Raw genomic sequence first — 55,397 nt, 5'->3', positions numbered from 1 at the left:
GGGTCTTCTCCCGGGCGAACCGGACCCGCACGGGCAGGATCCCGAGTGCGTCGACGTGCCCGCGCCGGCTCTCGACCTCGTCCTCGATGTGCCTGCCGAGGATCTGGAAGCCGCCGCAGATCCCGAGGACCGGACGTCCCTCGGCGGCCCGTTTCACGAGCGCGTCGGCGAGCCCGCGCTCGCGCAGCCACTCCAGCGCCCGTACGGTCCCCCGCGTGCCCGGAACCACCACCAGGTCCGCGTCGGCCAGCTCCTCCGGCCGGTCCACGAACCGCACCACGACCCCCGGTTCGGCGGCCAGCGCGTCCGCGTCGGTGAAGTTGGACATCAGCGGGATCGCGCACACGGCGACCCGCAGCACCTCCTCGCCGACCGGGGGAGTCACGGCGGACTCCCGGACGGTTCCGCGCAAGGAGACCCGCAGCCCGTCCTCCTCGTCGATGCCGAGCCCGTGCCGGAACGGCAGCACGCCGTACGTACGGCGCCCGGTGAGGTCCCGGAGCATGTCCAGCCCCGGGGCCAGCAGGGAGACGTCCCCCCGGAACTTGTTCACGAGGAACCCTGCGACCAGCTCCTGGTCCTCCGGTGAGAGCAGGGCGACGGTCCCGAAGAAGGAGGCGAAGACGCCGCCGCGGTCGATGTCGCCCACCACCAGCACGGGCAGCCGCGCGCTCCGCGCGATGCCCATGTTCACGATGTCGGTCCGGCGCAGGTTGATCTCGGCCGGGCTGCCCGCCCCCTCGCAGATCAACGCGTCGTACGTGCCCCGCAACTCGGCGAGGCAGTCCAGCACTGTGCCGAGCAGCTTCTGCCCGCGCCCCCCGTGATAGCCGCGGGCGCTCAACTCGCCCACCGGCCTGCCCAGCAGCACCACCTGACTGCTCTGCTCGCCGCCCGGCTTGAGCAGCACCGGGTTCATCAGCGCGGTCGGCTCGATCCGGCACGCCTGGGCCTGCATGGCCTGCGCCCGCCCGATCTCCGCGCCCTCGCGGGTCACGAAGGAGTTGAGCGACATGTTCTGCGCCTTGAACGGCGCGACCTTCACACCCCGACGCGCCAGCCACCGGCAGATTCCGGCCGTCACGACGCTCTTTCCGGCGTCGGAGGTCGTCCCGGCGACCAGCAGTCCGCCCCCTGTCATGCCTTGTGTCCCTTCACGAGTCGGCGCGCGGCGAGGGTGACGCCGAGCGCGAGCAGGCCGACGCGGCGGGAGAGCCGTACGGCCCGGCCGATGTCGGTGACCCGGACCGCCCGTCCCGCCTCGGCGTTGAGCACGGGGCGGTGTTCGATCCGGCCTCCGTAGGAGAGGGTTCCGCCGAGCCGGACACCGAGTGCGCCCGCGAACGACGCCTCCACAGGGCCGGCGTTGGGGCTCGGGTGCTGGGCCGCGTCGGCCTTCCAGGCGCGCAGGGCGCCGCGCGGATCGGGGCCGGCGACGGCGGCGAGGGCGGCGGTCAGCCGCGCCCCCGGCCAGCCGGCCACGTCGTCCAGCCGGGCGGAGGCCCAGCCGTAGCGCCGGTAGCGCGCGGACTTGTGACCCACCATGGCGTCCAGGGTGTTGACGGCCCGGAAGCCCAGCAGCCCCGGCACCCCGGCCACGGCCCCCCACACCAGGGCGCCCACCACGGCGTCGGAGGTGTTCTCGGCGACGGACTCCACCACGGCCCGGGCGATCCCGTCGGCGTCCAGCGCCTGCGGGTCCCGGCCGCACAGGTGCGGCAGTCGCGCCCGCGCCGCCGCGACGTCCCCGGACTCCAGCGCGCGGCCGATCGCGCGGGCCTCGCGGGCGAGCGAAGTGCCGCCGACGACCGCCCAGGTGGTGGCGGCGGTCAGCGCGAAGGAGGCGGCGGGGGAGGGGCGCACGGCGCGTGCGGCCAGTGCACCGAGTGCGACGGCGCCACCGGCGCACACAGTGGTGTACAGGGCGCCCCAGCCGCGGTGGTCGTGCCACAACGCGCGGTCCACGGCTGTGGCCGCACGCCCGAACACGGCGACCGGATGCCCCCGGCGCGGATCGCCGAGGAGCAGGTCTCCGAGAAGGCCGGCGGCGGCACCGTACGCGTAACTGCGATCGGCACCCATCGGCTCAGCCGGCCGTGGGGTCAGGAACGGGCCTGGTACGGGTCCTTCGGCAGCCGGGCATGGCGATCTGTGTCCTCACTCAGGGTGTCCGCGCCCTGGTTCGACGAGATTCGGCGGTGAGAGTTCCTGGCTCCCGGGTTCTTCCCCGGTGACAGTGGCGGGACCGCGCCGGATTCGCACCGGCTTCCTCTCCTGCCGCCGTACATGGCCCGGGCAGTCCACCACGCGCCCGGAACGGCCGTCAACTTGCCGTTGACCTGGGCGGGGAGAGTGTGCGAAGGCCCACACACCGGGGCGGGTGCGCGGGCGTGCGAAAGGGGGCGGTACGCACTGCGTACCGCCCCCTCGGGCTGCAACTGTCGTCAGCGTCGGACGATCAGCAGGATGCCGTAGGCCACCGCCGCGGCGCACGCGGCGAAGCAGACGTAGGCGCCGACGACCGCGAGGGCGCCCGAACCGCCCTGCGCGGTGGCGGACTCCCGCTTGGCGAGGCCCGCGATGCCGAGGGTGAACAGGGCGGCGAGGCCGACGGTGACCAGGAGGCTGGTGCCGAAGACGGAGCCGAGGGCTGCCCAGTCGATTGTCATGGTGATGCTTCCTTAGGGGACCTGGGTGCTCGGGTTCAGACCGCGGCCGACGACTGCGGTGCGGGGCCGGCGGCCGCGAGATCGGCCGCGGCAGCCGCGCCGGTCGGGGGCGGGGTGACAGCGGCGATGGCCGCGGTCAGCACGCCGGCGGGCTCTTCGGCTTCGTCGATGTCGTTGACGTTCGCTGCGTTGACGACGTGGCGTCGGGACACCAGCCAGATCCCGGCGCTGGCGGCGACCAGGACGACGGCGACGACGGCGGTGCCCCAGCCACCCAGCTCGGTGATCTTCTCGGCGCCCGCGCCGACGAGCGCGGCGGCCGGCAGCGTCAGCAGCCAGGCCACGCACATCCGCGTCGCGGTGGACCAGCGGATCACGCCGCCCTTGCGGCCCAGGCCGGCGCCCATCACGGAGCCGGTGACGGCGTGTGTGGTGGAGAGCGAGAACCCGAGGTGGGAGGAGGCCAGCAGGACGGTGGCGGCACTGGTCTGGGCGACGAAGCCCTGCTGCGGCTGGAGGTCGGTCAGGCCCTTGCCCATGGTGCGGATGATGCGCCAGCCGCCGATGTAGGTGCCCAGCGCCATGGCGAGGCCCGCGGAGAGGATGACCCAGGTGGGCGGGTCGGAGTGGGGCGCGAGGACGCCTCCGGTGACCAGGGCCAGGGTGACGATACCCATGGTCTTCTGGGCGTCGCCGGTGCCGTGCGCGAGGGAGACCAGGGCGGCGGAGGCGACCTGGCCGACGCGGTAGCCCTTCTTGGCGGCCCGGCTGTCGGCGTTGCCGCGGCCCGCGACGTAGGTGAACCTCGCCGCGACCGCCGCGGCGATGCCCGCGACCAGGGGAGCGGCGACAGCGGGGATGACGACCTTGGTGACGAGCACGCCGGCGTGGACGGCCCCGGTGCCGGCGCTGGCGATCGTGGCGCCGATGAGGCCGCCCATCAGGGCGTGCGAGGAACTGGACGGAAGGCCGACGAGCCACGTCACCAGGTTCCACAGGATCGCTCCGACGAGCGCCGCGAAGATGACCTCGGGACGAATGCCGTTCTCGTCGACGAGGCCCGAGGAGATCGTGTTGGCGACCGCCACGGAGAGGAAGGCGCCGACGAGGTTGAGGACGGCGGACATGGCCACCGCCACCTTGGGCTTCATCGCGCCGGTCGAGATGGTGGTCGCCATCGCGTTCGCGGTGTCGTGGAAACCGTTCGTGAAATCGAACGCGAGTGCGGTGACGACCACGATCGCGAGGATCAGCGAGAAGCTTTCCATTTACCCAGGCATTCGTTCGAGGTCATTGGCTGGATGAACGTAGGCAACCTGGGTGAACGGAAGATGAACTGAGGCGGGCGTCAGGGTGTCGGAAGAGGAGGGTTCGGGTTCCGGTTCCGCCGGACCGGTCCCCTCGGTCCAGGCGCCCCTTGGCTACCAGCCCCGAGCGAAGGCCCGCAGGGTGCCGGCCGACCCGTTGAAGAGATTCTGGTCACCCGGCAGCCCGCCCCCGGTGCCGTACTGCCAGAACGTCCAGCTCTGCCACCCGCCCGGCAGCGGCCCCGGCCCCGAGCTGCCGTGCCGCGCGATCCACAGCGCGTGCCGGGAGGCGAACTCGTGGCTGTCGCCGGTGCAGAGTCGCCACCAGTGGGCCGTGGTGTAGATCACCGGACGGCGGCCGGTCTCCTGCGCGACCTCGTCGCTGAACGACCAGATCCAGTCGACCATCCGCCTCTTGTCCAGCCCGTAGCACTCGTCCTTCGTGCTGTACGGGTTGTACTCGATGTCCAGCGCGGGCGGCAGCGTCCAGCCGTCCGCCCGCCAGTCTCCGCCGTTGCGCACGAAGAACCGGGCCTGCCGGGCACCGGAGGACCGGTCCGGCAGCGCGAAGTGGTACGCGCCCCGGATCAGGCCCGTCTCGCGGGCGCCGTCGTACTGATCGTCGAAGTAGGGGTTGCGGTAGTCCGTGGACTCGGTGGCCTTCACGTAGACGAACCGCGCGCCCGCGTACAGGGCGCCCTGCCAGTCGACGTGCTCCTGGTGCGAGGAGACGTCGTGTCCCTGCGGCAGGCCCGAGGCCAGTGCCGGAGGTCCGGCGGCGGCGGACGCGGTGCCCGCGAGGGCGAGCGCCGCCATGGCCGCCGCGAGGACGCCGACGCGGCGACGGAGCGGGGTGCGTTCACGGGCCATGTGTCTCCCCGGTTCTGCGGAAAGAAGATCATCTGGTGGGCAGGAGGGACCATTGAAGGCTCGATGATCACGGTAAATGACACTTCTTCATAGCGATTCATGAGATTTCGCCCGATCGGGGGTGCGCGCTTCCGGCCGGAAGCGGCGGTCCGTCCTCATGCGGCGGGCGCGTCCGGAAACGTGGGTACGCCTCCTCCTGGGCGCGGCTGGCAGGATCGCGGTATGGCTGAGCAGCGGCGGGACGAACACGAGCGGATCTGGGCGGAACTGGTCGCGACGGCGCGGCGGACCGTGGCCGACGGGCTGGTGGTCGGCACCTCGGGGAACGTCTCCGCGCGCGTGGGCGACCTGGTGCTGGTCACCCCCTCCGGTGTGCCGTACGACCGGCTCACCCCCGGCGACCTCACCGGCGTCGACCTCACCGGACGCCAGGTGCTCGGCACCCTGGTGCCGACCAGCGAGCTGCCCATGCACCTCGCCGTCTACCGCACCACCGACGCCCGCGCGGTCGTCCACACCCACGCCGTGCACGCGACGGCGGTCTCCGCACTCGTGCCCGAGCTGCCCCTGGTCCACTACATGGCGGCGGCCCTCGGCGGCACCGTCCGCGTCGCCCCCTACGCCACGTACGGCACCGACGAGCTGGCCCAGAACATGCTGCGCGCCCTGGCGGGCCGCTCCGGCTGCCTGCTGCAGAACCACGGCACGCTCACGTACGGCGCCTCCCTCGACCAGGCCTACGACCGGACCGCCCAGCTGGAGTGGATGTGCCGCCTGTGGCTGACGGCGTCCTCGGTGCCCGGGCTGACCCCGTCCCTGCTGACCGAGGCACAACTCGCCGAGGTCGGGGAACGGTTGAGGGAATACGGCCAACGGAGGTGACACCTTGCCGCACAGCACTTCGCTCCGGCGCTTCCTCGACCGCCTCTCCCACCGCTGCCGGCGCTTGCTCCCACCGGTCCGCCGGGTCCGCCGCGACGGCACTCCACCCCGGCGGACTCAGCCGGCGGTGCCGAACCCACCCGCGTCCCGACGGCCCTCACCTGGCCCCGCCCTTCCACTGGCCGGTGACGGCAACCCCCAGGACACTGGACCCGTGCGACCCGTCAAAGCCACCGCCCTCACCACGGTCATAGCCGCCGGCATGGCCATGGCTTCCGTCGCCGCCGGCCGCCTCGCCAGCGACGCCGCGCTGAAGGCGCCCGCCGGCCGCCCGCTGCCCACCGAGCCCCGGCTCACCGTGCACGGCACCGCCGCCGGCCAGATCACCCTCACCCGTGACCTGGCCTCGCTGCGCCCCGGCAGCTACGGCCTCGCCGGCGACGGCTCCCACGCGGTCGTCGGCCCCGTCCTGGAGAGTGCCCGGCACACCGCCGACACCGTCGTACGCCGCCTGGAGCGCGTCACGCACGGCACCCTCTCCTCCGGCGACGCGGTGTGGCTCACCCCGAACCTGTACGTCGGCGATCCGACCACCGCCCTCGGCCTCGACCACGCCGACGTCCAGGTGCCCGGCGAACTCGGCGAGCTGCCGGCCTGGTTCGTGCCCGGCGCCCGGGACACCTGGGTGATCGCCGTGCACGGCCTAGGCGCCACTCGGGAGCACGCCATGAACCTCATGGCCGCCCTGCACGCCCGCCGGGTGCCGGTCCTGGCGCTCGCCTACCGCGGCGACGTCGGCGCCCCGCGCCCGCCGGACGGCCTGAGCCATCTCGGCGAGACCGAGTGGCGCGACCTGGACGCGGCGATCCGCCACGCCGTCCGCCACGGCGCCCGCCGGGTCGTCCTGCTCGGCTGGTCCACCGGCGCCACCATGGCGCTGCGCGCCGCCGAGCACTCCGCGCTGCGCGAGCACGTCGCCGGGTTGGTCCTCGACTCGCCGGTGCTCAGCTGGGAGGCCACGCTGCGTGCCCTCGCCCGCGCCCGCCACACCCCGCCGCCGCTGCTGCCGCTCGCCGTGCGCGCCGCCCAGGGCCGGACCGGCCTGTACGCCGACCGGACCCCCGACACCGACCCCGGCCTGCTCACCGTGCCGACCCTGATCTTCCACGGCCCCGACGACCGGGTGGCCCCCTGGGAGTTCTCCCGCCGGCTCGCCCGCCGCCGCCCCGATCTGGTCGCCCTGCACACCGTGCCGCGGGCCCCGCACGCGGCGATGTGGAACGCCGACCCCGAGGAGTACCAGGAACGGCTGCGCCGCTTCCTCACCCCGCTGGTGTGACGGCACCCGGCCCCCGGCCCCGCCCCGGCACCGCCCCGGCACCGGGCATTCCGTTTATGGCCGTACGACTGGCCTGATCACACCTCCTCAGCTCGCCCCGGGCCACGTGCCTTGGCCAGCCCCGTCGCCCGCCGTGACATTCCGTTTGGGTTTTCGGACCGTCAACCGGAAGACTGCACCCGTGACGTCCCGTATCCCGCGCGACTCCAGGCTCCGACTCGTCCGACCTCGACCCCTGGCCGCCGCCCCCAGAGCTGTGAACCAGCGGCGCCCGCGCCGCCCCGCACCCCGGCCGCCGGAGGGCACCCCGGCCCCCGCGGAACTGGCCGGAATGGCCCGCACCGGGCTGGCAGGCCCGGTCAGGGTCGCCCGCTGGGCCGACGCCGCGCTCGGCCCCGGCAGCGACGGCGCCACGTCCGACGGCAAGGCCACCCTCTCCGACGCCACCGCCCGGCGCGCCGCCGCCGACCTCGGCCTGAGCATCGCTCAGGTCCGCGCCGACTGGGACACCGCACGCCTCGCCGGACTCGTCGAGGTGCACGGCGACAGCGCACGCCCCGGCTGGCGGCTGCGCGCCTGGGACCGCGACGACAGCGCCGTACTGCGCGGCTGGGTCGCCCTCTTCGACGCCTGGTCGCTCGCCTCCCCGGAACCCGAGGAGCACGAGCCGTCAGCCGTCGCCGAGGTCGTCTCCGCCATGCCCCAGGTGCTCTCCTTCCTCCAGCTGTCCGCCGGGCCCGTCCCGGTCGAGCAGCTGCTCGACCTGCTCGAGCAGCGGGTCACCGAACTGCGCACCGAGCGCTGCGAGGTACCCCTCGACCCCGGCACCGGTCGGCCCACCGAACCCGGCTCCGCCCGGCCGGCCGTGCCGGTGGCCCGGCAACCGTCCGAACCGGGCGCCTCGCGGCCCGCCGGCTCCGCCTGCGCCCGCCCGGCCGTCACGGCGGCCGGGGACCTCGCCCTGTCGGACCCGGCACCCCAGGCCCCGGTCCCCAGCGGCGACGCCGCGCTCGCGCCCCTTCTCGACTGGGCGCTGCGGGCCCTCGCCTCCGTCGGCGCGCTGACCTACGGCGACGGCCAGGCCACCCTCACCCCGCTGGGCAGCTGGGCGGTGTGGGTCAAGCTGGAGCAGATCTGTGTGGCCGCGCAGAGTCCGGCCGGCAACATCGAGCAGTCCGCCGAGGACATGCTCCGCGGCTGCGCCCAGCTCCGCCCCAACGCCGCCCGCGCCGAGTACCGCGCCTGGATCGCCGCCCGCACCGTCGGCGACGCCGTCAACGAACTGATCGACGCCGCACGCGGCGAGGACGCCCTGCTGCGCGGCCTGGCCTTCGAGGCGCTGCGCGTCGTGGGCGCCCCCGCCGAGCCGGACGTACGCGCCGTCGTGGACGAACCGGCTCTCAGGCCCTACGCCCTGCTGTGGCTCGCCGAGCACGACGGGATCGACCCGGAGGACGCCCACGAGGTCCTCACCCGGGAGGAGGCGACCTGGCTGTGGGTGGACACCGCCGCGGCCGTCACCGACCACGGTGAGGCCTCGATGCTGGTCAGGCATCTGGAGGCCGCGGTGCAGCCGACCGTCCCGCAGCTGCTCGACGAGGTCCGCGTCGTCGGGCACCCGCGCACCGTGCAGGTCCTGGTCGCGCTCGCCGCAGCGCATCCCGACCCGGCCCTGGCCAAGGCCGTGCGCCGGGCCGCCTTCCAGGTGCACACCGGAGGCTGAGCCGGCCCGAGGTCAGCCGGCGATCTCCGGGGCGTACGTCCCGAAGCTCCAGACGTTGCCCTCGACGTCCCGGGCCATGTAGTCCCGCGAGCCGTAGTCCTGGTCGGTCGGGGGCATCAGGATCTCCACGCCGTGCTCCACGGCCCGCTGGTGGTGGGCGTCCACGTCGTCCACGACGACGTACACCCCGGCGGGTCCCGAGTCCTTCATCACCGTGTCGAACAGGCCGCCGCGGCCCTGGGAGCCGATCATCACCGCGCCGTTGCCCTGGACCAGCTCGGCGTGCATCACCGTGCCGTCCTCCGTCTCGTACAGCGACAGCTCGGTGAAGCCGAGGGCCTCGGTCAGCTGCCTGATCGCCGCCTTCGCGTCCGCGTACAGCAGCGTGGGGTAGAGGCTCGGCCGTCCGCCGCCCGTGCCTGCCATGCCGATCACTCCTTCGTGCGTCGGGTATGTGGCGTCCTGTGCAGTCTTGCAGCCGCCACTGACGACGCCCCAGGCGGAAGTGCCCGCTCCGCCGCACGGGCCGGCCCTCGGCAGCCACGTCTGCCGCGACGATCTCCCCGGCCCGGACCGAACGCGCGGACGTAGAAAAACCGCTTGCATGCCCCCGTTAGACTTCTCCCCATGGCCATTCTCCTCGCGCATTAGACGGCGGGAACGTCCTCAGCCGCCCACCCGCCAATCCCTGTACGCCCTGGAGTCTGTCCGTGATCTCCGCCTCCGGTATCGAGCTGCGCGCCGGTGCGCGCATCCTCATCGAGAACGCCACCTTCCGTGTCGCCAAGGGCGACCGCATCGGCCTCGTCGGCCGCAACGGTGCCGGAAAGACCACTCTCACCAAGTGCCTCGCCGGTGAGGGCATCCCCGCCGCCGGCGCCATCACCCGCTCCGGCGAGGTCGGCTACCTCCCCCAGGACCCCCGTACCGGCGACCTGGACGTGCTCGCCCGGGACCGGATCCTGTCCGCGCGCGGCCTCGACGTCCTGATCCGCAAGATGCGCGAGAACGAGGAGCGCATCGCGAACGGCAGGGGCGCCACCCGCGAGAAGGCCCTCAAACAGTACGAGCGCCAGGAGACGGAGTTCCTCACGAAGGGCGGGTACGCCGCCGAGGCCGAGGCCGCCACCATCGCCGCCGCGCTCAACCTGCCCGACCGCGTCCTCGGCCAGCCGCTGCACACCCTCTCCGGCGGTCAGCGCCGCCGTATCGAGCTGGCCCGGATCCTGTTCTCCGACGCTGACACGCTTCTGCTGGACGAGCCGACCAACCACCTGGACGCGGACTCGATCATCTGGCTGCGGGACTACCTGAAGACCTACCGTGGCGGCTTCATCGTCATCAGCCACGACGTCGACCTGGTCGAGACGGTCGTCAACAAGGTGTTCTACCTGGACGCCAACCGGTCCACGATCGACATCTACAACATGGGATGGAAGCTCTACCAGCAGCAGCGCGAGGCCGACGAGAAGCGCCGCAAGCGGGAGCGCGCCAACGCCGAGAAGAAGGCCGCCGCGCTCAACGCCCAGGCCGACAAGATGCGTGCCAAGGCCACCAAGACGGTCGCCGCGCAGAACATGGCCCGCCGGGCCGAGAAGCTGCTGTCCGGCCTCGAAGACGTCCGCATGTCCGACAAGGTCGCCAAGCTGCGCTTCCCGGAGCCCGCGCCCTGCGGCAAGACCCCGCTGATGGCCGAGGGCCTGTCGAAGTCGTACGGCTCGCTGGAGATCTTCACCGACGTCGATCTGGCCATCGACAAGGGCTCGCGGGTCGTCATCCTCGGCCTCAACGGCGCGGGCAAGACCACCCTGCTGCGGCTCCTCGCGGGCGTCGAGCAGCCCGACACCGGCGCGGTCGTCCCCGGTCACGGTCTCAAGCTCGGCTACTACGCCCAGGAGCACGAGACCCTGGACGCCGACCGCACGGTCCTGGAGAACATGCGCTCCGCGGCGCCCGACATGGACCTGGTCGAGGTGCGCAAGGTGCTCGGCTCGTTCCTGTTCTCCGGCGACGACGTCGACAAGCCCGCCGGAGTGCTCTCGGGCGGTGAGAAGACCCGCCTCGCCCTGGCGACCCTGGTCGTCTCCTCGGCGAACGTGCTCCTCCTCGACGAGCCGACCAACAACCTCGACCCCGCCAGCCGTGAGGAGATCCTCGGCGCCCTGCGCACCTACAAGGGCGCGGTCGTCCTCGTCACCCACGACGAGGGAGCCGTCGAGGCGCTGCAGCCGGAGCGGATCATTCTGCTGCCGGACGGCGTCGAGGACCTGTGGGGCTCCGACTACGCGGACCTGGTCGCACTGGCTTGATCCACTGCGTATGGATCATTCGGCTCATCCGTGATCCATCATCTGTGTGAGATCTCCTCGTATCGGGGTGTGTCGTACACGCATTTTCCGGCCGATCCCTTGCGCGCCAAGGGATCGGCCGTATCGCGTCGCTGACCTGGTACTTCACGAATCCACCCGTTCGGCCCCACCGACACCACCCCTTGGAATGCTTGATTCCGCTTGTGGGGATCCACTCCTGTCGTCACAACGATGTCTCACGGACCTTGCCGAATGGGTGGCCATCACGCCCGAGAGGGGTGATCATGAGGAGACCAGAGCGCACTTCCCATGAGGAGGCACGGGTGGCCGAGACTCTGAAGAAGGGCAGCCGGGTGACCGGCGCCGCGCGCGACAAGCTCGCGGCAGACCTGAAGAAGAAGTACGACTCCGGTGCGAGCATCCGAGCACTGGCCGAGGAGACCGGCCGCTCGTATGGCTTCGTCCACCGGATGCTCAGTGAGTCGGGCGTCACGCTCCGTGGGCGTGGCGGAGCGACCCGGGGCAAGAAGGCCGCATCGTCCTGAGTCCGGGCGGCCCATCGGCTTCGATGGTGGCCACCCGGTCGGTCTTCCTCGGACCTTTGACGGGCCCGGGGGCACTCCGGTCCGGCCGGGTGGTTACTGTGCAGTCACTTAGCATGCCGTAACGGCACTGTGTGATGACCGCACCCATCGGAGGCGCCCCATGGCTTCGCCCGACCAGGACCTCGCTCCTGTACTCGACAAGGACGGCGTACGGCTCACCGTCGACGACGCGCTCGCCACGGTGACGCTGGCCAACCCGGCCAAGCGCAACGCACAGAGCCCCGCTCTGTGGCGGGCGCTCACCGAGGCCGGCCGGCTGCTGCCCGGCTCCGTCCGCGTCGTCGTGCTGCGTGGCGAGGGCAAGTCCTTCTCCGCCGGGCTGGACCGGCAGATGTTCACTCCGGAGGGGATCCCGGGCGAGCCGACCTTCATCGACCTCGCGCGCCGTGACGACGCCGGGCTCGACGCGAGCATCGCCGAGTTCCAGGAGGCGTTCACCTGGTGGCGGCGCAGTGACATCGTGTCCGTCGCCGCCGTTCAGGGGCACGCCATCGGGGCCGGCTTCCAGCTCGCGCTGGCCTGCGATCTGCGTGTCGTCGCCGACGACGTGCAGTTCGCCATGCGCGAGACCAGCCTGGGCCTCGTGCCCGATCTGACCGGCACGCATCCGCTGGTCGGGCTCGTCGGGTATGCCCGCGCGCTGGAGATCTGCGCGACCGGGCGGTTCGTGGGCGCCGAGGAGTCCGTGGCGTCCGGACTGGCCAACGTCGCCGTGCCCGCCGATCAGCTCGACGACGCCGTGCGGGACTTGGCGGCAGCGCTGCTGGCCGCCCCGCGCGACGCCGTGGTGGAGACCAAGGCGCTGCTGCTCGGCGCCCAGGGCCGGGACTACGACACTCAGCGAGCGGCCGAGCGCGCCGCTCAGGCCCGCCGTCTCAGGGACCTGGCCGGTCTGGGCGAATGAGCCCCGCGCCGCCGGGTGAACCCGGCACCCCCTAGCTGTTCTGTCCGGGGAGGTTGTGGACAGGTGAGCCAGATCTCGGCTGAGGGATCTTGAACGGGTGAGGGCCTTCCGGTTCGGTGTGGATTGCGACATCTGCACCGACAGAAAGGCCCTCGTGGTCCACCGTAGTGCACCCCTGACCACCGAACGGGTAGGCGCGTTGGTGGACATGGAGGTGCCAGAGATCGCCGTCCGGGTCGAACGGCTCCACCCGGCACCGCACGGGAGGGCGTGATGAGCGAGCCGCAGCCGACCGCACCGACCCTCGAGAAGGCCCCCGGCGGCGCCCCGCCCGCCCCGGCCGAGGGCAGTGGCCGTTTCTGGTCGCCGTGCCGCGTCCCGGCCGCCGTCGTCGCGGTCCTGCTGCTGGGCGGCGCCGGACTGCTGCTGTACGACATCGTCGCCGTACGCACCCATCGCCCCGGCATGCACTGGCGCCGCGCACCGGCCCGGCAGCTGGCCGAAACGGCCGCTGGACGACGTCTGGGTGCTGACCGGAGCGGCCCTCGTCGTCGTGCTCGGCCTGTGGCTGATCGTCCTGGCGGTCACGCCCGGCCTGCGCGGGCTGCTGCCCATGCGGCGCCCGCACCCCGACGTCCGCGCCGCCCTCCGGCGGGACGCGGCGGCGCTCCTGCTGCGCGACCGGGCCATGGACGTCGCCGGGGTCCGGTCGGTCCGGGTGCGGATGCACCGCAAGAGGGCCGACGTCCGCGCCGTCGCGCACTTCCGCGACCTGGACGTGGTGGGCGCCGACCTGTACGCCGTGCTCACGGAAGCCCTCCGGGGGCTCGGCATGCCCCGGACGCCCACGCTGTCCGTGCAGGTGGCACGGCCCGGACGGAAGGGGTGAGGGCGGTGCGCAGGGGCATCCTGCACCGCGTCCTGCTGGTCCTCGCCGGCCTGGTGCTGTTCGTGCTCGGCGGCACGGTCCTGGCCGTCGGGCTGGGCGCGCCGTCGCCCTCCTGGTGGATCCACACCGGTCCGCACGACGTGTTGCTCAGCAGGTCCGAGCGCACCCACTGGCGGGCCGCCGGATGGTGGTGGCCGGCCGTGATCGCCGTGCCGGCGCTCGTGCTGCTGTACGCCCTGTGGTGGCTGACGACGGCCTTGCGCCGCCGTCGGCTGACCGAGGTCGTGGTCGACACCGGCGACGGCGCGTCCGCCCTGCTGCGCGGCCGAGCCCTGGAGTCGGCGCTGGCCGAGGAGGCCGTACGGCAGGAGGGGGTGGCCCACGCCGAGGTCCTCCTGTACGGCAGCCGTACGGCGCCGCTGGCACGGGTGCGGCTCCAGTTGGAGCCGCACGTGGACCCGGCGAAGGCCCTGCCCGCGTTCACCACCGAGACCCTGGCGCACGCACGCGAGTCTGCGGGGCCGCGCTTTTGGCGGAGGTGCACCTACAGTCGGTCAAGCACCGTGCGCAGAGGGTCGGCTGAATGGGGGCGTGGGCCGACCCGCCCCCCGGGACGCGAACCCCGGTGTTCAGAATCCGTGCCGCATGCCGCCGTCCACCGGCACCATGATCCCGCTCAGATAGGAGGCGGCCGCAGAGAGCAGGAACGCCGCGACGCGGCCGAACTCCTCCGGCGTGCCGTACCTCCGCAGCGGGATCCGGGACTCGTTGGCGGCCCGGGTGGCCTCGGGGTCGGCGGACAGCGCGTCCAGCTCGCGCACGCGGTCGGTGTCGATCCGCGCCGGCAGCAGGCCCACCACCCGGATCCCGCGCGGCCCCAGCTCGTCGGCGAGCGACTTGGCGAAACCGGCGAGCCCCGGCCGCAGCCCGTTGGAGATGGTCAGCCCCGGAATCGGTTCGTGCACCGACCCGGAGAGCACGAAGCCGATGACCCCGCCCTCCTCCAGTTCGGCCGCCGCCGCCCGGGCGAGCCGCACCGCGCCCAGAAACACCGACTCGAACGCGTCCCGCCACTGCTCGTCGGTGTTGTCGGCGACGAACCCCGGCGCAGGCCCGCCCACGCTCACCAGCACACCGTGGAACGCGCCGAACGTGTCACGAGCGGCCGCGATCAGCCGCTCAGGCGCCTCCGGGTCGGCGTTGGCCACGGCCACGCCGACCGCGTTCGGGCCCAGTTCCGCGGCGGCGTCGGCCACCCGCTTCTCGTCCCGGCCGCTGATCACCACCCTCGCCCCCTCGGCGACGAGTTCCCGCGCGGCGGCGTTGCCCAGCCCTCGGGTCGCCCCGGTGACGACGTACACCCGGTCCTTCAGTCCAAGATCCATGGCCCCTATCCTGCCTGCTCGTCCCCGTAGAGCGTGAGGGCGGTGCTCACCAGACCGATGTGGCTGAAGGCCTGCGGGAAGTTCCCCAACTGGCAGTCGTCGACCGGGTCGTACTCCTCGGCCAGCAGGCCCACGTCGTTGCACAGGCCCACCAGCCGGTCGAACAGCTCTCGCGCCTCTCGCGTCCGGCCGGTCATGTGCAGGGCGTCGGCCAGCCAGAACGAGCAGGCCAAAAAGGCGCCCTCGCCGCTCGGCAGCCCGTCGATCACCGAGTCCTCGGTGTCGTAGCGGCGCAGGAAGCCGCCGTGTCCGAGGTCCTCACGGATCGCGTCGACCGTGCCGACGACCCGCGGGTCGTCGGGCGGAAGGAAGCCGACACGCGGGATGAGCAGCAGCGCCGCGTCGAGCTCCCGGGAGCCGTAGTACTGGGTGAAGGTGTTGCGCTCGGGGTCGAAGCCCTTCTCGCACACCTCCTGGTGGACCTCGTCGCGGAACCTGCGCCAGCCTTCCAGGTCGCCGTCGAGGTCCTTGTGCCGCTCCAGCGTCCGCACGGCCCGGTCGGCGGCCACCCACACCATCACCTTGGAGTGCACGAACTGTCGCCTGCCGCCGCGCACCTCCCACAGGCCCTCGTCCGGCTGCCGCCACGCCGTCTCCAGGAACCCCATCAGGGAGCGCTGCATGGCCCACATGTGCGGCCGCGGGGGCAGCCCCGAGCTGCGGGCCAGCGCCAGCGAGTCCATCACCTCGCCGTACACGTCGAGCTGGAGCTGGTCGACGGCGCCGTTGCCGATGCGCACGGGGGTCGAGCCGGCGAAGCCGGGCAGCCAGGCCAGTTCCAACTCCGGCAGCCGCCGCTCGCCCGCGACGCCGTACATGATCTGCAGGTCGGCCGGGTTGCCCGCGACCGCGCGCAGCAGCCAGTCGCGCCAGGCGGACGCCTCCTCCTGGTAACCGGCGTTGAGCAGCGCGCCGAGGGTGAGGGTGGCGTCGCGCAGCCAGCAGTACCGGTAGTCCCAGTTGCGCACACCGCCCGGCTTCTCCGGCAGGGAGGTGGTCGCGGCGGCCACGATTCCGCCGGTCGGGGCGTAGGTGAGGGCCTTGAGGGTGATCAGGGAGCGGACGACCGCGTCCCGGTGCGGGCCGTCGTAGCGGCACTGCCGGGCCCAGCGCCGCCAGTCGGTGACGCTGCTCTCCAGGGCCTCGTAGGGGTCGACGAGCGGCGGGCGGCGCTCGTGCGAGGGGTGCCAGGTGAGTACGAACGCCACCCGTTCGCCCTCGCCGAGGGTGAACTGCGAGTGGGTGGCGAAGTTCTCGCCCCAGGTGTGCACGGCCGGTTCCGAGCGCAGCCAGGCCGAGTCCGGTCCGGCGACGGCCACCCGGTGCCCGTCCGAGCGGCGCACCCAGGGCATGACCGAGCCGTAGTCGAAGCGCAGCCGCAGGGTGCTGTGGAGCGTGACCCGGCCGCTGACCCCTTCGACGATGCGTACGACGTCGGGGGCGCGGTCGCGCTGCGGCATCAGGTCGGTGACGCGGACCGTGCCGTCGGGGGTCTCCCACTCGGTGTCGAGGACGAGGGTGTCGGGCCGGTAGGCGCGGCGGGTGCAGGTGTCCGCTCCCTCGGGGGCGATCCGCCAGTAACCGTGGTCCTCGTCGCCCAGCAGCCGGGCGAAGCAGGCGCCGGAGTCGAAGCGGGGCAGGCAGAGCCAGTCGATCGAGCCGTCCCTGCCGACCAGCGCGGCGGTCTGCTCGTCACCGATGAGGGCGTAGTCCTCGATGCGCGCGTTCACGGGATGCGGTTTCCCGGCGGGCCAGAGGGCCAATCAGGTGGTGCGCCGGGGGAGTGACGTGCGCCTGCCGGCGCCGGGTCATACAGTGGCCGGTTCGCTCTTCTCCGGCTTCGCCCCCGCCGCGGCCTCCTCCCGCTCGCCGATCTCCCGGCGGACCAGGAACCACCAGCCGACCGGGACGCCCGCGGCGAACAGCCACCACTGGATCATGTACGCGTAGTTCAGCGGGGCGTCCTCGCTGCCGGGATCGGAGATCTGCTCCGGGCCGCCCCTGGGCGTGGGCGCGGTCTGCTCGACATAGCCGCCGAGCACCCGCGCGCCGAGCCGGTGCGCCTCCTGCGCGCTGTTGATCAGCATGATCTGCCGGTCGGGCAGGCCCTTGACGTTCTTGATGCCGCTCGCCGCGGTCGTCTCGTCGGCCATCAGCCGCCCGGTGATGGTGGTCCGGCCGGACGGCGGTGCGGGGATCTTCGGGAAGGCGGTCTGCGCGCCGTTCGCCGGGATCCAGCCGCGGTTGACGAGCAGCACCTTGCCGTCGGCGAGGACGAACGGCGTGAGCACGTGGAAGCCGACCTCGCCGTCGGAGTTGGTCCGGCGCCGGACCACCTCCTCCCTTGCGGTGTCGAACGTGCCGGTCGCGGTGACCGTGCGGTACCTGTCGGTGCGGGTCACGGCGTGTCCGGGGGAGGACAGCCGCTCGACCGGGACCGGCTTGGCGTGCAGCGCGGCGGAGACCAGGTCGTTACGGGCGGTACGTTCTTCGTACCGGTGCTTCTGCCAGAAACCCAGCCTGATCATCGTCGGGATCAGTGCGATCACGACGAGCGTGAGGATCACCCACTGGCGGGACAACAGGAAGCGGTAGCGGTGCACCCCACGACGGTACCTCCGAGCCGTGGGGTGCATTCAGGCGGGTACCGGGTCACACCCGGTCGACGATCCCCACGTTTCCCTCGGCGCGGGCGCAGTGCGCGCCGCAGTAGAACTTGCCGTCGGCCTCCACGCCCTGCCCGATGATCTGCACCCGGCAGTGCTCGCAGATCGGGGCCATCCGGTGGATCGCGCAGGAGAAGCAGTCGAAGACGTGCACCGCGCCCTGTGCGTGGACCTCGAAGGTCATGCCGTAGTCATTGCCGCAAACTTCGCATTTCGCCATGCGCCACAGGGTGGGCCGTCACCGGCGCGCGGGCGAGCGGGCGCCGGGTGAGTCGTCCGGCAACCACCCGTTCGTACGATTACCATCGCGCCGATGGCGAACGATGTGCCGTCACCCGTCGGCCGGCTCGACGTCCCGCAACAGCTGTCCGAACGCCGCCTCGTCGACGATCGGTGTGCCGAACTGCCGGGCCTTGGCCACCTTGGAGGTGCCCGAGTCGGGGTCATTGGTCACCAGCAGGCTGGTCAGCCGGGAGATGCTGGACGCCACGTGCAGGCCCGCCTCGGTGGCCCGGTCCTCCAGCAACTCGCGGTCGACGGAGGTGTCCCCGGAGAACGCCACCCGCATGCCCTGTTTGAGGCGTTTGCCGTCTTCGTAGCGGCCCGGGTTGGGGTAGGGGCACGCAGGCCTCTTGCGGGAAGGGCGCCAACTGCTCGCCCGGTAACCGCCGTAGCCACCGGACACCTGTCGCGGCACCGGACCGTCCGACCACTCCGTCAGCGGCCGGCACTCCAGCAGCGGCAGCCGTACGTTGCCCGCGGCCGCGGCCCGCAGACTGGGCCGGAACGCCTCCGCGAGGACGCGCGCGTCGTCCAGCGCGTGGTGCGCCCGCTGCTGGACGATCCCGAAGTGCGCCGCCAGCGACTCCAGCTTGAAGTTGGGCAGCGGCAGACCCAGCTCCTTCGACAGCGCGATGGTGCACAGCCGCTGACGCACCGGAGCCTCGCGCTCCGCGCGCGCGTACTCCCGGGCGATCATCTGCCAGTCGAAGACCGCGTTGTGCGCGACCAGCACCCGGCCGTCCAGCCGCGCCGCGAACTCCTCGGCGACGTCCGCGAAGAGCGGCGCCCCTTCGAGCACCTCGCTCGTCAGACCGTGTATCCATACGGGGCCCGGATCGCGCTCCGGGTTGACCAGCGTGTACCAGTGGTCCTCGACCTCGCCGCGCTCGTCCAGCCGGTACACGGCCGCCGAGATGATCCGGTCGTCCCGGGCCAGGCCGGTGGTCTCCACGTCAACGACCGCGTATCCCTTCGGATACGCGGCCGGCCAATGGGTGGCGGAGGACACTGCGGTCGCACGGTCTTCGAGCATGGTCACTGAGGATACGGGCCACGACTGACAGCGCGGTCCCACAGGTCCCGGTCGCGTCACCGGCGCCGTACGTGTGTTTGGCCGCTGGACCGGTGACGCCGCTTCACCGTCGCCCCGGCGTTTGCGGATACGATCGGCGCCCGATCCACTGCACCACGGCGAGGCCCCCGGTGGGGAGCGTCGGTGCGGCGCCCGGGGCCGAGGAGTGCGATCCTCCCTGGTGTGACCGAACCCACCCACGAAGAGGCCCACACGGGCGCGCTCGGCTCGCGACTGAACTGGCTGCGGGCCGCCGTGCTCGGCGCGAACGACGGCATCGTCTCCACCGCGGGCATCGTCGTCGGCGTGGCCGGCGCGACGCAGAGCCGGTCCGCGCTGCTCACCGCGGGACTGGCCGGCCTGCTCGCCGGGTCGATGTCCATGGCTGCCGGCGAGTACGTCTCCGTGTCCACCCAGCGCGACTCCGAGATGGCCGCGCTGGCCATGGAGAGACGCGAACTGCGCGAGCAGCCGGAGGCCGAGCTGCGAGAGCTGACGAGCCTGCTGGAACAACGCGGACTGTCCCACGAAGTGGCCCGGGAGGCCGCCGTACAGCTCACCGCGCGGGACCCGCTCAGGGCGCACGCGCGCGTGGAGCTCGGTATCGACCCGGAGGAGCTGACCAACCCCTGGCACGCGGCCTGGGCGAGCTTCCTCGCCTTCACGGTGGGCGCGCTGCTGCCGCTGCTGGCCATCGTCCTGCCCCCGGCAGGCTGGCGGTTGGGCGTGACCGTCGGCTCCGTGCTGGCCGCCCTCGTTCTCACCGGCTGGGCCAGCGCCCGGCTCGGCGCGGCACACCCGAAACGGGCGGTGCTGCGCAACGTGGTCGGCGGCGCGCTGGCGATGGGCGTCACCTACGCGGCGGGCAGACTGCTGGGCGCGGCCGGAGTCTGACCCGCCGCTCCACGACGCCCTGGACGGCACGATCGACCCTTCCCCGGCGTCCGGCACGACCGTCGGCGTCGAGGGCGTGCCCCGGGGCAGGACGATGGACGAGCGGACCGCCCCGAAGGCGCCGGTGCCGACGACCGGGTCCAGGCCCCTGTCGTCGAACTCCCGCCCGTCCCGCTACGCCATGCACGCTCCCTCGCTGCCTCAAGGGCGTGGGAGGTGCCCCCACTCGCCGCACCGGGCCCGGGCCCACGTACGTCCGGTACGAGGGCCAGGGCCCGGCGCACCGAGAGCACGCACCTGACGCCGCAGGACCCGCCCTTCGGGGCGGACGACGGGAGTTCGACGACAGGGGCCTGGCGGCCCGGCAGGCGACGTTCGCCCGTCGAGGGGCGGCGTCCGGTGCGGCGAGAGTGCGTGCCGGGCGTCGCGACGGGGCGAACACGCCCTAGGTCCAGCGGATCGGCAGCGGCAGCGCCGTGAGCAGGCCCGACGCGGCGACGACCGCGCCCAGCGCGATGACCTCGGCCCGTGCGGGCGCGTACGCGGTCAGCGGGTCGGGGGCGCGGCGCAACCGGATCCGCGCCCACAGCGCGAGCAGGGCGACGGCGGCCACCAGGATCACCTTGGCCAGCAGGGTGCGCCCGTACGCCGTGCTCGTCAGCTGGTCCAGGATCGTGGCCGGCGGCATGCGGCGCAGCGAACTGCACACGCCCGTCGCGGTGATGACCGCGAGCAGAACCGCCGCCACGCGCGCGTAGCGGCCGAGCAGCACGGCCCCGGCCGGATTCCCGCGCCACAGCCTCAGCAGTCGCAGGGCGTGCAGCAGGCCGCCGGTCCACAGCGCGGCGCACGTCAGGTGCACCAGCGTCAGACCCGAGCCGGCCAGCGGGCTCTGCTCGGTCGCGGGGTGTGCGCGCAGCGCCTCCGCGACGACCACCGCGGCCAGCGGCCACACCTGGGCCGCCGGGCGCCGCAGGAAGGCGCACAGGGCCGCCAGCAGGAAGGCGTTGACCTCCACCAGCGCGAGCCTGCCGTCCCGGGAGCCGTAGAGGCCGCCGACGTCGATGTCGCCCGGGCCGTGCGGGATCAGATCGCCGGCGGACACCACCGCGGCGAGCGCCAGCGCGGCGACGAAACCGGCGCAGGCGGCCGACGGTGCCCAGCTGCGCGGCCGTTCGGGCGGGGCACCGGGCAGCTGCCGGGCGAGCCGGTGCACGAACAGCTCGCCGATGGGCACGCTCAGGCCGGCGAACAGCACCGCGCGCAGCAGTCCGACGCCGCCCGCCCCCGGCGCGGCGGCCTCGCCGGTGCCGTGCAGCGCCGCCGAGGGCCCGAGCAGCGGGATCAGGGCACCCAGCGCCGTCAGGACCAGCAGGGCTGCGGCCCGCCCGGCGCCGGGTCGCCGGGCGCGGACGCCTTCTTCGTCGGTCGTTTCGGCGGTGGGTCCTGTCAGGCTCACCCCGCGATCTTCGCGAGTCCCCGCAGAATCGGGCAAGTCCCGGAAAAGAACTGGCGGTTCGCCATTCCGCACATCCGCAGGTTTCCGGCCGCCCGCACGCTCACCGCCAGCGGGCGCCGTCCGATCCCCACGGCACCGGAGGCCGCGCCCAGTCGAGGGGACCGTTCGTGAAGGACACCGGTGGCAGGGCGTACCGCAGTCGGCCCAGCGGGCCGCCCGTCTCGGCCAGCCAGGGATCCGGGCGCTCGTACGGCGCTCCCGTGGCCGTGGCCGGCCGGATCCCGTCCGTCAGCCAGTGCGCGGTCCGGGCCAGTGCCAGCCGCACGGACCGGCCGCCCCCGTCGTACGACTGCTCGGTCAGCGCCCGCAGGACGGCCGCCGCCAGCAGGTAGCCGGTGCCGTGGTCCAGCGCCTGTGCGGGCAGTGCGCCGGGCTCCTGCGCCGAGCCCTCGGTCGCGGCGATGCCGGTCGCGACCTGCACCAGGCTGTCGAACCCGCGCCGCCCGCCCCACGGGCCGTACGCGCCCCACGCCGAGACCTGCGCCACCACCAGGCCGGGGCGGCGCACGGCCAGCGCCTGCGGTGAGAGCCCGAACCGGTCCAGAGCGCCCGGACGGTAGCCGGTGACGACGACGTCGGCCGAGTCCAGCAGAGCCTCGAAGGTGTCGCGATCGACGGTGAGGTCGACGGTCGCCGAGCGCTTCCCGAAGCCGGTGTCGGCGTGCTGGTCGGGAAGTTCGGGCAGCCACGGCGCGTCCACCCGCAGCACGTCCGCGCCGAGCAGGGCGAGGGTGCGGGTGGCGACGGGACCGGCGAGGACCCGGGTCAGGTCCAGCACGCGCAGCCCGGCGGCGGGCAACAGCGGGGAGGCCGCGGGATCGAGCGGGGTGAGCACGCGCGGGGGCGCGAGGCCGAGGCGCTCACGCTCGACGAGCGGCCGTGCGATCACCTCGGCGGCCTGCTCGGTGGCCGCCCACTCCTTCGGCGTGCGCAGGGCCACGGCGAGGCCGCCGGCGCCGTGGACCGCCGCCTCGGCGTCCAGGGCGGGCCGTTCGGCGAGCCGGGCGGCCACCGCCGCCACGGAGGCGTCCTCGGACAGCCCGAGCGCGGCGAGCAACCGGGCCCGGTGATGCGGGTAGTTGGCGTGCGTGCGCACCCAGCCGTCGGCCGTCCGCCAGAACCGCGACAGCGGCGCGAAGACGACCGGAGTGCGCCCGTCGACCTGCACCAGCCGCTCACTGTGGAAGGCGGCGGCCACGGCCCCGTCGTCCACCCGCACCTCGGGCGGTTCGCCGAGCCCCGCGCGGCGCGCCCCCAGCTCCGCGGCGGCCAGCGCGCACGCCCCGACGCACGCGCGCGCCAGTTCACGCACGGGCAGCCGCGCGGGAAGGGCGCCCGGTCGCTCGACCGTGGTCACCCGGGAGACGAGGGCGGGGTCCCCGCCCAGTGAGGCCCATGCCACCTCGATGTCAGCAGTCATGACTCAACTATGCATTATTGACTGATCAATGTTGATTGAATCAACTTATATGCGCAGTGGGCAAGGCCGGTACAGGGCCACTTCCCCGCGGACGTCGGACGGCCGCACCTCGGCCCCGAGACCCGCGCGGTTGCGGCGGCCGATCACCGTGTCGACCGGCGCAAGCCCGGCGGCCAGTGCACCGGACGGTGGGCGACGCTCGCCGCGAAGCCGCCCACCGGCCGCGAGCGCGACCGCCCCGGCGGCGGCTTCCGGGCCGCCGGATCGTCACGGGAATGCCTGGCCGGATGGTGCCGTACGGGTGGGCGGCCGGGACGCCGCCCGCCACCCACCCGCGGCCGGGCCCTACTTGGTCACCGCGGCCAGCGCGTCCGCCGTACCGAAGCCGTAGAGTCCGTTGTGGTTCGTCGACCCCTCGCACACCGCGTCGACCTTGCCGTCACCGTTGATGTCGTACGGATCCGTGCACGGCGTGGCGAAGGCCTCCGCGTACAGCAGCGCCTTGACCAGAGCGGCCGGGGCTTCCTGTACTCCATCGGCTTCCTCGTCGCCTGGCTCGTCGCCCTGCTCCTGGTCGCCGAACCCCTGCGCAACTCCGGCCGCTACACCATGGGTGACGTGCTGGCCCACCGCATGCGTCAGCGCCCGGTCCGCACGGCCGCCGGTACCTCCACGATCGTCGTCTCGATCGTGGCCGCCTCGGCCAACCTGCCGACCATCCTCTACAGCCTGTTCTGGAAGCGGTTCACCACGGCGGGTGCCCTGTGGTCGATCTACGGGGGACTGGTCACCGCGGTCGGTTTGGTGCTCTTCTCCCCGGTGGTCTCCGGCAGTCCGGCCTCGATGTTCCCCGACGTCGACTTCCACTGGTTCCCGCTGGGGAACCCCGGCATCGTCTCCATCCCGGTCGGCTTCCTGCTCGGCGCCCTGGGCACCCTGCTCTCCAAGGAGGCCCCGGACGCCGGCAAGCACGCCGAGCTGGAGGTGCGGTCGCTGACCGGCACCGGGGCGCACTGAGGTTCGTACGGCGGCCGCGTCGGGAAGGGACTGTAAGGTCCTACGACGCGGCCGCGCCGTACCTCGTCGGATCGGGCCGCCGTCCGTTGTCAGTGGCGTCACGTAGGCTCGCGGGTGACGGAACACGATGGCTGGGACAGAGGGAGGGGGCCCACGTGCTCATCGACACCTACGGCCGGGTGGCCACCGACCTGAGGGTCTCGCTGACCGACCGGTGCAACCTGCGGTGCACGTACTGCATGCCCGAGGAGGGCCTGCAGTGGTTGGCCAAGCCGGACCTGCTCACCGACGACGAGATCGTCCGCCTGGTGGACATCGCCGTGCGCACGCTCGGCATCGAGGAGGTCCGCTTCACCGGCGGTGAGCCCCTGCTGCGGCCGGGCCTGGTCGGCATCGTCGAGCGCGTGGCGGCGCTGACCCCCCGCCCCCAGATGTCCCTCACCACCAACGGCATCGGCCTCCGGCGCACCGCGCACGCCCTGAAGGCCGCAGGCCTGGACCGGGTCAACGTCTCCCTGGACACCCTCCGCCCGGACGTCTTCAAGGCCCTGACCCGCCGCGACCGCCACAAGGACGTCCTCGAAGGTCTCGAGGCCGCCCGGGAGGCGGGCCTGACCCCCGTCAAGGTCAACTCGGTCCTGATGCCGGGCCTGAACGAGGACGAGGCTCCCGACCTGCTCGCCTGGGCCGTGGAGCACGACTACGAACTGCGGTTCATCGAGCAGATGCCACTCGACGCCCAGCACGGCTGGAAGCGCGACGGCATGGTCACCGCCGGGGACATCCTGGCCTCCCTGCGCACCCGCTTCGACCTCAGCCCGGAGGGCGCCGAGGCACGGGGGTCGGCCCCGGCGGAGCGCTGGCTGGTGAACGGCGGCCCGCACCGGGTCGGTGTCATCGCCTCGGTGACCCGCCCGTTCTGCGCGGCCTGCGACCGCACCCGTCTCACGGCCGACGGCCAGATACGCACCTGCCTGTTCGCGACTGAGGAGACCGACCTGCGCGCGGCCCTGCGCTCCGGCGCCCCGGACGAGGAGATCGCCCGCATCTGGAAGCTGGCGATGTGGGGGAAGAAGGCGGGGGCTGGCCTGGACGACCCGTCGTTCGTGCAGCCGGACCGGCCGATGTCGGCGATCGGGGGCTAGAGGCCTGCCCGACGATTCCCGTCTGCCGTGCGACGCCGTGCGCGCTCCCACACTGCCTCAAGGGTGTGGGAGGTGCCCGCACTCGCCGCACCGGCCCCGGACCCGAGTACGTCCCGTACGAGGGTCTGGGGCCGGCACGCCGAGAGCACGCACCGGACGCCGCTCCTTGACGGGCAAACGTTGCCTGCCGCGGCACTAGGGCGTGTTTCGAAAGTCCCGTCTGGTCCGCGACGCCTGGCACGGCACCTCGCCGCGTTGTCGGATCGTCCACGTACGCCCGGTACGAGGACGACCCTCCGCCTTGCGATGCACCGCACCAGACGCCGCGGACCCCGCCCTCCGGGCGGACGACGCTACTTTCGAAACACGCGCTAGGCCCCTTCGGGATCCCGCCAGTCCGCGAACTTCACGACGTCCTTCAGGAGACCCCTGACCCCGAGGAACTGCGAGAGGTGCTCGCGATGCTCCTCGCACGCGAGCCATGTCTTGCGCCGCTCCGGCGTATGGATCTTCGGGTTGTTCCACGCCAGCACCCACACGGCGTCGGCACGGCAGCCCTTGGCGGAGCAGATCGGGGTCTCGTCAGTCACGGTTCGTCTCGGGTTGTCGCATGGGAAAGGGCTCAAACAAAGCGACGCCGAGCAGCCACGGGGGGAGCTGCCCGGCGTCGGTCCGTCGCTCCGACGGGGGATGCGGAGCGCGTACGCAGTATGTCACGGCAACCCGGTCGCCCGGCACTGGAACCACATGATTGATCTGAGCATTTCTTGAGCCTGCCGGGCGATGACCTTCCGCTTCCGGCCGCATCCTCCGTGATCACGCGGGGTCGGTCCGCTCACCCGCCCCCGTCGGATGAGCCGCCGCGTCCCCGGGGACGGACTCCGCCCGTGCCTCCTCGGCCCGCGGTGGCGTGATCACCGGCCGCATCGGCGCGGTGACGAACGTGGAGGGGAGGGACGGCGGCCGCTCCCGGCCGGCGTTCGCGATCACCACGGCGACATAGGGGAGCAGCGCCCCCGCGACGAGCGCCACGACGGCGACGTACCGCTCGACGTTCCACAGGGATACCGCGAGGATCACCGATGCCGTGCGGATCGTCATGGAGATGACGTACCGCCGCTGCCGTCCCCGCACGTCCTCGGCGAGTCCCGTCCGGGCTCCGGTGATCCGGAACACCTGGACGCCGCCGTGCTGTTTCCGCATCACAGTCCACCATCCGCCCGCATCGGAACCTCCCCGACCCTCCAACGTTACGCCGCGGTGGCCCCGTCCACGAGACCGGGTCACCCGCGGCCTGCGGTGATGCCCGCGCCCCCCGCCCGGGCGGGGGACCATGACATGCGCCGTACGGGCGGGCGACCGACACTGGCCCTAATGCTCACGTCGAGCCGTACGAGGAGGCAGCCATGGGCTGGTTGTGGGCGATCATCGTGGGATTCGTGCTCGGCGTCATCGCCAAGGCCGTCATCCCGGGGAAGCAGCACAGTCCCCTGTGGCTGACGACCATCTGCGGCATGCTCGGCGCCATCGTGGGCAACGCCGTGGCCCGCGCCGTGGGCGTCGCCTCCACCCGCGGGATCGACTGGAGCCGGCACATCTTCCAGCTGGTGGCGGCGATCATCATCGTCGCGGCCGTGGACGCGCTCTACATGGCGACGTTGGGCAAGAGGAGACAGGAGAGGGTCGGAGCCTGAAGGCGCCCCGAGAGGCAGTGCCCGTCAGGGGTGCGCAACCACAGACAAGCGGCAGCGGCCGGTGCACCCGCACCCCTCGGCGCTCGGGCGCCCAAGGCTCAGCCGCCCACGACCTCCACCGCGGCGAGGTTCTTCTTCCCGCGCCGCAGTACCAGCCACCGTCCGTCCAGCAGATCCTCGGACGAGGGCACCGCGTCCTCGGAGACGACCTTCACGTTGTTCACGTAGGCGCCACCCTCCTTGACGGTCCGGCGCGCGGCGGACTTGCTGGCGACGAGCCCGACCTCGGCGAACAGGTCCACGACCGCACCCAGCTCGGCGACCTGGATGTGCGGCACCTCGGACAGCGCCGCCGCCAGCGTCCGCCCGTCCAGCTCCGCCAGCTCGCCCTGCCCGAACAGGGCGCGCGACGCGGCGATCACCGCGGCCGTCTGGTCGGCGCCGTGCACGAGCGTCGTCATCTCCTCGGCGAGCGCCCGCTGCGCGGCCCGCGCCTGCGGCCGCTCCTCGGTCTGCCGCTCCAGCTCCTCGATCTCCTCACGGGACCTGAAGCTGAAGATGCGAAGGAACTTCGACACGTCACGGTCGTCCGCGTTGACCCAGAACTGGTAGAACGCGTACGGCGTCGTCATCTCGGGGTCGAGCCAGACCGTGCCGGACTCGGTCTTGCCGAACTTGGTGCCGTCCGCCTTGGTGATCAGCGGCGTGCCCAGCGCGTGCACCACGGCGTGTGGCTCGACCCGGTGGATCAGGTCGGTGCCGGACGTGAGGTTGCCCCACTGGTCGCTGCCGCCGGTCTGCAGCGTGCAGCCGTACCGCCGGTACAGCTCCAGGAAGTCCATCCCCTGCAGGATCTGGTAGCTGAACTCGGTGTAGCTGATGCCCGCGTCGGAGTTCAGCCGCCGGGAGACGGCCTCCTTCGCGATCATCTTGTTGACCCGGAAGTGCTTGCCGATGTCCCGCAGGAACTCGATGGCCGACAGGCCCTGCGTCCAGTCCAGGTTGTTGACCATGACGGCGGCGTTCGACCCGTCGAAGTGCAGCAGCGGCTCGATCTGTGCGCGCAGCCGCTCGACCCAGCCCGCCACGACCTCCGGCGCGTTCAGCGTGCGCTCGGCGGTGGGCTTGGGGTCGCCGATGAGCCCCGTGGCGCCGCCGACCAGCGCCAGCGGCCGATTGCCGGCCTCCTGGATGCGGCGCATCGTCAGGATCTGCACCAGGTTGCCCAGGTGCAGGCTGGGCGCGGTCGGGTCGAAGCCGCAATAGAACGTGACGGGGCCGTCCGCGAACGCCTTGCGCAGTGCGTCCTCGTCCGTGGAGAGGGCGATGAGCCCCCGCCACTTCAGCTCGTCGACGATGTCCGTCACGGTTCTCGTGTCTCCTCGATGATCTTCGGGCGGCCGGGTGACACCCGACCACGAACGCCTACGAGGTTATACGCCCTGGCTGACAGAGCTCATATTGAAATCCGGGATGCGCAGCGCGGGCATCGCGGCCCGGGTGAACCAGTCGCTCCACTCGCGCGGCAGGGTCTTCTCGGTCCGGCCCGCCTCCGTGGCGCGCCGCAACAGGTCCACCGGCGACTCGTTGAACCGGAAGTTGTTCACCTGCCCGGTCACCTCGCCGTTCTCCACGAGGTACACACCGTCCCGGGTCAGGCCGGTGAGCAGCAGCGTCGCCGGGTCGACCTCCCGGATGTACCACAGGCAGGTCAGCAGCAGCCCACGCCCGGTGGCCGCGACCATCTCCTCGAGGGAGCGGTCGTCACCGCCGTCCAGCACCAGGTTCCCGAGGGCCGGGGCGACCGGCAGTCCGGTCAGGCCCGCGCTGTGCCGGGTGGTCGTCAGATGCGTGAGCACGCCCTCGGCGATCCACTCCGTCGCACGGGTCGGCAGTCCGTTGTCGAAAACGGACTGGTCGCCGCCGGAGGAGTGCGCGACCACGAAGGGAGGGCACTCCAGGCCCGGCTCGTTCGGGTCGCTGCGCAGGGTCAGCGGCAGCTCGCTGAGCTTCTCGCCCACGCGGGTGCCTCCGCCCGGCCTGGAGAACACCGTCCGGCCCTCGGCCGCGTCCCGGCCCGACGCCGACCACAACTGGTAGATCAGCAGGTCCGCGACGGCCGTGGGCGGCAGCAGCGTCTCGTAGCGGCCGGCGGGCAGCTCCACGCGCCGCTCGGCCCAGCCGAGCCGTACCGCCAGCTCGGCGTCGAGCGCGCCCGGGTCGATGTCCTTGAAGTCCCGGGTGGAGCGGCCCGCCCAGGCCGAGCGCGTCCGGTCGGGCGACTTGGCGTTCAGCTCCAGCGTGCCGGTGGGCTGGTCGTGACGCAGCCGCAGCCCGGTGGACGTGCCCAGGTACGTCGACACCAGCTCGTGGTTGGCGAAGCCGTACAGCTCCCGCCCGCCCGCCCGCGCGCGTGCGAACGCCTCGCCCAGCGCCGGCGCGAAGTCGGCGAAGACGGCGGAGGAGGTCTCGGCCGGCGCGTCCGTGAAGTCCGGCGACACGGGCACGCCGGCTACCAGCGGTTGCGCGTCCTCGGCGGGCCCGGCACCGCGCGCGGCGGCCTCCGCGGCCCGCACCAGCGGCTCCAGCTCGTCGGCGGTGACCGCGGACCGGGACACCACCCCGGAGGCGGTGCCCTCCGCGCCGTCCACGGTCGCGATCACGGTGAGCGTACGGCCGCGGGTCACGCCGTTCGTGGTGAGCGCGTTGCCCGCCCAGCGCAGGTTGGCGGTGGAGTGCTCGTCGGCGATGACGACGCAGCCGTCGGCCCGGGACAGCGCCAGCGCCTGCTCGACGATCTCGTGCGGCTTGTTCGTACGGGCGCTCATCGACCGGCCTCCTGCGTGGTGTTCAGAATGGTGACGCCCCTGAAGAGGGCGGACGGGCACCCGTGCGACACGGCGGCCACCTGCCCCGGCTGGGCCTTGCCGCAGTTGAAGGCGCCGCCGAGGACGTAGGTCTGCGGACCGCCCACCGCGGTCATCGAGCCCCAGAAGTCGGTGGTGGTCGCCTGGTAGGCGACGTCCTTCAACTGCCCGGTGATGCGCCCGTTCTCGATCTTGAAGAACCGCTGTCCGGTGAACTGGAAGTTGTACCGCTGCATGTCGATCGACCAGGACCGGTCGCCGACCACGTAGATGCCCCGCTCGACGCCCCCGATCAGGTCCTCGGTGGACATCCCGGCGGGATCCGGCCGCAGCGAGACGTTGGCCATGCGCTGCACCGGCACGTGCCCGGGGGAGTCGGCGTACGCGCACCCGTTGGACCGGTCGAACCCGGTCAGGCGGGCGATCCTGCGGTCCAGCTGGTAGCCGACCAGGGTGCCGTCCTTGACCAGGTCCCAGGACTGCGCCTCCACGCCCTCGTCGTCGTACCCGACGGTCGCCAGGCCGTGCTCGGCGGTGCGGTCGCCGGTGACGTTCATCAGCTCGGAGCCGTACTTCAGCTTGCCCAGCTGGTCGAAGGTGGCGAAGGAGGTTCCGGCGTAGGCGGCCTCGTAGCCGAGGGCGCGGTCCAGCTCGGTGGCGTGGCCGATGGACTCGTGGATGGTCAGCCACAGGTTGGACGGGTCGACCACCAGGTCGTACAGGCCCGGCTCCACGCTCGGCGCGCGCATCTTCTCGGCGAGCAGCTCCGGGAGCCGCTCCAGCTCCCCGTCCCAGTCCCAGCCCGTGCCGGTCAGGTACTCCCAGCCCCGCCCGGCCGGTGGCGCGAGGGTCCGCATCGAGTCGAACTCGCCGCTGGAATCGTCCACCGACACCGCCGTCAGCTGCGGATGCAGCCGCACCCGCTGCTGGGTCGTCACGGTCCCGGCGGTGTCGGCGTAGAACTTGTTCTCGTGCACGGTGAGCAGCGAGGCGTCCACATGGTCGACGCCCTTCCCGGCCAGCAGGCGCGCACTCCACTCCGTGAGCAGCGCGACCTTCTCCTCGTCCGGCACGGAGAAGGGATCGATCTCGTACGACGACACCCACGTGCGGTCGGCGTGCACCGGCTCGTCCGCCAGCTCCACCCGCTCATCGCTCCCGGCGGCCCGGATGACCTGCGCGGACAGCTTGGCCATGGCCACCGCCTGCGCGGCCACCCTGGCGGCGGCGTCCATGGTCAGGTCCACGCCGGACGCGAAGCCCCACGTACCGCCGTGCACGACCCGCACCGCGTACCCGAGGTCGGTGGTGTCCGACGACCCGGACGGCCTGGCGTCCCGCAGCCGCCAGTCCGCGCTGCGCACCCGCTCGAGCCGGAAGTCCGCGTGCTCGGCCCCCAACGCACGCGCGCGTGCCAGCGCGGCGTCGGCGAGTGACCTGAGCGGAAGCGCCGTGAAGGCTTCGTCGATGGAATGAGGCACGGAGGTCTCCCTGCTGTCGTGGCCTGTCGGCTCCGATCATGTCGCGGGAGGGCACGGCGGACCACACGTTTCCGGCCCTGACCGGCAGCATTCTGTAGGGACCCGACAGCGACCGTCCTTCGCCACTGTCGGTGCCCGATTGCCCACGGGCCCGGCCCTACCGATAGGTTTTCGATGAAGCCGCCTGTCATCCAGGTGCCGGGCGGGGTGTCCGGCATCTGCAGACCGCTATCGAAAGGGTGATCCGTTGAGCCGCTCGGTTCTCGTCACCGGAGGAAACCGGGGCATCGGCCTCGCCATCGCCCGCGCGTTCGCCGACGCCGGCGACAAGGTCGCGATCACATACCGTTCGGGCGAGCCGCCGGCCGCCCTGACGGGACTGGGCTGCCTGGCCGTCAAGTGCGACATCACCGACCCCGAACAGGTGGAGCAGGCCTACAAGGAGATCGAGGAGCAGCACGGTCCGGTCGAGGTCCTGATCGCCAACGCCGGCGTGACCAAGGACCAGCTCCTGATGCGCATGTCCGAGGAGGACTTCACCTCGGTCATCGACACCAACCTCACCGGCACCTTCCGTGTCGTCAAGCGCGCCAACCGCGGCATGCTGCGCGCCAAGAAGGGCCGCGTCGTCCTGATCTCGTCCGTGGTGGGCCTGCTCGGCTCCGCGGGCCAGGCGAACTACGCAGCCTCCAAGGCCGCCCTCGTCGGCTTCGCGCGCTCCCTCGCCCGTGAGCTGGGCTCGCGCAACATCACCTTCAACGTCGTCGCACCCGGTTTCGTCGACACCGACATGACCAAGGTGCTCAGCGACGAGCAGCGCCAGAGCATCGTGTCGCAGGTGCCGCTCGGCCGTTACGCGCAGCCGGAGGAGATCGCCGCGACGGTGCGGTTCCTCGCCTCGGACGACGCCTCGTACATCACTGGAGCCGTCATCCCCGTTGACGGCGGACTGGGAATGGGTCACTGATCACCATGAGCGGAATCCTCGAGGGCAAGCGCGTCCTGATCACGGGCGTGCTGATGGAGTCCTCCATCGCCTTCCACGCGGCCAAGCTGGCCCAGGAGCAGGGCGCGGAGATCATCCTGACCGCGTTCCCGCGACCCACGCTGACCGAGCGCATCGCCAAGAAGCTGCCCAAGCCCACCAAGGTCATCGAGCTGGACGTCACCAACGACGAGCACCTCGGCCGCCTGGCCGACCTCGTCGGCGAGGAGCTGGGCGGCCTCGACGGCGTCGTGCACTCCATCGGCTTCGCGCCGCAGGACGCGCTCGGCGGCAACTTCCTCAACACGCCCTTCGAGTCCGTGGCCACCGCCATGCACGTCTCGGCGTTCTCCCTGAAGTCGCTGACCATGGCCTGCCTGCCGCTGATGCAGAACGGCGGCTCGGTCGTCGGGCTCACGTTCGACGCCCAGTACGCCTGGCCGCAGTACGACTGGATGGGCCCGGCCAAGGCCGCCCTCGAGGCCACCAACCGCTACATGGCGCGCGACCTGGGCAAGCAGAACATCCGCTGCAACCTCATCTCGGCGGGCCCGATCGGCTCCATGGCCGCCAAGTCCATCCCGGGCTTCAGCGAGCTGGCCTCCGTCTGGGACACCCGCTCCCCGCTCGAGTGGGACCTCAAGGACCCGGAGCCGGCCGGCCGCGGCATCGTCGCCCTGCTCAGCGACTGGTTCCCGAAGACCACCGGCGAGATCATCCACGTCGACGGCGGTCTGCACGCGATCGGCGCCTGACCGCCGCAGAGACCGGAACGACGGACGAGGCCCGCACTCCTTCGGGGGTGCGGGCCTCGGCCTCGCGCGACGGCGGCCGGGCCGGGCGACCTCACCCGTTCGGCCCACCCGCCGGGCGCCCACCGCCCCGGGCGGCACACCCTGGATTACGCGTCCACCCACGCGCCCCTCCCCAGCCCGGCCGAGGAGGTCCCCTTGTGCGCCTGTCCCGCAGCCTCGCCCCGGTGACCGTGGCCCTGGCCCTCGCGCTGTCGCTGCCGTACGACGTGATGCCCCACGGGCGCGTGCAGAAGTCGAAGCCCTCCGCGCCGGCCCTCTTCGGCGCCGCCTGCCGCACGACCGTCCGCGGCTCCCATGTGGAGGCCTACTGCCACAACCCCTATGTCGACACCGATCGCGTACGTCTGCACATCGAGTGCGCCCGCTGGTGGGACATCGACACCGATGGCGTACCGGTCGACACCGGGCCCGCCATGACCGTACGCCTGACCGGCCGGTGCTGGAAGGAAGTCCGCTCGGCGTGGATCAGCCACCAGAAGGTGCGCTGAAGCGGCCCGGGCGGCACAGGAACGGGTAGCTCGCGGCCTCGGTCGCCGCCGCCTCGGCGTCCCCGGCGCGGATGGCGTCCAGCAGACGCGTGTGGTCCATGTGGGTCTCCGGCGTCAGGGCCGCGCCCACGTCCGCACGCAACCAGTCCCGCAGCACCTCGCCCAGATCGGCGTACATCGCCGTCATCACGTCGTTGTGCGAGGCGGCCACGACGGCCAGGTGGAAGGTGGCGTCGGCGGTCACGAAGGCCTCCGTCTCGCCCGTCTCCCAGGCCAGCTCACGCCGCTCCAGCAGCGCGTCCAGCTGCTTGAGGTCCTTGTCGGTGCGCCGCTCGGCGGCCAGCTTCGCCGCGGCCGACTCCAGCGCGGCCCGCAGCTCCGCGACGTGCCGGGGGTCGGCGCCGGCGAACCTGCGGTGCATCACCCCGGCCAGCTCGCTCGTCGCTGCCACATAGGTGCCGGAGCCCTGCCGGATGTCCAGCAGACCGTTGTGGGCCAGCGCGCGGACGGCCTCGCGCACCGTGTTGCGGGCGACGCCCAGCTGTTCGACCAGTTCCGGCTCCGTCGGGATGCGCGAGCCGACCGGCCACTCGCCGGAGGTGATCTGGTTGCGCAGTTCGGCGATGACCTGCTCGGACAGCGCCGAACGGCGCGGGTGGCTCAGGGGCATGGCACACCTTCGCACGCGAGGCCCGGGCGGCGGTGCCTCGGGAATGGACAACCAATCATCCCATGATTCTATGATGGTTCTCATGGCACGTGAGGAAGCCCGGACAGTGGAGACCCGTACGGCGATGTCACCGACCGGACGCGGTACGGCCGCCACGACGAGCGCCCCCGACACGACCTCCGGCGCCGTGCCCACACGCGCGTGGGCGACACGGCTGGTCGTCGTCGGCATCGTCCTGTCCGCGCTGAACCTCCGCCCGGCCATCACGAGTCTCGGCGCGCTCCTGGAGGAGGTGCGCGACGGGCTCGGGATGAGCGGCAGCGTGGCCGGCCTGCTCACCTCCGTGCCACCGCTCTGCTTCGCGGTCTTCGGCGTCACCGCACCCCGGCTGGCCCGCCGCTTCGGCCCGGCCGCCGTGGTGTGCGCCGGCATGGCCGCCGTCACCGCGGGCCTGCTGATACGGCCGTACGTCGGCAGCACGGCCGGCTTCTTGGCCGCCAGCGCGCTCGCCCTGATGGGCATCGCCGTCAGCAACGTCCTCATGCCGGTCATCGTCAAGCGCTGGTTCCCCGACCGGGTCGGCTCCATGACCGGTCTCTACTCCATGGCCCTCGCCCTCGGCACCTCCGCGGCCGCGGCGGTGACCGTACCCGTGGCCCACACCCTGGGCGGCTGGAAGCCCGGACTCACCGTGTGGGCCGCTCTCGCGGGCGCCGCCGTCCTGCCGTGGCTGCCGCTCGTCCGGGACCGCGGCACGACGCCCGCCCGGTCGCGGGAGGAACGCACGGCGGAGCAGGGGCGTGGGGCCGCACGGGAAGCGGGGGAACAGCAGGGATCCCTGCGCGTCACCCGCAGCCGCACCGCCTGGGCGCTCGCCGTCTTCTTCGGCCTCCAGGCCACGGCCGCCTACATCACCATGGGGTGGATGCCGCAGATCTTCCGCGACGCCGGCGTTCCGGCCGGCACCGCGGGCGTGCTGCTCGCCGTCACCATGGTGATGGGCGTGCCGCTGGCCTTCGTCATCCCCAGGGTCGCCGCCCGGCTGCCCCACCAGGGCCCCATCGTGCTGGTCCTCGGCGCGTGCGGCCTCGCCGGATACGCCGGCCTGTACGTCGCTCCGGCCGCCGGCGCCTGGGCCTGGGCGGTGCTGCTCGGCGTCTCCAACTGCGCCTTCCCGCTGGCCCTGACGATGGTCGGCATGCGGGCCCGCAGCGGTCCGGGCGTGGCCCAGCTGTCCGCGTTCGCGCAGAGCACCGGGTACCTGATCTCCGTCCCCGGCCCGCTGCTGGTCGGTGTCCTCTACCAGCACAGCGGCGGCTGGGGCCTGCCGATCGCCCTGATGACGTGCCTGATGCTGCCGCAGATGGCGGTGGGCTTCCTGGCCGGCCGCGACCGTACGGTGGAGGACGAGGCGAACCGCTGACAAGCGGAGGCGGCGACAGGCGGCGACGCGTGGCGCGGGCGTGCCGGGGTCGGGGGCTCGGGGCGGGCCCCGGCTCAGGGTCCCCGGCGGGCGCACGGCCGGCGGCGGCTCGACCGCCGTTCCAGGCCCGTGCCCGCCGACACGCGCCCCGGCCGCCTGCCGCGGAGCGGAGGGTGCGAGACTGGGCGCATGCAGCCTGTGCTCGACCCGAATCCGCAGAACGGCCAGAAGAAGATGCTGCTCGTCTTCGGCGCGTTCTTCGCCATCTTCGCCGTCATCGCCGTCATCGCGACCCTCGCCTCTCCATGACGGCCGCGTTCCCCCGGCGGCTCGCGGGGGTCGGTGGGGCTGGCACCACCAACCCCTAGGGGGTAAGGGTCAGGGTCAACTGGGTGGAACTCCGGATGGGTTGGTCGCCCCGGATTCCGTAGCTTCGAGAGGTGACCGCGGCACACGGTCACGGACCCGCTCGAAGACCCACGGAGGAGATCATGTCGGCCCGTACTCCCTCCCGGCCGCACCCGGCGACCACGGGCGGCCTGGACATCCGGCTGCCCTGGTGGGCTCTCGCCCTGCCCGCGCTCGCCTTCGTCGCCCTGCTGATGCTGATACTCAACCCGTCGGACGCCCACGCGGCGAGCAGCGACCCGCCGATCACGCACCTCTTCGCCCGTGCCCAGCAGCTCCTCACGCGCTGACCCGGAGCGTCCGTGTGCGGTGAATCCGCATGTCAACTCCCCGCGCCCGCTTGGCCTGTTTCATGCGAAGCTGGGACGCATGAGCGCCGCAGAACCTCGCAGTATCGTCCTCCTCCGACATGCGAAAGCCGACTGGCCCCAGGTGTCCGACCATGATCGCCCGCTCGCCGAGCGGGGCCGCAAGGACGCCGCGGTCGCCGGACGCAAGCTGGCCGACACGGGTATCACCTTCGACCTGGCCCTGTGCTCCACCGCGGTCCGGACCCGCGAGACATGGAAGCTCGCCGTCCACGAACTGTCGCACCGGCCGAAGACCGTCTACGAGGAGCGGGTCTACGAGGCCTCGCCGGGCGAGCTGATCGCCGTGCTGAACGAGAGTCCGGACGACGTGCGGAACGTGATCCTGATCGGCCACAACCCCGGCGTCCACGGCCTCGCCGACATCCTGTCGGGCAGTGCCGAGGGCGACGCCCGCGAGCGGATGAACCGCCGCGGCTTCCCGGCCGCCGGCTTCGCACTGCTGTCCTTCGAAGGCCCCTGGAAGAGCCTCGAGCCGGGCGTGGCCACGCTCGTGGACTACTGGGCGCCCGCCGAGTGACCCCGCCATGCGCGAGGGCCCGGCTCCGCTCAGCTTTTCGGTGCCGGGCCCTCGCGCATTCGGGCCCGCTCAGCCCTCGTCGTGCGTGTCGGCCGCCTCGACCTCTTCCCGGGTGACACCCAGCAGATACAGGACCGTGTCGAGGAAGGGGAAGTTCACCGCCGTGTGCGCCGCCTCGCGGACCACCGGCTTGGCGTTGAAGGCGACGCCCAGACCGGCCGCGTTCAGCATGTCCAGGTCGTTGGCGCCGTCGCCGATCGCCACCGTCTGGGACAGCGGCACCCCGGCCTCCGCGGCGAACCGGCGCAGCAGCCGCGCTTTGCCCGCGCGGTCCACGATCTCGCCGGTGACCCGGCCGGTGAGCTTGCCGTCGGCGATCTCGAGCGTGTTGGCCTGCGCGAAGTCCAGGCCCAACCGTTCCTTCAGATCGTCCGTGACCTGGGTGAAGCCGCCGGAGACGACCCCGACCTGGTAGCCGAGCCGCTTCAGCGTGCGGATCAGGGTGCGGGCGCCCGGAGTCAGCCGGACCTGGTCGCGCACCTTCTCCACCACGGAGGCGTCCAGGCCCTTCAGCAGCGCCACGCGCGCGTGCAGCGACTGCTCGAAGTCCAGCTCCCCGCGCATCGCCGCCGCCGTCACCTCGGCGACCTTGTCCTCGCAGCCCGCGTGCGCCGCGAACAGCTCGATGACCTCGTCCTGGATCAGCGTGGAGTCCACGTCCATGACCACCAGACGCTGAGCACGCCGGTGCAGGCCCGCCGCGACGACCGCGACATCGACACCCAGTGCCGCCGCGTCCGTGACGAGGGCCGTGCGCAGCGGCTCGGTCTCGACTCCGGAGACCGCGAACTCCACCGCCGTCACGGGGTACTTGGCGAGCCGGAAGATACGGTCGATGTTGCCGCCGGCCTTCGCGATCCGGTCGGCGATGGCGGCCGTCGACTCGGCGGTCAGCGGATGACCGAGGACGGTCACCAGCGAACGCCCGAGGCCGCGCGGCCGGTTGTCGCCGTGCCCCGAGATGATCTCCGCCTGCATCTTCATCGACTCGGCCCAGTTGTGCACGGTGGCCCGCAGGTCGCCCTCCAGTCCGGTCGGCGGCTGCGTGACCAGCGCGCACAGCACCAGGCGGCCCCGCGTGACGACCTGCTCGATGTCGACCACGTCGACGGAGTAGGCGGCGAGGGTGTCGAAGAGGCCCGCCGTGATGCCCGGCCTGTCCTTGCCGAAGATCTTGACGAGGAGGGTGGGAACCTCGGGGGTCTGTGCGGCGGAGGTCTGCGAAGCGCTCATGGTGTCACCACCGTATCCGGCACCCAGTGCCGTCCGCCGCCGAGGTCCGACTGACGGACACGGAACAATGGATGGCGCGTCGGTGTCAGGGATCTTGCCACCGGGAGACACCGGCCCACCGGCACACGGCGGCCCGCGGCCCCACCACGACTGTGCCACGAGATGCCCGGGCGGGCAGGACCAGGGCGGGGGCCGCTCTGCGGGTGGGCGGTGCTCGTCGGGGCCGGTGCGGCGGCCCGCCGGTGTCTCGGCAGGATCGGCGCGCGTGCCCGTCAGGGCTCCGTGAGGCACGGGCCGACGGCACGCTGTTCGGGGCTCACAGCGCTCACAGGGCTCGGGGAGGCTGCCGGCTCCGTGGGAGGGCGCGGTGCCGGGACGGCCCGGTGTCTCAGCCGCGAGGCTTCCGTTTCCCCGGCGGTGCCGGGGGCGGGGGAGGCGGGGGCGGGGGTGGCCACTCGGTGCCGTCCGCACCCTGGGGGCGATCACCGCGCCGCGTCGTGCCGTGGCGTCGCGGTGGGGGAGGGGCGTCGAGGGGCCTTGCGATGGTCGGGGCGCCGTAGATGTCGTGCGGGACGCCCTTAGGCCCGGCTTCCGGCGGGTCGTCGGGCACGTTCTCCGGCGTCCGGGGAGCCTCGGGCACCCGGAGATAGGGGTTCGTGTCCGGGTTCGGCGGCCGGTACGGCGCACTCGGCGAGTACGGCCCGACGCCTCGGGCGCGAGGGCCGGCGTGTCGCGAGGCGGAGCCCCCGGCACCAGGGTCGCCGTGCGACGAGGGCTCCGCCGCACGTCCGTCCCCCATTCCCTCGGCCTCGTTCCCACCCGCCCCGCGGTACGTCTCGCCCCGAACGCCACCGCCACCGGCGCACCCCGGACGTGCACCGACCCCGCCGTGAGCCGGTCCCACGGCACCGCCCCCGTACGCCGAGTCCCCACCGTCTCCCCCCACGGCACGCCCGCCCCGACCGCCGTCCGCCCCGGCACCCACCGCGTCCGCCACCCCTGCGCGCTCGCCCCGCCCCGCCCCCGCCGCCAACCGGGCCGCCGGTACCGCTCGTGAGCCCGCCGCGCCCGTCGCCCAGGCCGCGAGAGCGCCGAGCGCCCCGGCGGCCGCGCCCCAGGCCGCGCCCAGGAGCAGGGCCGGAGCGAGGCGGCCGTGCAGGGCGATGCCCGCGTCGAAGGCGTCGAAGCCGAGGACGGACAGGGACGAGGCCACGGAGACGTCCGTCAGCCGGGCGAGCAGGGGCAGGGCGAGTGCGGTGGCGAGGCCGAGCCGCAGGGTGCAGCGGGCGGCGAGACCGAGGGCGCTGTCGGGCTGCCGTCCCCTCACCGGCCGTTGTCCCGGCGGCTGCCCCGTCGACGGTCGTCGCCCCACCGGCCGTACCGTCGTCGCTCGCACCACCGGTGTGCGGGCCGCCGTCAGGATGCCGGCCAGGAGCACGGCCAGGGCCGCCGCCGCGGCCAGCAGCCACACCCGGCCGTCCAGGCCGGCCAGGCGGCCGAGCGTCACGGGCCGGTCGGCGCGCGCGCCGAGGAGCTGGTCCAGCGGATGCGGGAGGAACCTCCCGAGAGCGCCGGTGGCGTGGCCGTCCCAGGGGACGAGGAGACCGAGGGGGAGGCCGAGCCAGACCCCGTTCGGGGCGCCGAGCAGGGCCGCGCCGGCGATCCGCGAGGGGTGGTCGTCGCCGGCGGCCGCGTACGCCGCCGCCGCGAGGCCCGCCGCGACGGCCACCAGCAGCACGGTGACGAGCGACGACACCGCCGGCCGTACCGCCCGGTGCACGACCGACCAGCCGGGCGGCAGGGGAGCGCGCCGGGAGGCGAGCAGGGCGATCGACAGGACGCCGGCGCACCACAGCGCCCCGCCGAGCAGCGTGGCCGTCGTGTCCACGGTGAAGCCGACCGCGGCCTTGGCGTGGACGAGGTCGCCGAGCCGGTTCGGCAGCAGCCCGCCGACGTCGCCGATGCCGGGGATGCTCAGTCCACCACCGCCTTTGCCGCCCGTGCCGGGCAGCCTGCCCAGCCCGAGCGAGCCGCCGTCGAGGGTGACGACGTCATGACCCGCCCAGGCCAGACCGCCCAGCATCGCCACGAAGAGGGCGACCACCGTGCCCGCACGGGTGAGGAGTTCGGCGGGCGCGACGACAACTCCCGCCGTACGCAGGGATCGCAGGAAGAACCAGGACAGCAGCAGGGCCCCGGCCAGGCTCACCCCGAGTGGCGTGATCTCGATGGCGGTGTGGGCCTCGGCGCCCTTCAGCCCGAAGGCGGACACATCGCCCGACGGTGAGACCGAACCACCCGCGCCGAGCGCCACAACTGCCGCCGTCATGGGGCCCAATGAGGCCGCCGAGTCCGCCTGGAGCAGATGCAGTCCGAGCGCGGCCGTGCCCGCCATCCCGATCAACGCCCAGCTCACCGCCGCGATCGCGGACAGCAGGACGTCCCGCCAGGGCAGCGGCGCGGGGCGGTGCCCCCGCCGGGCGGCGGACTCGGCGTGCGTGGCAGACCTCATGGCAGACCCCCCGATCCGCGGTGCGGCACCGGAGCCGCGTCTGTCCCCCTCGTCGGGATTACCACTCTCCGGCCCGGTTTCAACGCCGTCAACGGGGCGGGTTGGAGCGCGCGCGGGCGCCGGTGGCAAGGCCCGGGTTTCGGTCACAGGACCGAGCCTGAAATAGTTCCCCCCGATGTTCGACATCCCTAGACTCCCTGTGATGGGGGTAATTCGGGGGACAACTCAGTGGGGCATGGAGTGCCGGAACTCGTACTGGAATCAAACGGACGGACCTGGACGTTGGACCCGTCCAGGCCCTACACCCTCGGCCGCGATCCGCAGGGTGACATCGTCTTCGACGACGCCAGGGTGTCCTGGCGGCATGCCACGGTCAGCTTCGACGGCCGCAGTTGGGTCATCGAGGACCATGGCAGCACCAACGGCACGTTCGTGCAGGGCCGACGGATCCAGCAGATGGAGATCGGGCCGGGCGCGTCGCTGCACCTCGGCAACGCGACCGACGGACCGCGGCTGGATCTGACCGGGGCCGCGGCCGACCATCAGCAGCCCGCGCCGTACGCCGCGCAGGGCGCCGCGGGCCAGGGGGCCGGTGCGCCGGGCTGGGCCCAGCAGGCCCCGGCACCGCAGCAGGCGGCCGCGCAGCCGCAGGCACCGGCACCGCACCAAGCCGTACCGCACCAGGTGCCCGCGCAGCCGCCGGCCCAGCAGCCGGCCCGGCAGCAGGCGCCCGCGTTCCCGCAGCAGCAGGCGGGGCCCGGCGATCAGTACGCGCAGAAGACACCCGGTGGTGGCGCGGGGGCGCCGCCGGTCCACGGCGACCGCAGCCCGACCACCTTCCACCAGTTCTCCATCGGGCGTGTGATGCGCATCGGCCGTGCCCTGGAGAACGACCTGGTCGTCTCCGACCTGCAGGTCTCGCGGAACCACGCCGAGTTCCACGCCATGCCCGACGGCCGGATGGAGATCCGCGACCTCGGCTCGCACAACGGCACCTACGTCAACGGCCAGCCGATCCCCAAGGGCGGCTCGGTACAGCTGGGCCCGGCCGACATCGTCGGCGTCGGCCACTCCACGTTCCGGATCGTCGGCGACCGGCTCGAGGAGTTCGTCGACACAGGTGAGGTGTCCTTCTCCGCGCGCCATCTCACGGTCACCGTCGACGGCGGCAAGCAGATCCTCAAGGACGTCTCCTTCGGCGTACCGGAGAAGTCCCTGATCGCGGTCATCGGCCCGTCCGGCTCCGGCAAGTCGACCCTGCTGAAGGCGCTCACCGGCTACCGGCCCGCCAACCAGGGCGACGTGCTGTACGACAACCGTAACCTGTACAAGCAGTTCGCCGAGCTGCGCCAGCGCATCGGCCTGGTTCCGCAGGACGACATCCTGCACAAGGAGCTGACGGTCAACAAGGCCCTGAAGTACGCGGCCAAGCTGCGCTTCCCGGCCGACACCAGCGCCGCCGAGCGCGACTCCCGCATCGACGAGGTGCTGCGCGAGCTCAAGCTCGACATCCACAAGGACAAGAAGGTCACCTCCCTCTCCGGCGGCCAGCGCAAGCGCGTCTCGGTGGCCCTGGAGCTGCTCACCAAGCCGTCGCTGATCTTCCTGGACGAGCCGACCTCGGGTCTCGACCCGGGCATGGACCGCGATGTCATGCAGCTGCTGCGCGGCCTCGCCGACGACGGCCGTACGGTGCTCGTGGTCACCCACTCGGTGGCCGAACTGGCGCTGTGCGACAAGCTGCTGGTGATGGCGCCGGGCGGTGCCGTCGCCTACTTCGGCCCGCCGGAGGAGGCGCTGAACTTCTTCGGCTACGACAGCTGGGCCGACGTCTTCTCCGCCTTCGAGAACTACCGCGACTACGACTGGGCGGGCCGCTGGAAGGGCTCGCAGCACTACCAGATGTACGCCGCGGACGTGGACTCGGTGGCCCCGCAGTCCGTACACATGCCTCCGCCACAGGCCATCAAGCCGCCCAAGCCGCAGGGCTGGGGCTCGCAGTTGCTGACCCTGATCCGGCGGTACGTGTCGGTCATCGTCTCCGACAGGGGCTTCCTGGCGCTGACGGTGATCCTCCCGGCGGTGCTCGGCGCGGTCAGCCTGCTGATCGACCACAATCGCGGCCTGCTGGTCAACGCGGCGGTCAACCCGCGGACCGGCCAGCACATCCCCAACGGCACGGCCACCACCGTGCTGCTGATCCTCGCGGTCGGCGCATGCTTCGCGGGCGCCGCGAACTCGGTCCGCGAGCTGATCAAGGAACGGGTGATCTACGAGCGGGAGCGCGCGACCGGTCTGTCCCGGTCGGCGTACCTGATGTCCAAGGTGGTCGTGCTCGGCGTCGTCACCGTGCTGCAGGGCCTGATGGTCGGTGTGATCGGCTTCTCGCCCCGCGAGATCCCGGACCAGGGGCTCGTCCTCGGCGGCAACACCCTCCTCGAGCTGTGCCTGCCGGTCATGGCACTGGGCTTCACCTCGATGATGGTCGGCCTGGTGATCTCCTCGCTGGTGAAGACCGCCGAGAAGACCATGCCGCTGCTGGTGATGTTCGCGATCATCCAGGTCGTCTTCACCGGCTGCCTCTTCACCCTGCACGGCACGCTCGGCGTCAACGAGTTCTCGTACCTGATGCCGTCGCGCTGGGCGGTGGCCGCCGCCGGCGCCACGCTGGACTTCAACAACATCGCCCCGAACACCGACGACCCGGGCAGCACCGACCCCCTGTGGAACCACACCGCCGGGGCGTGGGGCCTGGACTTGGTCGCGCTGCTCGCGCTCGGCGTCCTCTGCGGTTTCCTCGTGGCCCGCTTCCTGCGCCGCCACGAGCCGGAGGTCATGCGCAAGTAACCGCGCGTACGACAAGACCGAAGGGCGGCACCCCGTGCTGGGGTGCCGCCCTTCGGCGTCACGTGTCAGAGGTCCGCGCCGGCCCTCAGTACGCGCTGTTGACGTTGTCCATGGAGCCGTACCGGTGCGCCGCGTAGTTGCAGGCGGCCGTGATGTTGGCGACCGGGTCGTAGATGTTCCACGACGTGCCGGCCACGTGGTAGGCGCGGAAGGTCGGGTCGATTACCTGGAGCAGGCCCTTGGACGGAATGCCGTTCCGGGCGTTGACGTCCCAGTTGTTGATGGCGCTGGGGTTGCCCGAGGACTCACGCATCACGTTGCGGTAGATGCCGTTGTAGCTGCCGGGGATGCCCTGGGCGCGCATGATGTCCAGCGAGTGCCGGATCCAGCCGTCGAGGTTGTTCGCGTACGTCTTGGCGGACACCAGCTCCATCTGCGGGCGCTCGGCGGAGCGGCTCGCGGCCTCCTTGCCGGCTCGGTCCTGGGCGGCCTTCCTGGCGGCGGCATCGGCGGCGGCCTTCTTCGCGGCGGCCTCGGCGCGCTGCTTGGCGGCCTCGTCGGCGGCCTTCTTCTGCGCGGCGAACGCGTCGAGCTTGACCTTCTGGGAGGCGAGCTGGTCGGTGACCGTGCCCCGGACGTTCCTCAGCTGGGCGTCGGCGGCGACCTGGGCGGTGGTGTCCGCGGCGGAGGCGCCGGTGGTGACCGTGCCCGAGTTGCCGGGGACGGCCGCGAGGGCGACGGCTGCGGTGCCGAGAGCGGCGACGCCGGCCACGGCGATCCTGCGCTGTTTGGTCAGGGCCAGACTACGAGCACGGGCGAGGATGTTCTTGGGCATGGCTGATGGACCTCTTCGTTGGCGCGGAGGTCGCTCCTGCGTCCGCCGGGGGAATCGGCTCCTCCCACACGAACGCCGCGGGCCGGTGACCCACGGCGCTGAGCGACGGAAGCAATTCTTAGCTGGCGCAAAATCCCCAGGCAAAGGTGTGACGTACGACCCGGCATAGTGGATCGCTGAACGCCAAAACGGGACAGACTGGACCGTCTGCCCCGTTCATCCCGGGATCGTTCTCCTCCTATGTCTGTTCGTACGTGATCTGGGCCCTATGCGCGGGGTCACATCAAAGGCGCGGCCATCTCACCTGGTGTTGCCATTGCAATGCTCTGGGTGAGGGCTCTCCTCCGGGAGGACGAGATGCACGTCGCCGAACTCGTGCCACAGGTAGCGCCCCCGCGGCGCCTCCTCGTACGCGCGGTAGACCGCGGCCCGCCCCGCGACCGCCTCCAGCATCAGCAGATGCGAGGCCTCCGGCTCGTGCAGCCCTGTAAGCAGTCCGTCCACCACCCTTATTCCGCGCTCCGGCGTCACGACCAGGTCCGTCCAGCCCCCGGCCGCGCGCACCACCCCGTCCGGTCCCGCCGCCGACTCCACCGCCCGCACGGTCGTCGTCCCGACCGCGATCACCCGGCCGCCCGCCCGCCCCTGCCCAGGACGCGCCGCCCGCTCCGCCTGATCCGCCTTCACCAGGTTGATCAGCCGAGCGGACGCCTCCGGCACCGTGAACCGCTCCGGATACGGCGGCTCGTGCGCCTGAGCCGACGCCACGCCCGTGTGCAGCGTGACAGGCGCGAACTGCACCCCCCGGCTCACGAGCTCCGTCACCAGGCGCGCGGTGAAGGGCCGTGCGGCGCTCGGCATCTCCGCACTGCCCGACCCGTCCGCCGACGGCAGCGCGAACACCGTCTGGTACACCGACAGCGGCTGGTCCCGCTCCGTGTACGAGTAGCGGACGGGCCGGCCGTGCACGCGCAGCAGCGCAAGGACATCCCCCGCGGGCCGGGCCCACCACAGCCGCTGCCCGCGCGGACTCAGCGGCTCCTCCAGAGTCAGCCGGCCGGCCCCCGGCAGCATCACCTCCGTTCCCGCGCGCGCGCGGGAACGCGCGCGCGTAGTACCCCGCCCGTCCGGTTCCCGCAGCTCGACCGCCCAGCGGCCGTCGTCGCCGCGCGTGGACACATGCACCACCACGCGCTCGTGCCCGATCCGCCCGTCCACCGCCGCGGCCAGCGTGGACGAGGTGTTCACCACCAGCAGGTCCCCGGCCCGCAGCAGTCGGGGCAGCTCGCCGAACGCGTGGTGCGTCACCTCTTCACCGCGCGACACCAGCAGCCGTACGGCGTCCCGGTCCAGCCCCGGGCCCCGCTGCTCGGCGGGCACACGGGCCGACAGCACCTCCAGTGCTTTCCCCCACTCGCGGCTCCGCTCCAGCCGGGGGACCCGCACGGCCCGGCTCACCGCTCCTCCAGCAGCGCCCGCGCCGCGTACCTCCCGCTCACCGGCCGCTCGTCCAAGAGCCGTAGGAACGCCGGTACGACCGTGGCAGGCGCCGGACGCGGATCGGCGTCGCCCGGTACGGCCGCCGCGTACAGTTCCGTCGCCATGTCCCCGGGATCCACCGCCCACACCCGAAGGCCGGGCTCCTCCACGCCCAGCACCGCCGCGAGCCGGTCCAGGGCCGCCTTCGAGGCGCGGTAGCCGCCCCACGTCTCGTACGCCTCGGCCGCCGCGTCCGAGCTGACGGCGATCACCGACCCGGCCGGCGACTGCCGCAGCGACGGCAGCGCCTCACGGACCAGGCCCAGCGCGGCCACCACGTTCACCTCCAATGCCCGCCGCAAGCCCGCCACCGGCAGCTCCGCCAGCCGCACCAGCGGTTCGGCGCCCAGCGCGCTCGCGTTGCTGACCAGCAGATCGACACCGCCCAGCCCGCGCGCGGCCGCCACCAGCGCGGCCCGGTGCCCGGCGTCGGTCACATCCCCCGCCAGTGCCTCCACGCGCGTGCCGTGCCCCGCCGCGCCCTGCGCCGCCTCCTTGAGAGCATCGGCGCCCCGGGCGTCCAGCACCAGATCCCAGCCCCGCGCCGCCAGCGCCTCGGCGAGCGCCCGCCCCAGTCCCTTCGAAGCCCCTGTGATGACCGCTACCGGCATGACCACCGTCCCCTCGTCGCTCACCCCGCGTCGGGCGATGCGGCACAACCTAGGAACGGCACCGCTCCCGCCGCCTCGGACGCGGGCCGCAAACCGCAGGGGCCCTTCGGCGTACACCTCGCGCCCGGGGCCCCGGGACCTGGACCGGCCGCCCTAGGACCAGCGGCCCTGGTCCCGCGGCCACCGGCCCGATCCGCGGTGTCACACCCCGCCGGTACCGTGAGGACATGAGTCACGGCCCCCGGTCCGGCCTCGCAGCGGTCAGTTCCGCGCTGCTGGCCATGAGCAGGCATCTGGAGGTGCGCGACGTCCTCAAGACGATCGTCGCCTCCGCCCGCGAACTGCTCGACGCCCAGTACGCCGCCCTCGGCGTGCCCGACGACCACGGCGGCTTCGCCCAGTTCGTCGTGGACGGCGTCAGCGACGCCCAGTGGAAGGCGATCGGGCCGCTGCCCCGCCAGCACGGCATCCTCGCCTCGATGCTGCACGAGGCCCGCCCCGAGCGCCTCGCCGACGTGCGCAAGGACCCCCGCTTCGAGGGCTGGCCGTCCGCGCACCCGGAGCTGGCCGACTTCCTCGGACTGCCCGTCCGCGACGGCGACGAGGTCATCGGCGCCCTCTTCCTGGCCAACAAGAACTGCCCCAGACCGCAGGGCGGCTGCGGTTTCACCGAGGAGGACGAGGAACTGCTCGCGATCCTCGCCCAGCACGCCGCCATCGCCCTGACCAACGCCCGGCTCTACGAACGCAGCCGCGAACTCACCATCGCCGAGGAACGCTCCCGCCTCGCCCACGAACTGCACGACGCCGTCAGTCAGAAGCTGTTCTCCCTGCGCCTGACCGCCCAGGCCGCGGCGGCCCTCGTCGACCGCGACCCCGCCCGTGCCAAGGGCGAACTCCACCAGGTCGCCGCGCTCGCCGCCGAGGCCGCCGACGAACTGCGCGCCGCCGTCGTGGAGCTGCGCCCCGCCGCGCTGGACGAGGACGGCCTGGTCGCCACCCTGCGCACCCAGATCCAGGTCCTCGACCGCGCCCACACCGCGCGCGTCACCTTCACCAGCAGCGGCTTCCGCGCCCTGCCCGCCGCCCAGGAGGAGGCCCTGCTCAGGGTCGCCCAGGAGGCCCTGCACAACGCGCTGCGCCACTCCGGCGCCGAACACGTCGACGTGAGCGTGGGACGGCGCGGCTGCGGAGCCGTGCTGCGCGTCACCGACGACGGAGACGGCTTCGACCCGAGTGCGGTCCGCCGCGCAGGTCGGCATCTGGGCCTGGTCTCGATGCGGGACCGCGCGAGCGGGGTCGGCGGCACGCTCACCGTGGAATCGGCGCCCGGCAAGGGCACCACGATCGAGATGGAGGTGCCCGGTGGCTGACGCGATCAGGGTGCTGCTCGTCGACGACCACCAGGTCGTCCGCCGGGGCCTGCGCACCTTTCTGGAGGTGCAGGACGACATCGAGGTCGTCGGCGAGGCCGCCGACGGCGCCGAGGGAGTCGACCGCGCCGAGGAACTGCGTCCGGACGTCGTCCTGATGGACGTCAAGATGCCCGGCACGGACGGCATCGAGGCGCTGCGCCGGCTGCGCGAACTCGACAACCCCGCGCGCGTGCTCGTCGTCACCAGCTTCACCGAGCAGCGCACGGTCGTCCCGGCCCTGCGAGCGGGCGCCGCCGGATACGTCTACAAGGACGTGGACCCCGACGCCCTCGCCGGGGCCATCCGCTCCGTGCACGCCGGCCACATCCTGCTGCAGCCCGAGGTCGCCGACGCCCTGCTCTCCCAGGAGGAGGCCAACTCGGGCCAGGGCAGAGGCGGTTCGCTCACCGACCGGGAACGCGAGGTGCTCGGCCTGATCGCGGACGGCCGTTCCAACCGCGAGATCGCCCGTGCTCTCGTGCTGTCCGAGAAGACCGTCAAGACACACGTCTCCAACATCCTCATGAAACTCGACCTCGCCGACCGCACCCAGGCCGCCCTGTGGGCCGTACGCCACGGTGTGACCGGCTGAGAGACGCCGGCGTGTCCCGGCACACGGAGGGTTTCGCTCCGGACCGGGATTCATACCGTCGTGGGAATGTCACCCGGATGGCGCATCCTCCGGTGATCTCCGCCGTTCTCCAGTGCGTGCCGCGGCGAACCGCCGCGGTGACCGCCGAGGAGGGGTTGGAAAGTGAAGAACCTGAAGAAGGCAGCCGCCGTGACGATGGTGGCCGGTGGCCTCCTGGCCGCCGGAGCGGGCATGGCCTCCGCCACGACCGGCAGCTGGGCCGGCGGCGAGGCCCACGGCTCCCCGGGCGTCGGGTCGGGCAACGTCGTCCAGGTCCCGGTGCACGTCCCGGTGAACGTGGTCGGCAACAGCGTGAGCGTCATCGGCGTGCTGAACCCGGCCTTCGGCAACCTCGGCCTCAACCACTGAGACCCGGCCGCCCCCGACGACAGGCCTCCCGGTAACCCGGGAGGCCTGTCGTGATGCCGACGCACACTCCCGACACCGGTAGGGTCTCGCCCCTGGCGCAGGCGGCACGAGACCGTTCGGCACCGGCAGGGCGCACGCACCCCGGCCGCTCACCGCACTCCGCGCTGCCGCTCCTCCACGAAAGAGTCGTACGCCGCCACCTGCGCCCGCCGGGCGGTGCGCTCGACGGGCCGCAAGGCCTCCGCCCGCGCGGCCATCTCCGAGGAGCTGACCGCACCGCCGTGCCCCTTGCCGTACGCCAGCGAGACCAGCAGCGCCACCCGCTGCGCCATCTCCAGCACCCGCACCGCACGCGGCGGATACCCCGGCGCCAGCACCTCCTGCCCGCCGCCCCGCGACGAGGCGCGCGCCGCCCCGTCGACCCGCGCCCGGTACGCGTCGATCGCCGCCTCCGCCACCGGACCCGAGGCGGCGACGTCCAGCTTCGACAGCACCTCGGTCGCCTCGCGCAGCGCCTCCGCCAGCTCCCGCTCGGCCTCTCCCAGCGACGGCACATCGGCCGGCGGCGCCTCCCGCACCGGCAGCACATGCCAGACCACCTCGGCATGCACATCACCTTCGGGTCCCGCCTCGTGGACCTCCGGCACCAGCCCGAACGCGGCGCCGCAGCAGACCACCGCCTCCCCGGCCTCCAGCGCCCGCGCATTGAACGCGGGCGGACCGCTCAGCCCCAGCGGATGCCCCGGTGCCGGCAGCGCGACCCGCAGCCCGGTCGCCCCCAGCGTCCGCAGTCGCCCCAGCGCGAGTGTGAGCCCGACCTGCGCGGACTCCCCGGGCAGCCCCTCCACCCGCTGCACCGTGTCCTCGCCCACAATGGCGAGCGCGGCGTCATCCGGAGAGACAAGTCCGGCCAAAAGGGCATTTCCCCAGGCGGCAAGGCGTCCTGAACGCGGTTCCGAGAACATGCCCCCACCCTAAGGACCGGACCGAAGGAATGGAGCAGCGCGCACGTGGCGTAGATTTCATAAGGGCTGCGCCCACAGGCGCGGCGGACCGAGCCACAGGCGTACGCGACAGCCGAGACCGGCCACACTGCAAGGGGAGACAACGCGCTCATGAGCGATGTTCTGGAGCTTCAGGACGTATCCGTGGTCCGTGAGGGCCGGGCTCTCGTGGACCAGGTCTCCTGGTCGGTGAAGGAGGGCGAGCGCTGGGTCATCCTCGGCCCCAACGGCGCCGGCAAGACCACCCTCCTGAACGTCGCCTCCAGCTACCTCTTCCCCAGCAAGGGCACCGCCACCATCCTCGGCGACACCCTCGGCAAGGTCGACGTCTTCGACCTGCGCCCCCGCATCGGCGTGGCCGGCATCGCCCTCGCCGAGAAGCTCCCCAAGCGGCAGACGGTCCTGGAGACGGTCCTCACGGCCGCGTACGGCATGACGGCCCACTGGCAGGAGGAGTACGACGAGGTCGACGAGCAGCGCGCCCGCGCCTTCCTCGACCGCCTCGGCATGAGCGACTTCCTGGACCGCCGCTTCGGCACCCTCTCCGAGGGCGAGCGCAAGCGCACCCTGATCGCCCGTGCCCTGATGACCGACCCCGAGCTGCTACTGCTCGACGAGCCCGCCGCCGGCCTCGACCTCGGCGGCCGCGAGGACCTGGTCCGCCGCCTCGGCCGGCTCGCCCGCGACCCCATCGCTCCCTCGATGATCATGGTCACGCACCACGTCGAGGAGATCGCCCCCGGCTTCACCCACGTCCTGATGATCCGCCAGGGCAAGGTCCTCGCCGCCGGCCCCATCGAGCTGGAACTGACCTCCCGCAACCTCTCCCGCTGCTTCGGCCTGCCGCTCGTCGTCGAGCAGGTCGGCGACCGCTGGACCGCCCAGGGCCTGCCGCTGTCCTGACCCGCGCGCTTCCCCTGCGCGCCCTGTCCGCCGCCCGGCCCCGGCCCTACCATGACCGTGTGAACGACATCGACGCATGGGTGTGGTGGCTCGTCGGCGCGGCGGCACTCGGAATCCCGCTCGTCGTCACCGCCATGCCGGAGTTCGGCATGCTCGCGGTGGGAGCCGTCGCGGCCGCCGTCGCCGCCGCACTCGGCTTCGACGCCGTGCTCCAGGTCCTCGTGTTCGTCGTCGTCTCGGTCGCGCTCATCGCCGTGGTCCGTCCCATCGCGGCCCGGCACGGCAGACAGCGCCCGCAACTCGCCACCGGTATCGACGCGTTGAAGGGCAGGCAGGCAGTCGTCCTGGAACGCGTCGACGGCTCCGGCGGCCGCATCAAGCTCGCTGGAGAGGTCTGGTCGGCCCGCGCCCTCGACACCGGCCGCGCCTACGAAGTGGGCCAGGAGGTGGACGTCGTGGACATCGAAGGGGCCACCGCCATCGTCATCTGAGGCATCCGGCCCACGAGTTGGACGAAGTCTGTCAGACTCGACCAGCAAGATCTTCTGCAAGCACGGGATCTGCCGAAGGCGCCGAGGCGGAGAGGGGTACGGGGAACACGATGGAACCGGTCATCATCGTCCTGGTCATTCTGGTGGTGTTGGTCTTCATCGCCCTGATCAAGACCATCCAGGTCATCCCACAGGCCAGCGCCGCCATCGTCGAGCGCTTCGGCCGCTACACGCGCACCCTGAACGCGGGCCTGAACATCGTGGTCCCGTTCATCGACACCATCCGCAACCGCATCGACCTGCGCGAACAGGTCGTACCCTTCCCGCCGCAGCCGGTCATCACCCAGGACAACCTGGTCGTCAACATCGACACGGTCATCTACTACCAGGTGACCGACGCCCGCGCGGCCACCTACGAGGTCGCCAGCTACATCCAGGCCATCGAGCAGCTGACCGTCACCACGCTCCGCAACATCATCGGCGGCATGGACCTCGAACGCACCCTGACCTCCCGCGAGGAGATCAACGCCGCCCTGCGCGGCGTCCTCGACGAGGCCACGGGCAAGTGGGGCATCCGCGTCAACCGCGTGGAGCTGAAGGCCATCGAACCGCCCACCTCCATCCAGGACTCGATGGAGAAGCAGATGCGCGCCGACCGTGACAAGCGCGCCGCGATCCTCACCGCCGAAGGCACGCGCCAGGCCGCCATCCTCACCGCCGAGGGCGAGAAGCAGTCCCAGATCCTGCGCGCCGAGGGCGAGGCCAAGGCCGCCGCCCTGCGCGCCGAGGGCGAGGCCCAGGCGGTCCGTACGGTCTTCGAGGCCATCCACGCCGGCGACCCGGACCAGAAGCTCCTGTCCTACCAGTACCTCCAGATGCTGCCGAAGATCGCAGAGGGCGACGCCAACAAGCTCTGGATCGTGCCCAGCGAGATCGGCGACGCCCTCAAGGGCCTCTCCGGTGCGATGGGCAACTTCGGCCCCCTGGGCGGCGGCCAGGGCAACGGCGGAGCCAACGTCCCCGCCCAGAACACCGGCCCGAGCATGGAGCGCCGCGAGAAGCCGAGCATCGACTGAGGGGTCACCGAAGAACGTCGGTTCCACCGCGCCCCCGGAAGGGGCGCGGGGTTGTGCCGAGGCCCGGCTCCGCCGCGTGGGCGCCGGAGACCACGACCAACCCGCGGCCGCGTGCGGCAGAAGCTTCCCGCGGCGACCGGTCAGGCAGCATCCTGGGCCGGCCACCCAGGCAGTACCTCGAACTCCTCGGCCCCCAGCGCGAGCAGCATCGCATCGGCCGGCGTCGGCTCGAACGGCTCCCTCAGCAGCTTCATCCCCGCCTGCTCCGGAGTCCGGTCGGCCTTCCGGTGATTGTCCTCCGCGCACGCGGCCACCGTGTTCAGCCACGTGTCCTGCCCACCCTGCGCCCGCGGCACCACGTGGTCCACGGTCGTGGCTCTGCGCCCGCAGTACGCGCACCGGTGCCGGTCCCGGACCAGCACACCGCGCCTCGACCATGGGGCGTGTCTTCGGAACGGCACCCGTACGTACCTGCACAACCTGATCACCTGGGGCGCGGGTATGTCCACATCGGCACCGCGCATGCGCAGTTCGGGGTGGGCCTGCTCGACGACGGCCTTGTCCTGGAGCACCAGAACGACGGCTCGATTCAAGGTCACCGTCGACAGCGGCTCGAAGCTCGCGTTCAGAACCAGCGTGTCCCGCATCCAGCCCACCTCCCGTGCGCACCTGCCCACCCCCCGGCGGGCTTGGATCAACTCTGGACGGGCGCGCCGAGATGGACAACGCAATAAAAAATGCCCGCCTCCGATCACTTCCAAGAGCGGAGGCGGGCAAACGTTCAGTGAACGCTCGGCTGAATCACGGTGCCGTGACTCAGCCCTGTGCGGGGTTCTCGTACTCCCCGATGAGCTGTGCGCGGCCGATCGTGTGGAAGCGCAGATTGAAGCCGACGACGGCCGGAGAGGCGTCCGCGTCCGGACCGAGCTTTTCCTGGTCGACCGCGTACACCGTGAAGACGTACCGGTGCGGGCCGTCCCCGGGCGGCGGCGCGGCACCGCCGAAGTCCTTCGTCCCGTAGTCGTTGCGGGCGTGCACGGCGGCCTCGGGCAGTCCCTCGAACTTGCCGTTGCCCGCACCCGCGGGCAACTCCGTGACGGAGGCCGGGATGTCGAACAGCACCCAGTGCCAGAACCCGCTACCGGTCGGCGCGTCGGGGTCGTAGCAGGTCACGGCGAAGCTCTTGGTCTCCGGCGGGAAGCCCTCCCAGCGCAGGTGCGGCGAGGTGTTGCCCTCGGCGTGGACCTGGGCGCTCTTGAGCGTCGCACCCTCCTGGACGTCGTCACTCGTCACCGTGAACGAGGGCACGGGCGGATGGAAGTCGTGGGGGAGCGGCCGCCGCTTGAGCTCGGTCACCTCGGTACCTCCTGATCGATGATCTGGAACCAGCAGCTCCCGAGCCTAGAACCAGTTGCGCCTGCTGCCGACCTCGGACAGCCACTGGTTCAGATAAGCCGCCCAGTCGGTCCCCGTCCAGTCGTGCAGCCCCACCTGGAACGACCGGTAGGTGTCCGAGCCCTCGCTGAACAGGCCCGGCTTCTTGTCCATCTCCAGCACGACGTCCATCGCGTGCTCGTCGGCCACGAAGCTCAGCTCGACCTGGTTCAGCCCCCGGTACTGCGACGGCGGGTAGAACTCGATCTCCTGGTAGAACGGCAGCGTCTGTCGCGTCCCCCGGATGTGACCCCGCTCCATGTCCGCGTTCTTGAAGCGGAAGCCGAGCTGGATGAAGGCGTCCAGGATCGCCTTCTGCACAGGCAGCGGATGCACGTTGATCGGGTCGAGATCGGAGGAGTCGACGGCACGCGCGATGGCCAGCTCCGTCGTCACTCCGATGTGCATCCCGCGCAGCGCCTGCCCGTCGATCATCGTGACCGGCGTCTCCCAGGGGATCTCCAGCCCGAAGGGCACCGCGTGCACGGCCCCGGCCTGCAGCTCGAAGGCCCCACCGAGCCGCACCTTCGTGAACTCGATGTTCTGCTTGTACTCCTCGTCGCCGCTCTCCACCTCCACCTTGGCCTGCAGCCCTACGGACAACCCCTCGATGTCCTGGTTCACGGACCCGCCCTGGATCCGCACCTCACCCTGGACGACACCGCCCGGCACCACATTGACCTCGGCCAGCACCGTCTCCACGGCCGCCCCACCGGCACCGAGGCTCGCGAGCAGCTTCTTGAACGCCATTGACTCTCCCTTTACGAAGGTCCTCGACCCCTACAAACGCGATCGACCGCCGACCGGTTCCGCCGGCGCGGTGTCGCGTCTGCACTACCCTCGGAGGGCATGATCGCGCCCCCGGACCGTACGCCACTGCCCAGAGAGTTCTTCGACCGCCCGGTCCTGGACGTCGCACCCGACCTGCTCGGCCGCATCCTGGTCCGTACGACACCGGAGGGTCCGATCGCCGTCCGCCTCACGGAGGTCGAGGCGTACGACGGCCCGAACGACCCCGGCTCCCACGCCTACCGCGGCCGTACCGCCCGCAACGCGGTGATGTTCGGCGAGCCCGGACACGTGTACGTCTACTTCACCTACGGCATGTGGCACTGTATGAACCTCGTCTGCGGTCCCGAGGGCCGCGCGAGCGCCGTCCTGCTGCGCGCCGGCGAAGTCGTCGAAGGCCTCGAACTGGCCCGGAAGCGGCGTGTTTCGGCCCGGAACGACAAGGAACTGGCCAAGGGCCCGGCCCGCCTGGCGACGGCCCTGGAGGTCGACCGTGCCCTGGACGGTACGGACGCGTGCGCCTCCGGCGAGACCCCGCTACGGATGCTGACCGGTACGCCGATAGCCCGTGACCGGGTACGAAACGGCCCCCGGACCGGGCTCGCCGGCGAGGGCGGCAACGGTGACGTGCATCCCTGGCGCTACTGGGTGGCGGGAGACCCGACGGTGAGCCCCTATCGGGCCCATGTGCCGCGCCGACGCCGAAGTTGACGCGACCCGCCAAGATGCGTAACGTATCCCGAGCCGCTGAACCGGGTACGGCGATCGCCTGCAGCCGGAGCGGCCAACCCACTACCTAACCACCGCCCTCTCAACGGGGTCGATTTCGGCGCGCTCGTATGCCCGAATTCGACTTACCGGACTCGATTATGAGTCGCCGAGGGAATGAGCTAGCGTAGTGAATGTCGAAAGGGCGGACGGCGAAAGCCGAAAACCCCGCAGACAGCCCGCCGACAGGGAATCGGATCGAGA

At 72.2% G+C, this 55,397-nt stretch carries 52 protein-coding genes, 5 pseudogenes and 1 riboswitch (1 of these 58 running past the window's edge); of the genes and pseudogenes, 28 read left to right on the top strand and 29 right to left on the bottom strand.

Annotation, left to right across the window (positions count from 1 at the left end):
• The 5 genes from AC5WRT_RS18495 to AC5WRT_RS18475 all read right to left on the bottom strand — a co-directional run.
• Positions 1–1,141, bottom strand: partial view of a cobyric acid synthase gene (locus AC5WRT_RS18495; protein ID WP_496100409.1) — the 5' portion only. The gene continues 371 nt to the left of window position 1, outside the view; the window shows 1,141 of its 1,512 coding nt (coding positions 1–1,141); its start codon is at positions 1,139–1,141; the stop codon falls past the left edge of the window.
• Positions 1,138–2,082 (bottom strand): cobalamin biosynthesis protein, encoded by a 945-nt coding sequence (locus AC5WRT_RS18490; RefSeq protein WP_496095950.1) that lies wholly within the window; start codon positions 2,080–2,082, stop codon positions 1,138–1,140. The genes AC5WRT_RS18495 and AC5WRT_RS18490 overlap by 4 nt, the downstream gene beginning before the upstream one ends.
• Before the next feature lie 98 nt (positions 2,083–2,180).
• A riboswitch (cobalamin riboswitch) is annotated at positions 2,181–2,320 on the bottom strand.
• A 124-nt stretch (positions 2,321–2,444) separates the two neighbouring features.
• Positions 2,445–2,669, bottom strand: a complete 225-nt coding sequence (locus AC5WRT_RS18485) for a hypothetical protein (protein ID WP_496095949.1) — start codon at positions 2,667–2,669, stop codon at positions 2,445–2,447.
• A 35-nt stretch (positions 2,670–2,704) separates the two neighbouring features.
• Positions 2,705–3,937 carry an inorganic phosphate transporter gene (locus AC5WRT_RS18480; RefSeq protein ID WP_496100408.1) on the bottom strand — a complete coding sequence of 411 codons (1,233 nt, stop codon included), beginning with the start codon at positions 3,935–3,937 and terminating at the stop codon, positions 2,705–2,707.
• 153 nt (positions 3,938–4,090) lie between these two features.
• The gene (locus AC5WRT_RS18475) at positions 4,091–4,846 is read right to left on the bottom strand and encodes a lysozyme (protein ID WP_496095947.1); all 756 of its coding nucleotides are present in this window, start codon (positions 4,844–4,846) and stop codon (positions 4,091–4,093) included.
• Positions 4,847–5,068: 222 nt separating this feature from the next.
• Here AC5WRT_RS18475 and AC5WRT_RS18470 point away from each other — a divergent pair, with 222 nt between their 5' ends.
• From AC5WRT_RS18470 to AC5WRT_RS18460, 3 genes are all read left to right on the top strand, one after another.
• On the top strand, positions 5,069–5,728 hold the full coding sequence (locus AC5WRT_RS18470; protein ID WP_496095946.1) for a class II aldolase/adducin family protein: 660 nt from the start codon (positions 5,069–5,071) through the stop codon (positions 5,726–5,728).
• 214 nt (positions 5,729–5,942) lie between these two features.
• Complete coding sequence (locus AC5WRT_RS18465; protein WP_496100407.1) at positions 5,943–7,067, top strand: alpha/beta hydrolase; 1,125 nt, start codon at positions 5,943–5,945, stop codon at positions 7,065–7,067.
• A gap of 181 nt (positions 7,068–7,248) precedes the next feature.
• Positions 7,249–8,790 (top strand): hypothetical protein, encoded by a 1,542-nt coding sequence (locus AC5WRT_RS18460; protein ID WP_496100406.1) that lies wholly within the window; start codon positions 7,249–7,251, stop codon positions 8,788–8,790.
• A gap of 12 nt (positions 8,791–8,802) precedes the next feature.
• Here the strand turns inward: AC5WRT_RS18460 and AC5WRT_RS18455 are convergent, their stop codons facing one another.
• Complete coding sequence (locus AC5WRT_RS18455) at positions 8,803–9,216, bottom strand: VOC family protein (protein ID WP_496095943.1); 414 nt, start codon at positions 9,214–9,216, stop codon at positions 8,803–8,805.
• 284 nt (positions 9,217–9,500) lie between these two features.
• Between AC5WRT_RS18455 and abc-f the strand changes: the two genes are divergently transcribed.
• The 5 genes and pseudogenes from abc-f to amaP all read left to right on the top strand — a co-directional run bounded on the left by abc-f (position 9,501) and on the right by amaP (position 14,080).
• Positions 9,501–11,099 carry a ribosomal protection-like ABC-F family protein gene (abc-f, locus tag AC5WRT_RS18450; protein WP_496095942.1) on the top strand — a complete coding sequence of 533 codons (1,599 nt, stop codon included), beginning with the start codon at positions 9,501–9,503 and terminating at the stop codon, positions 11,097–11,099.
• A gap of 323 nt (positions 11,100–11,422) precedes the next feature.
• Positions 11,423–11,644 carry a helix-turn-helix domain-containing protein gene (locus AC5WRT_RS18445; protein WP_004002281.1) on the top strand — a complete coding sequence of 74 codons (222 nt, stop codon included), beginning with the start codon at positions 11,423–11,425 and terminating at the stop codon, positions 11,642–11,644.
• A gap of 160 nt (positions 11,645–11,804) precedes the next feature.
• Positions 11,805–12,608, top strand: coding sequence for an enoyl-CoA hydratase/isomerase family protein (locus AC5WRT_RS18440; RefSeq protein WP_496095941.1), 804 nt, complete (start codon positions 11,805–11,807; stop codon positions 12,606–12,608).
• A 273-nt stretch (positions 12,609–12,881) separates the two neighbouring features.
• Positions 12,882–13,497: pseudogene (locus AC5WRT_RS18435) on the top strand (DUF6286 domain-containing protein).
• Positions 13,494–14,080 (top strand): annotated as a pseudogene (gene amaP, locus AC5WRT_RS18430) (alkaline shock response membrane anchor protein AmaP). Before AC5WRT_RS18435 ends, amaP begins: the two co-directional pseudogenes overlap by 4 nt.
• Positions 14,081–14,126: 46 nt before the next feature.
• Here amaP and AC5WRT_RS18425 read toward each other — a convergent pair.
• The 5 genes from AC5WRT_RS18425 to AC5WRT_RS18405 form a co-directional block, all read right to left on the bottom strand.
• Complete coding sequence (locus AC5WRT_RS18425; protein WP_496095940.1) at positions 14,127–14,882, bottom strand: SDR family oxidoreductase; 756 nt, start codon at positions 14,880–14,882, stop codon at positions 14,127–14,129.
• Between the two features lie 5 nt (positions 14,883–14,887).
• Positions 14,888–16,672, bottom strand: coding sequence for a glycoside hydrolase family 15 protein (locus AC5WRT_RS18420; protein ID WP_496095939.1), 1,785 nt, complete (start codon positions 16,670–16,672; stop codon positions 14,888–14,890).
• Positions 16,673–16,750: 78 nt separating this feature from the next.
• Entirely contained in the window at positions 16,751–17,578 is an 828-nt protein-coding gene (locus tag AC5WRT_RS18415) for an SURF1 family cytochrome oxidase biogenesis protein (RefSeq protein ID WP_496095938.1), read from the bottom strand.
• A 16-nt stretch (positions 17,579–17,594) separates the two neighbouring features.
• A complete protein-coding gene (locus AC5WRT_RS18410; RefSeq protein ID WP_496095937.1) occupies positions 17,595–17,828 on the bottom strand; it encodes a metallothionein in 234 nt (77 codons plus the stop codon).
• Between the two features lie 111 nt (positions 17,829–17,939).
• Positions 17,940–18,923 (bottom strand): DEDDh family exonuclease, encoded by a 984-nt coding sequence (locus tag AC5WRT_RS18405; RefSeq protein ID WP_496095936.1) that lies wholly within the window; start codon positions 18,921–18,923, stop codon positions 17,940–17,942.
• A gap of 222 nt (positions 18,924–19,145) precedes the next feature.
• Here AC5WRT_RS18405 and AC5WRT_RS18400 point away from each other — a divergent pair, with 222 nt between their 5' ends.
• Positions 19,146–19,856, top strand: coding sequence for a VIT1/CCC1 transporter family protein (locus AC5WRT_RS18400; RefSeq protein ID WP_496095935.1), 711 nt, complete (start codon positions 19,146–19,148; stop codon positions 19,854–19,856).
• Between the two features lie 445 nt (positions 19,857–20,301).
• On the opposite strand, the gene AC5WRT_RS18395 is transcribed toward AC5WRT_RS18400, so the two are convergent.
• The 3 genes and pseudogenes from AC5WRT_RS18395 to AC5WRT_RS18385 all read right to left on the bottom strand — a co-directional run.
• Positions 20,302–21,315, bottom strand: a complete 1,014-nt coding sequence (locus AC5WRT_RS18395; RefSeq protein WP_496095934.1) for a CopD family protein — start codon at positions 21,313–21,315, stop codon at positions 20,302–20,304.
• A gap of 100 nt (positions 21,316–21,415) precedes the next feature.
• Complete coding sequence (locus tag AC5WRT_RS18390) at positions 21,416–22,795, bottom strand: CoA transferase (RefSeq protein WP_496095933.1); 1,380 nt, start codon at positions 22,793–22,795, stop codon at positions 21,416–21,418.
• Between the two features lie 345 nt (positions 22,796–23,140).
• A pseudogene (locus AC5WRT_RS18385) lies at positions 23,141–23,317 on the bottom strand (peptidase S8); the annotation flags it as partial.
• On the opposite strand from AC5WRT_RS18385, the pseudogene AC5WRT_RS18380 reads away from it, so the two are divergent.
• The 3 genes and pseudogenes from AC5WRT_RS18380 to moaA all read left to right on the top strand — a co-directional run.
• Positions 23,255–23,425: pseudogene (locus AC5WRT_RS18380) on the top strand (sodium:solute symporter family transporter); the annotation flags it as partial. The pseudogenes AC5WRT_RS18385 and AC5WRT_RS18380 sit on opposite strands and share 63 nt — an antisense overlap.
• A 60-nt stretch (positions 23,426–23,485) precedes the next feature.
• Positions 23,486–23,812 (top strand): annotated as a pseudogene (locus AC5WRT_RS18375) (sodium:solute symporter family transporter); the annotation flags it as partial.
• Between the two features lie 155 nt (positions 23,813–23,967).
• A complete protein-coding gene (moaA, locus tag AC5WRT_RS18370; protein WP_496095932.1) occupies positions 23,968–24,957 on the top strand; it encodes a GTP 3',8-cyclase MoaA in 990 nt (329 codons plus the stop codon).
• 371 nt (positions 24,958–25,328) lie between these two features.
• Here moaA and AC5WRT_RS18365 read toward each other — a convergent pair whose 3' ends face one another.
• Together AC5WRT_RS18365 and AC5WRT_RS18360 are read right to left on the bottom strand one after the other, a co-directional pair.
• Positions 25,329–25,547: a hypothetical protein gene (locus AC5WRT_RS18365; protein ID WP_496100405.1), complete on the bottom strand. Its 219-nt coding sequence runs from the start codon at positions 25,545–25,547 to the stop codon at positions 25,329–25,331.
• Positions 25,548–25,773: 226 nt separating this feature from the next.
• Positions 25,774–26,160: a DUF3099 domain-containing protein gene (locus tag AC5WRT_RS18360; RefSeq protein WP_496098418.1), complete on the bottom strand. Its 387-nt coding sequence runs from the start codon at positions 26,158–26,160 to the stop codon at positions 25,774–25,776.
• A gap of 203 nt (positions 26,161–26,363) precedes the next feature.
• Between AC5WRT_RS18360 and AC5WRT_RS18355 the strand changes: the two genes are divergently transcribed.
• Complete coding sequence (locus AC5WRT_RS18355; RefSeq protein ID WP_496098417.1) at positions 26,364–26,651, top strand: GlsB/YeaQ/YmgE family stress response membrane protein; 288 nt, start codon at positions 26,364–26,366, stop codon at positions 26,649–26,651.
• Between the two features lie 98 nt (positions 26,652–26,749).
• Here the strand turns inward: AC5WRT_RS18355 and tyrS are convergent, their stop codons facing one another.
• The 3 genes from tyrS to AC5WRT_RS18340 all read right to left on the bottom strand — a co-directional run bounded on the left by tyrS (position 26,750) and on the right by AC5WRT_RS18340 (position 30,999).
• Positions 26,750–28,018, bottom strand: coding sequence for a tyrosine--tRNA ligase (gene tyrS / locus AC5WRT_RS18350; RefSeq protein WP_496098416.1), 1,269 nt, complete (start codon positions 28,016–28,018; stop codon positions 26,750–26,752).
• A 66-nt stretch (positions 28,019–28,084) separates the two neighbouring features.
• A complete protein-coding gene (locus AC5WRT_RS18345; RefSeq protein ID WP_496098415.1) occupies positions 28,085–29,479 on the bottom strand; it encodes a metallopeptidase TldD-related protein in 1,395 nt (464 codons plus the stop codon).
• A complete protein-coding gene (locus tag AC5WRT_RS18340; RefSeq protein ID WP_496098414.1) occupies positions 29,476–30,999 on the bottom strand; it encodes a TldD/PmbA family protein in 1,524 nt (507 codons plus the stop codon). Before AC5WRT_RS18340 ends, AC5WRT_RS18345 begins: the two co-directional genes overlap by 4 nt.
• Before the next feature lie 247 nt (positions 31,000–31,246).
• Here AC5WRT_RS18340 and fabG point away from each other — a divergent pair, with 247 nt between their 5' ends.
• From fabG to AC5WRT_RS18325, 3 genes are all read left to right on the top strand, one after another.
• The gene (gene fabG / locus AC5WRT_RS18335) at positions 31,247–31,966 is read left to right on the top strand and encodes a 3-oxoacyl-[acyl-carrier-protein] reductase (RefSeq protein ID WP_496098413.1); all 720 of its coding nucleotides are present in this window, start codon (positions 31,247–31,249) and stop codon (positions 31,964–31,966) included.
• 5 nt (positions 31,967–31,971) lie between these two features.
• On the top strand, positions 31,972–32,739 hold the full coding sequence (fabI, locus tag AC5WRT_RS18330; protein ID WP_330340859.1) for an enoyl-ACP reductase FabI: 768 nt from the start codon (positions 31,972–31,974) through the stop codon (positions 32,737–32,739).
• A gap of 197 nt (positions 32,740–32,936) precedes the next feature.
• Positions 32,937–33,287, top strand: a complete 351-nt coding sequence (locus tag AC5WRT_RS18325) for a hypothetical protein (RefSeq protein WP_496098412.1) — start codon at positions 32,937–32,939, stop codon at positions 33,285–33,287.
• Here AC5WRT_RS18325 and AC5WRT_RS18320 read toward each other — a convergent pair.
• Positions 33,265–33,957 carry a FadR/GntR family transcriptional regulator gene (locus AC5WRT_RS18320; protein WP_496098411.1) on the bottom strand — a complete coding sequence of 231 codons (693 nt, stop codon included), beginning with the start codon at positions 33,955–33,957 and terminating at the stop codon, positions 33,265–33,267. The genes AC5WRT_RS18325 and AC5WRT_RS18320 overlap by 23 nt on opposite strands.
• Before the next feature lie 70 nt (positions 33,958–34,027).
• On the opposite strand from AC5WRT_RS18320, the gene AC5WRT_RS18315 reads away from it, so the two are divergent.
• The 4 genes from AC5WRT_RS18315 to AC5WRT_RS18300 all read left to right on the top strand — a co-directional run bounded on the left by AC5WRT_RS18315 (position 34,028) and on the right by AC5WRT_RS18300 (position 36,676).
• Complete coding sequence (locus AC5WRT_RS18315) at positions 34,028–35,380, top strand: CynX/NimT family MFS transporter (RefSeq protein WP_496098410.1); 1,353 nt, start codon at positions 34,028–34,030, stop codon at positions 35,378–35,380.
• Positions 35,381–35,569: 189 nt separating this feature from the next.
• A complete protein-coding gene (locus AC5WRT_RS18310) occupies positions 35,570–35,689 on the top strand; it encodes an SGM_5486 family transporter-associated protein (RefSeq protein ID WP_330340862.1) in 120 nt (39 codons plus the stop codon).
• A gap of 182 nt (positions 35,690–35,871) precedes the next feature.
• On the top strand, positions 35,872–36,078 hold the full coding sequence (locus tag AC5WRT_RS18305) for a hypothetical protein (protein WP_496098409.1): 207 nt from the start codon (positions 35,872–35,874) through the stop codon (positions 36,076–36,078).
• Positions 36,079–36,157: 79 nt separating this feature from the next.
• Complete coding sequence (locus tag AC5WRT_RS18300) at positions 36,158–36,676, top strand: SixA phosphatase family protein (protein WP_496098408.1); 519 nt, start codon at positions 36,158–36,160, stop codon at positions 36,674–36,676.
• A gap of 69 nt (positions 36,677–36,745) precedes the next feature.
• Here AC5WRT_RS18300 and serB read toward each other — a convergent pair whose 3' ends face one another.
• Entirely contained in the window at positions 36,746–37,969 is a 1,224-nt protein-coding gene (serB, locus tag AC5WRT_RS18295; protein ID WP_496098407.1) for a phosphoserine phosphatase SerB, read from the bottom strand.
• Between the two features lie 388 nt (positions 37,970–38,357).
• Positions 38,358–40,481, bottom strand: coding sequence for a streptophobe family protein (locus AC5WRT_RS18290; protein ID WP_496098406.1), 2,124 nt, complete (start codon positions 40,479–40,481; stop codon positions 38,358–38,360).
• Positions 40,482–40,721: 240 nt separating this feature from the next.
• Between AC5WRT_RS18290 and AC5WRT_RS18285 the strand changes: the two genes are divergently transcribed.
• Entirely contained in the window at positions 40,722–43,328 is a 2,607-nt protein-coding gene (locus AC5WRT_RS18285; protein ID WP_496098405.1) for an ABC transporter ATP-binding protein/permease, read from the top strand.
• A gap of 85 nt (positions 43,329–43,413) precedes the next feature.
• Here AC5WRT_RS18285 and AC5WRT_RS18280 read toward each other — a convergent pair whose 3' ends face one another.
• The 3 genes from AC5WRT_RS18280 to AC5WRT_RS18270 all read right to left on the bottom strand — a co-directional run bounded on the left by AC5WRT_RS18280 (position 43,414) and on the right by AC5WRT_RS18270 (position 46,313).
• Positions 43,414–44,163 (bottom strand): transglycosylase SLT domain-containing protein, encoded by a 750-nt coding sequence (locus AC5WRT_RS18280; RefSeq protein WP_496098404.1) that lies wholly within the window; start codon positions 44,161–44,163, stop codon positions 43,414–43,416.
• Positions 44,164–44,463: 300 nt separating this feature from the next.
• Positions 44,464–45,621, bottom strand: coding sequence for an S-adenosylmethionine:tRNA ribosyltransferase-isomerase (locus AC5WRT_RS18275; RefSeq protein WP_496100404.1), 1,158 nt, complete (start codon positions 45,619–45,621; stop codon positions 44,464–44,466).
• On the bottom strand, positions 45,618–46,313 hold the full coding sequence (locus tag AC5WRT_RS18270; RefSeq protein ID WP_496098402.1) for an SDR family NAD(P)-dependent oxidoreductase: 696 nt from the start codon (positions 46,311–46,313) through the stop codon (positions 45,618–45,620). The genes AC5WRT_RS18275 and AC5WRT_RS18270 overlap by 4 nt, the downstream gene beginning before the upstream one ends.
• Positions 46,314–46,540: 227 nt before the next feature.
• Here AC5WRT_RS18270 and AC5WRT_RS18265 point away from each other — a divergent pair, with 227 nt between their 5' ends.
• From AC5WRT_RS18265 to AC5WRT_RS18255, 3 genes are all read left to right on the top strand, one after another.
• Complete coding sequence (locus tag AC5WRT_RS18265; protein ID WP_496098401.1) at positions 46,541–47,686, top strand: GAF domain-containing sensor histidine kinase; 1,146 nt, start codon at positions 46,541–46,543, stop codon at positions 47,684–47,686.
• Entirely contained in the window at positions 47,679–48,320 is a 642-nt protein-coding gene (locus AC5WRT_RS18260) for a response regulator (protein ID WP_496098400.1), read from the top strand. Before AC5WRT_RS18265 ends, AC5WRT_RS18260 begins: the two co-directional genes overlap by 8 nt.
• Positions 48,321–48,482: 162 nt before the next feature.
• Positions 48,483–48,728 (top strand): chaplin family protein, encoded by a 246-nt coding sequence (locus tag AC5WRT_RS18255; protein WP_496098399.1) that lies wholly within the window; start codon positions 48,483–48,485, stop codon positions 48,726–48,728.
• Between the two features lie 149 nt (positions 48,729–48,877).
• Here the strand turns inward: AC5WRT_RS18255 and AC5WRT_RS18250 are convergent, their stop codons facing one another.
• Positions 48,878–49,693, bottom strand: a complete 816-nt coding sequence (locus AC5WRT_RS18250) for an Rv1486c family protein (protein ID WP_496098398.1) — start codon at positions 49,691–49,693, stop codon at positions 48,878–48,880.
• A gap of 150 nt (positions 49,694–49,843) precedes the next feature.
• Here AC5WRT_RS18250 and AC5WRT_RS18245 point away from each other — a divergent pair, with 150 nt between their 5' ends.
• The 3 genes from AC5WRT_RS18245 (at position 49,844) to AC5WRT_RS18235 (ending at position 52,202) form a co-directional block, all read left to right on the top strand.
• Entirely contained in the window at positions 49,844–50,635 is a 792-nt protein-coding gene (locus AC5WRT_RS18245; protein ID WP_496098397.1) for an ABC transporter ATP-binding protein, read from the top strand.
• Between the two features lie 59 nt (positions 50,636–50,694).
• Positions 50,695–51,126, top strand: coding sequence for an NfeD family protein (locus AC5WRT_RS18240; protein WP_496098396.1), 432 nt, complete (start codon positions 50,695–50,697; stop codon positions 51,124–51,126).
• A 110-nt stretch (positions 51,127–51,236) separates the two neighbouring features.
• Entirely contained in the window at positions 51,237–52,202 is a 966-nt protein-coding gene (locus tag AC5WRT_RS18235) for an SPFH domain-containing protein (protein WP_496098395.1), read from the top strand.
• Between the two features lie 140 nt (positions 52,203–52,342).
• Here the strand turns inward: AC5WRT_RS18235 and AC5WRT_RS18230 are convergent, their stop codons facing one another.
• From AC5WRT_RS18230 to AC5WRT_RS18220, 3 genes are all read right to left on the bottom strand, one after another.
• Positions 52,343–52,849 (bottom strand): HNH endonuclease, encoded by a 507-nt coding sequence (locus tag AC5WRT_RS18230; RefSeq protein WP_496098394.1) that lies wholly within the window; start codon positions 52,847–52,849, stop codon positions 52,343–52,345.
• Positions 52,850–53,018: 169 nt separating this feature from the next.
• Positions 53,019–53,558 (bottom strand): YbhB/YbcL family Raf kinase inhibitor-like protein, encoded by a 540-nt coding sequence (locus tag AC5WRT_RS18225; RefSeq protein WP_496098393.1) that lies wholly within the window; start codon positions 53,556–53,558, stop codon positions 53,019–53,021.
• A 45-nt stretch (positions 53,559–53,603) separates the two neighbouring features.
• Positions 53,604–54,386 (bottom strand): sporulation protein, encoded by a 783-nt coding sequence (locus AC5WRT_RS18220; protein ID WP_496100403.1) that lies wholly within the window; start codon positions 54,384–54,386, stop codon positions 53,604–53,606.
• A gap of 99 nt (positions 54,387–54,485) precedes the next feature.
• On the opposite strand from AC5WRT_RS18220, the gene AC5WRT_RS18215 reads away from it, so the two are divergent.
• The gene (locus AC5WRT_RS18215) at positions 54,486–55,136 is read left to right on the top strand and encodes a DNA-3-methyladenine glycosylase (RefSeq protein WP_496098391.1); all 651 of its coding nucleotides are present in this window, start codon (positions 54,486–54,488) and stop codon (positions 55,134–55,136) included.
• The last annotated feature ends 261 nt before the right edge of the window (positions 55,137–55,397 follow it).

The organism is Streptomyces sp. NTD91 (assembly GCF_059510455.1).
The sequence above is the reverse complement of the archived record's forward strand: the minus strand, read 5'-3'. Positions and strand labels throughout refer to the sequence as shown.

What these genes read in the sequence shown, in the direction of transcription:
- AC5WRT_RS18490 (WP_496095950.1), bottom strand. Translation starts at nt 2,082, where the DNA reads ATGGGTGCCGATCGCAGTTACGCGTACGGTGCCGCCGCCGGCCTTCTC.
- AC5WRT_RS18485 (WP_496095949.1), bottom strand. Translation starts at nt 2,669, where the DNA reads ATGACAATCGACTGGGCAGCCCTCGGCTCCGTCTTCGGCACCAGCCTC.
- AC5WRT_RS18480 (WP_496100408.1), bottom strand. Translation starts at nt 3,937, where the DNA reads ATGGAAAGCTTCTCGCTGATCCTCGCGATCGTGGTCGTCACCGCACTC.
- AC5WRT_RS18475 (WP_496095947.1), bottom strand. Translation starts at nt 4,846, where the DNA reads ATGGCCCGTGAACGCACCCCGCTCCGTCGCCGCGTCGGCGTCCTCGCG.
- AC5WRT_RS18470 (WP_496095946.1), top strand. Translation starts at nt 5,069, where the DNA reads ATGGCTGAGCAGCGGCGGGACGAACACGAGCGGATCTGGGCGGAACTG.
- AC5WRT_RS18455 (WP_496095943.1), bottom strand. Translation starts at nt 9,216, where the DNA reads ATGGCAGGCACGGGCGGCGGACGGCCGAGCCTCTACCCCACGCTGCTG.
- AC5WRT_RS18440 (WP_496095941.1), top strand. Translation starts at nt 11,805, where the DNA reads ATGGCTTCGCCCGACCAGGACCTCGCTCCTGTACTCGACAAGGACGGC.
- AC5WRT_RS18425 (WP_496095940.1), bottom strand. Translation starts at nt 14,882, where the DNA reads ATGGATCTTGGACTGAAGGACCGGGTGTACGTCGTCACCGGGGCGACC.
- AC5WRT_RS18415 (WP_496095938.1), bottom strand. Translation starts at nt 17,578, where the DNA reads ATGCACCCCACGGCTCGGAGGTACCGTCGTGGGGTGCACCGCTACCGC.
- AC5WRT_RS18410 (WP_496095937.1), bottom strand. Translation starts at nt 17,828, where the DNA reads ATGGCGAAATGCGAAGTTTGCGGCAATGACTACGGCATGACCTTCGAG.
- AC5WRT_RS18405 (WP_496095936.1), bottom strand. Translation starts at nt 18,923, where the DNA reads ATGCTCGAAGACCGTGCGACCGCAGTGTCCTCCGCCACCCATTGGCCG.
- AC5WRT_RS18390 (WP_496095933.1), bottom strand. Translation starts at nt 22,795, where the DNA reads ATGACTGCTGACATCGAGGTGGCATGGGCCTCACTGGGCGGGGACCCC.
- AC5WRT_RS18360 (WP_496098418.1), bottom strand. Translation starts at nt 26,160, where the DNA reads ATGCGGAAACAGCACGGCGGCGTCCAGGTGTTCCGGATCACCGGAGCC.
- AC5WRT_RS18355 (WP_496098417.1), top strand. Translation starts at nt 26,364, where the DNA reads ATGGGCTGGTTGTGGGCGATCATCGTGGGATTCGTGCTCGGCGTCATC.
- AC5WRT_RS18345 (WP_496098415.1), bottom strand. Translation starts at nt 29,479, where the DNA reads ATGAGCGCCCGTACGAACAAGCCGCACGAGATCGTCGAGCAGGCGCTG.
- fabI (WP_330340859.1), top strand. Translation starts at nt 31,972, where the DNA reads ATGAGCGGAATCCTCGAGGGCAAGCGCGTCCTGATCACGGGCGTGCTG.
- AC5WRT_RS18320 (WP_496098411.1), bottom strand. Translation starts at nt 33,957, where the DNA reads ATGCCCCTGAGCCACCCGCGCCGTTCGGCGCTGTCCGAGCAGGTCATC.
- AC5WRT_RS18315 (WP_496098410.1), top strand. Translation starts at nt 34,028, where the DNA reads ATGATGGTTCTCATGGCACGTGAGGAAGCCCGGACAGTGGAGACCCGT.
- AC5WRT_RS18310 (WP_330340862.1), top strand. Translation starts at nt 35,570, where the DNA reads ATGCAGCCTGTGCTCGACCCGAATCCGCAGAACGGCCAGAAGAAGATG.
- AC5WRT_RS18305 (WP_496098409.1), top strand. Translation starts at nt 35,872, where the DNA reads ATGTCGGCCCGTACTCCCTCCCGGCCGCACCCGGCGACCACGGGCGGC.
- AC5WRT_RS18300 (WP_496098408.1), top strand. Translation starts at nt 36,158, where the DNA reads ATGAGCGCCGCAGAACCTCGCAGTATCGTCCTCCTCCGACATGCGAAA.
- serB (WP_496098407.1), bottom strand. Translation starts at nt 37,969, where the DNA reads ATGAGCGCTTCGCAGACCTCCGCCGCACAGACCCCCGAGGTTCCCACC.
- AC5WRT_RS18290 (WP_496098406.1), bottom strand. Translation starts at nt 40,481, where the DNA reads ATGAGGTCTGCCACGCACGCCGAGTCCGCCGCCCGGCGGGGGCACCGC.
- AC5WRT_RS18280 (WP_496098404.1), bottom strand. Translation starts at nt 44,163, where the DNA reads ATGCCCAAGAACATCCTCGCCCGTGCTCGTAGTCTGGCCCTGACCAAA.
- AC5WRT_RS18270 (WP_496098402.1), bottom strand. Translation starts at nt 46,313, where the DNA reads ATGCCGGTAGCGGTCATCACAGGGGCTTCGAAGGGACTGGGGCGGGCG.
- AC5WRT_RS18265 (WP_496098401.1), top strand. Translation starts at nt 46,541, where the DNA reads ATGAGTCACGGCCCCCGGTCCGGCCTCGCAGCGGTCAGTTCCGCGCTG.
- AC5WRT_RS18250 (WP_496098398.1), bottom strand. Translation starts at nt 49,693, where the DNA reads ATGTTCTCGGAACCGCGTTCAGGACGCCTTGCCGCCTGGGGAAATGCC.
- AC5WRT_RS18245 (WP_496098397.1), top strand. Translation starts at nt 49,844, where the DNA reads ATGAGCGATGTTCTGGAGCTTCAGGACGTATCCGTGGTCCGTGAGGGC.
- AC5WRT_RS18235 (WP_496098395.1), top strand. Translation starts at nt 51,237, where the DNA reads ATGGAACCGGTCATCATCGTCCTGGTCATTCTGGTGGTGTTGGTCTTC.
- AC5WRT_RS18230 (WP_496098394.1), bottom strand. Translation starts at nt 52,849, where the DNA reads ATGCGGGACACGCTGGTTCTGAACGCGAGCTTCGAGCCGCTGTCGACG.
- AC5WRT_RS18220 (WP_496100403.1), bottom strand. Translation starts at nt 54,386, where the DNA reads ATGGCGTTCAAGAAGCTGCTCGCGAGCCTCGGTGCCGGTGGGGCGGCC.
- AC5WRT_RS18215 (WP_496098391.1), top strand. Translation starts at nt 54,486, where the DNA reads ATGATCGCGCCCCCGGACCGTACGCCACTGCCCAGAGAGTTCTTCGAC.